Annotated in this window: 48 protein-coding genes (1 of these 48 running past the window's edge); 5 read left to right on the top strand and 43 right to left on the bottom strand. The window is 54.8% G+C overall.

What is annotated here, in order from left to right:
• Together FZ041_RS14525 and FZ041_RS02540 are read left to right on the top strand one after the other, a co-directional pair.
• On the top strand, window positions 1–248 hold a 248-nt coding region (locus FZ041_RS14525; protein WP_222931117.1), incomplete at its 5' end, for a hypothetical protein.
• Window positions 249–452: 204 nt separating this feature from the next.
• A complete protein-coding gene (locus FZ041_RS02540) occupies window positions 453–710 on the top strand; it encodes a chaperone NapD (protein ID WP_075441615.1) in 258 nt (85 codons plus the stop codon).
• Between the two features lie 75 nt (window positions 711–785).
• Here FZ041_RS02540 and FZ041_RS02535 read toward each other — a convergent pair whose 3' ends face one another.
• The 10 genes from FZ041_RS02535 to FZ041_RS02490 form a co-directional block, all read right to left on the bottom strand.
• On the bottom strand, window positions 786–4433 hold the full coding sequence (locus tag FZ041_RS02535; RefSeq protein ID WP_149188396.1) for an autotransporter outer membrane beta-barrel domain-containing protein: 3648 nt from the start codon (window positions 4431–4433) through the stop codon (window positions 786–788).
• Window positions 4434–4720: 287 nt separating this feature from the next.
• Entirely contained in the window at window positions 4721–4999 is a 279-nt protein-coding gene (locus FZ041_RS02530; RefSeq protein ID WP_149188395.1) for a hypothetical protein, read from the bottom strand.
• Window positions 5000–5148: 149 nt separating this feature from the next.
• Window positions 5149–5379, bottom strand: coding sequence for a hypothetical protein (locus FZ041_RS02525; RefSeq protein WP_143092066.1), 231 nt, complete (start codon window positions 5377–5379; stop codon window positions 5149–5151).
• Between the two features lie 80 nt (window positions 5380–5459).
• Window positions 5460–7499, bottom strand: coding sequence for a BRCT domain-containing protein (locus tag FZ041_RS02520; protein ID WP_149188394.1), 2040 nt, complete (start codon window positions 7497–7499; stop codon window positions 5460–5462).
• 20 nt (window positions 7500–7519) lie between these two features.
• Window positions 7520–8572: an AbrB family transcriptional regulator gene (locus FZ041_RS02515; RefSeq protein WP_149188393.1), complete on the bottom strand. Its 1053-nt coding sequence runs from the start codon at window positions 8570–8572 to the stop codon at window positions 7520–7522.
• An 81-nt stretch (window positions 8573–8653) separates the two neighbouring features.
• Window positions 8654–11842, bottom strand: coding sequence for an SbcC/MukB-like Walker B domain-containing protein (locus tag FZ041_RS02510; protein WP_149188392.1), 3189 nt, complete (start codon window positions 11840–11842; stop codon window positions 8654–8656).
• On the bottom strand, window positions 11839–12990 hold the full coding sequence (locus FZ041_RS02505; RefSeq protein WP_149188391.1) for an exonuclease SbcCD subunit D: 1152 nt from the start codon (window positions 12988–12990) through the stop codon (window positions 11839–11841). The genes FZ041_RS02510 and FZ041_RS02505 overlap by 4 nt, the downstream gene beginning before the upstream one ends.
• 121 nt (window positions 12991–13111) lie before the next feature.
• Complete coding sequence (locus FZ041_RS02500; RefSeq protein WP_075441599.1) at window positions 13112–13948, bottom strand: Mrp/NBP35 family ATP-binding protein; 837 nt, start codon at window positions 13946–13948, stop codon at window positions 13112–13114.
• A gap of 49 nt (window positions 13949–13997) precedes the next feature.
• A complete protein-coding gene (locus tag FZ041_RS02495; RefSeq protein WP_075429192.1) occupies window positions 13998–14729 on the bottom strand; it encodes a DUF134 domain-containing protein in 732 nt (243 codons plus the stop codon).
• 100 nt (window positions 14730–14829) lie between these two features.
• Window positions 14830–15210 (bottom strand): methylglyoxal synthase, encoded by a 381-nt coding sequence (locus FZ041_RS02490; RefSeq protein WP_075441595.1) that lies wholly within the window; start codon window positions 15208–15210, stop codon window positions 14830–14832.
• A gap of 229 nt (window positions 15211–15439) precedes the next feature.
• Between FZ041_RS02490 and FZ041_RS02485 the strand changes: the two genes are divergently transcribed.
• Window positions 15440–15868 (top strand): Hsp20/alpha crystallin family protein, encoded by a 429-nt coding sequence (locus FZ041_RS02485; RefSeq protein ID WP_369407307.1) that lies wholly within the window; start codon window positions 15440–15442, stop codon window positions 15866–15868.
• Between the two features lie 84 nt (window positions 15869–15952).
• On the opposite strand, the gene amrA is transcribed toward FZ041_RS02485, so the two are convergent.
• From amrA to pdxS, 7 genes are all read right to left on the bottom strand, one after another.
• Window positions 15953–17338: an AmmeMemoRadiSam system protein A gene (gene amrA / locus FZ041_RS02480; RefSeq protein ID WP_149188390.1), complete on the bottom strand. Its 1386-nt coding sequence runs from the start codon at window positions 17336–17338 to the stop codon at window positions 15953–15955.
• A gap of 18 nt (window positions 17339–17356) precedes the next feature.
• Window positions 17357–18193: an AmmeMemoRadiSam system radical SAM enzyme gene (amrS, locus tag FZ041_RS02475; RefSeq protein ID WP_187626281.1), complete on the bottom strand. Its 837-nt coding sequence runs from the start codon at window positions 18191–18193 to the stop codon at window positions 17357–17359.
• A 30-nt stretch (window positions 18194–18223) separates the two neighbouring features.
• A complete protein-coding gene (locus FZ041_RS02470) occupies window positions 18224–19417 on the bottom strand; it encodes a DUF3322 and DUF2220 domain-containing protein (RefSeq protein ID WP_149188388.1) in 1194 nt (397 codons plus the stop codon).
• A gap of 23 nt (window positions 19418–19440) precedes the next feature.
• The gene (locus FZ041_RS02465) at window positions 19441–19923 is read right to left on the bottom strand and encodes a hypothetical protein (protein WP_149188387.1); all 483 of its coding nucleotides are present in this window, start codon (window positions 19921–19923) and stop codon (window positions 19441–19443) included.
• A gap of 12 nt (window positions 19924–19935) precedes the next feature.
• A complete protein-coding gene (gene crcB, locus FZ041_RS02460) occupies window positions 19936–20325 on the bottom strand; it encodes a fluoride efflux transporter CrcB (protein WP_149188386.1) in 390 nt (129 codons plus the stop codon).
• A gap of 109 nt (window positions 20326–20434) precedes the next feature.
• Window positions 20435–21025, bottom strand: coding sequence for a pyridoxal 5'-phosphate synthase glutaminase subunit PdxT (pdxT, locus tag FZ041_RS02455; RefSeq protein ID WP_149188385.1), 591 nt, complete (start codon window positions 21023–21025; stop codon window positions 20435–20437).
• A gap of 23 nt (window positions 21026–21048) precedes the next feature.
• The gene (gene pdxS / locus FZ041_RS02450; protein WP_033169711.1) at window positions 21049–21921 is read right to left on the bottom strand and encodes a pyridoxal 5'-phosphate synthase lyase subunit PdxS; all 873 of its coding nucleotides are present in this window, start codon (window positions 21919–21921) and stop codon (window positions 21049–21051) included.
• A 275-nt stretch (window positions 21922–22196) separates the two neighbouring features.
• On the opposite strand from pdxS, the gene FZ041_RS02445 reads away from it, so the two are divergent.
• Window positions 22197–22439 carry a hypothetical protein gene (locus FZ041_RS02445; protein WP_033169553.1) on the top strand — a complete coding sequence of 81 codons (243 nt, stop codon included), beginning with the start codon at window positions 22197–22199 and terminating at the stop codon, window positions 22437–22439.
• Window positions 22440–22605: 166 nt separating this feature from the next.
• On the opposite strand, the gene FZ041_RS02440 is transcribed toward FZ041_RS02445, so the two are convergent.
• The 26 genes from FZ041_RS02440 to ylqF form a co-directional block, all read right to left on the bottom strand.
• Window positions 22606–23115: an O-acetyl-ADP-ribose deacetylase gene (locus FZ041_RS02440; protein WP_033169572.1), complete on the bottom strand. Its 510-nt coding sequence runs from the start codon at window positions 23113–23115 to the stop codon at window positions 22606–22608.
• Between the two features lie 35 nt (window positions 23116–23150).
• Window positions 23151–23552 carry a nucleoside 2-deoxyribosyltransferase gene (locus FZ041_RS02435; RefSeq protein WP_075441649.1) on the bottom strand — a complete coding sequence of 134 codons (402 nt, stop codon included), beginning with the start codon at window positions 23550–23552 and terminating at the stop codon, window positions 23151–23153.
• Between the two features lie 59 nt (window positions 23553–23611).
• Window positions 23612–23977 carry an arsenate reductase family protein gene (locus tag FZ041_RS02430; protein WP_149188384.1) on the bottom strand — a complete coding sequence of 122 codons (366 nt, stop codon included), beginning with the start codon at window positions 23975–23977 and terminating at the stop codon, window positions 23612–23614.
• 82 nt (window positions 23978–24059) lie between these two features.
• Window positions 24060–24266, bottom strand: a complete 207-nt coding sequence (locus FZ041_RS02425; protein ID WP_075441577.1) for a hypothetical protein — start codon at window positions 24264–24266, stop codon at window positions 24060–24062.
• 129 nt (window positions 24267–24395) lie between these two features.
• Window positions 24396–24788, bottom strand: coding sequence for a tRNA (N6-threonylcarbamoyladenosine(37)-N6)-methyltransferase TrmO (gene tsaA / locus FZ041_RS02420; RefSeq protein WP_075441575.1), 393 nt, complete (start codon window positions 24786–24788; stop codon window positions 24396–24398).
• Between the two features lie 91 nt (window positions 24789–24879).
• The gene (locus FZ041_RS02415; RefSeq protein WP_149188383.1) at window positions 24880–26283 is read right to left on the bottom strand and encodes an FAD-binding oxidoreductase; all 1404 of its coding nucleotides are present in this window, start codon (window positions 26281–26283) and stop codon (window positions 24880–24882) included.
• Complete coding sequence (locus FZ041_RS02410) at window positions 26280–27473, bottom strand: electron transfer flavoprotein subunit alpha/FixB family protein (protein WP_149188382.1); 1194 nt, start codon at window positions 27471–27473, stop codon at window positions 26280–26282. The genes FZ041_RS02415 and FZ041_RS02410 overlap by 4 nt, the downstream gene beginning before the upstream one ends.
• A 10-nt stretch (window positions 27474–27483) precedes the next feature.
• Window positions 27484–28275 (bottom strand): electron transfer flavoprotein subunit beta/FixA family protein, encoded by a 792-nt coding sequence (locus tag FZ041_RS02405; RefSeq protein ID WP_149188381.1) that lies wholly within the window; start codon window positions 28273–28275, stop codon window positions 27484–27486.
• Window positions 28276–28737: 462 nt separating this feature from the next.
• Window positions 28738–28950, bottom strand: a complete 213-nt coding sequence (locus FZ041_RS02400) for a DUF2905 domain-containing protein (protein WP_187626280.1) — start codon at window positions 28948–28950, stop codon at window positions 28738–28740.
• Window positions 28943–29410, bottom strand: a complete 468-nt coding sequence (locus FZ041_RS02395; RefSeq protein ID WP_149188380.1) for a hypothetical protein — start codon at window positions 29408–29410, stop codon at window positions 28943–28945. The genes FZ041_RS02400 and FZ041_RS02395 overlap by 8 nt, the downstream gene beginning before the upstream one ends.
• Before the next feature lie 237 nt (window positions 29411–29647).
• Window positions 29648–30007 carry a hypothetical protein gene (locus FZ041_RS02390; protein ID WP_149188379.1) on the bottom strand — a complete coding sequence of 120 codons (360 nt, stop codon included), beginning with the start codon at window positions 30005–30007 and terminating at the stop codon, window positions 29648–29650.
• A 322-nt stretch (window positions 30008–30329) separates the two neighbouring features.
• Window positions 30330–31712, bottom strand: coding sequence for a 23S rRNA (uracil(1939)-C(5))-methyltransferase RlmD (rlmD, locus tag FZ041_RS02385; protein WP_149188378.1), 1383 nt, complete (start codon window positions 31710–31712; stop codon window positions 30330–30332).
• A 31-nt stretch (window positions 31713–31743) separates the two neighbouring features.
• A complete protein-coding gene (locus FZ041_RS02380) occupies window positions 31744–32403 on the bottom strand; it encodes an HAD family hydrolase (protein ID WP_149188377.1) in 660 nt (219 codons plus the stop codon).
• Window positions 32404–32425: 22 nt separating this feature from the next.
• Complete coding sequence (locus tag FZ041_RS02375; protein WP_187626279.1) at window positions 32426–32833, bottom strand: PaaI family thioesterase; 408 nt, start codon at window positions 32831–32833, stop codon at window positions 32426–32428.
• A 65-nt stretch (window positions 32834–32898) separates the two neighbouring features.
• Window positions 32899–34338 (bottom strand): Asp-tRNA(Asn)/Glu-tRNA(Gln) amidotransferase subunit GatB, encoded by a 1440-nt coding sequence (gatB, locus tag FZ041_RS02370; protein WP_149188376.1) that lies wholly within the window; start codon window positions 34336–34338, stop codon window positions 32899–32901.
• Window positions 34338–35807, bottom strand: a complete 1470-nt coding sequence (gene gatA / locus FZ041_RS02365; RefSeq protein ID WP_149188375.1) for an Asp-tRNA(Asn)/Glu-tRNA(Gln) amidotransferase subunit GatA — start codon at window positions 35805–35807, stop codon at window positions 34338–34340. Before gatA ends, gatB begins: the two co-directional genes overlap by 1 nt.
• Before the next feature lie 17 nt (window positions 35808–35824).
• Entirely contained in the window at window positions 35825–36115 is a 291-nt protein-coding gene (gene gatC / locus FZ041_RS02360) for an Asp-tRNA(Asn)/Glu-tRNA(Gln) amidotransferase subunit GatC (RefSeq protein WP_149188374.1), read from the bottom strand.
• 73 nt (window positions 36116–36188) lie between these two features.
• Window positions 36189–36881, bottom strand: a complete 693-nt coding sequence (locus FZ041_RS02355) for a DNA alkylation repair protein (RefSeq protein ID WP_149188373.1) — start codon at window positions 36879–36881, stop codon at window positions 36189–36191.
• A gap of 19 nt (window positions 36882–36900) precedes the next feature.
• Window positions 36901–39342 carry a replication restart helicase PriA gene (priA, locus tag FZ041_RS02350; protein WP_149188372.1) on the bottom strand — a complete coding sequence of 814 codons (2442 nt, stop codon included), beginning with the start codon at window positions 39340–39342 and terminating at the stop codon, window positions 36901–36903.
• A 31-nt stretch (window positions 39343–39373) separates the two neighbouring features.
• Window positions 39374–40909: a PAS domain-containing hybrid sensor histidine kinase/response regulator gene (locus FZ041_RS02345; RefSeq protein WP_187626278.1), complete on the bottom strand. Its 1536-nt coding sequence runs from the start codon at window positions 40907–40909 to the stop codon at window positions 39374–39376.
• Window positions 40910–41002: 93 nt separating this feature from the next.
• Entirely contained in the window at window positions 41003–42535 is a 1533-nt protein-coding gene (locus tag FZ041_RS02340; protein WP_149188370.1) for a YifB family Mg chelatase-like AAA ATPase, read from the bottom strand.
• Between the two features lie 18 nt (window positions 42536–42553).
• Complete coding sequence (locus FZ041_RS02335; protein WP_075441521.1) at window positions 42554–42916, bottom strand: YraN family protein; 363 nt, start codon at window positions 42914–42916, stop codon at window positions 42554–42556.
• Between the two features lie 26 nt (window positions 42917–42942).
• The gene (locus FZ041_RS02330; protein WP_075441519.1) at window positions 42943–43275 is read right to left on the bottom strand and encodes an EscU/YscU/HrcU family type III secretion system export apparatus switch protein; all 333 of its coding nucleotides are present in this window, start codon (window positions 43273–43275) and stop codon (window positions 42943–42945) included.
• Window positions 43276–43367: 92 nt separating this feature from the next.
• The gene (locus tag FZ041_RS02325; RefSeq protein ID WP_149188369.1) at window positions 43368–45443 is read right to left on the bottom strand and encodes a hypothetical protein; all 2076 of its coding nucleotides are present in this window, start codon (window positions 45441–45443) and stop codon (window positions 43368–43370) included.
• Window positions 45444–45478: 35 nt separating this feature from the next.
• Window positions 45479–46249, bottom strand: coding sequence for a ribonuclease HII (rnhB, locus tag FZ041_RS02320; protein ID WP_075441517.1), 771 nt, complete (start codon window positions 46247–46249; stop codon window positions 45479–45481).
• On the bottom strand, window positions 46242–47168 hold the full coding sequence (gene ylqF / locus FZ041_RS02315) for a ribosome biogenesis GTPase YlqF (RefSeq protein WP_149188368.1): 927 nt from the start codon (window positions 47166–47168) through the stop codon (window positions 46242–46244). Before ylqF ends, rnhB begins: the two co-directional genes overlap by 8 nt.
• A 181-nt stretch (window positions 47169–47349) precedes the next feature.
• Here ylqF and FZ041_RS02310 point away from each other — a divergent pair, with 181 nt between their 5' ends.
• Window positions 47350–47488: the 5' end (the start) of a hemolysin family protein gene (locus FZ041_RS02310; RefSeq protein ID WP_075441515.1), read on the top strand. Its footprint extends 1172 nt past the window's final position; 139 of the gene's 1311 nt are visible here — the first part of the coding sequence; it begins with the start codon at window positions 47350–47352; its stop codon lies off the right edge, out of view.

Below are 47488 nucleotides of genomic sequence, written 5' to 3'. Positions count from 1 at the left end.
ATGTAAGCGACTCACAAGCAATTAAAATTGCTGTTCGCTGCTTAAAAGAAATTGCCGATTGCTATGTTGTTCATACCAATCGATGTTTCGATGATGAAACCGAAGTCTCATCTAACATCTGGCTTGAATCATGTTGCATGATTCATTCTGCATTGTTTAGTTTTCAGAGAACAATCTCGCTTTATCTGTCAGAACATTTCGAAGTTCCGCTTGATTCAGCTTTTATATCATATCGCATCCGTTTGTGATTGTCAAGAACTTTTTTGAAGTTTTCAACGTTCCAACAACGGAGTGATTTCTTGCCGCCCTTCAGCAGCTTGTGCTGTTTGCTGACGACTTGTACTATATTACACGGCTCAGCGTATCTTGTCAACACCCTATTTGCATTTTTCTTCATTTTTTTCCAGCCCTATGCTAGAATATAAGTATCTTTGATACAAAGGAGAATATTTATGGCAATTGCAAGTCTCATCCTGCAGCTTGAACCAGGCAAGGCTGAACAGGTTCAAGCTTCGCTTAGCAGCTTTTCTCAGCTTAACATTGAAAAAACAACGCCAACCGGCGAACTTATCCTTGTCGCTGAAGAATCCAGCCTGACCAAACTCCAGCAGCTCTGTTTTGACTTGGAAAAGATTCCCGGCATACTCGGCGTTCTTCCCAGCTATGTCACCACTGCCGATGAAGATGATACCGACGATTCCCAAAACTAAACTAAGCAAAAAAACGGTTCGCTGACTGTTCCAAGTCTGTGAACCGTTTTTTTGCTTTCAGACTATATCACGCCATCACCACACCCGTTTGAATTGGACAGATGCAGAAATATCCTTGTCATGGGCTCCTTTTTGAAGCTGGGCTTCGCCATTCAAGAACCATCCCTTAGCAAACTCTGTTTCTCCCAGCAGCGAAAATAAGAAATGCGTTTTATCCTGGCTGTTGCGCAGGGTGTAGGACTTGCCATCATAGCCCTCATAGCGGAAGGAAAGTTCCGGATCTGCTCCTGCAAAAGCATGCTTTACGCCAAAGCGCAGACCATAGTTGCCACGTTGCAGATAGCGCTTGAGTTCCAGCCCCAGCTGGCCGGCTACATAAGTATTGTTCATCCCTGCCACATGCTGATTGAAAGTACCTGCTCCATTTTCTTTATAAGCGTCCTGGTTCATCCAGGAAACCTGCAATCCTGCATAGGGGCTTGCATGCCAGATCTTGCCGTCGCTGGCATGCAGGTCATACTTATATTCTCCACCGATCTCTACCAGATTGGCATTATACTTGGCTTCTGCTCCCAGTCCCAGCATGCCAATACCACGGTGCAGTTTGTTTCTGACCCAGCCATAGTCGGCATAGATATACGCATCGGCAGCATCCTTATAGTAGCCCACATAAACGCCAAACCGGGTGTCATAGACATTCGCACTACCAGACTCTGCCCCTAATCCCATAGCCTGGTAGCTTAGGAACACACCACCCCGCCAGTTTTCATTCATCCAGCGGTCATAGCCGCCAGAGATTCCGCTGCCATGATAGTTTGCCCCACCTTTGAGATTTCCCCAGTTCTTGGTGAACTTCACCCAAGCATTGTTATCCTGAGCTACAGGCAATTCCATATTCATCTTGATGCCATCATCAGCCTTATCGCTGTCGGCCAAATGACTCACCGGAACAGTCACTTCTACTGGCTGCATGGAAAAAGCCGTGCTCAGACGGTCAGAAATCACCCGGCTGACCAAAGTGCTCTGCTGCGCCATGGATACCATCTGCGGCCCTGCCGAAGAGCTGATTTGTGTAAGGGCCTGCTTGGCATCATTCACATTGAGGCTGTAAAGAGGACGCATCTCAGCCCTGCGGACATCCCCATCCAGGCTTTGCTGCATGGCATTCATGGCCTCATAGGCTTCGGTCTGCTGTGCAGTCATTTCTCCCAGATTGTTGGCAGCCTGACTAGTGACCTCTACCATATTATTTTTTATTTTTCCTGTCGTTGAGAGCATACCCGAAGCTTCATAAGGCTTTCCTGCAGTGTTGTCCAAGGTGCCGTTTACCGTTCCGGCTGTCAACACTGTCAATTTCTCACCGGGCAGGGCATTTGTAGCTGATACTATAGAACCATTGACATCAGCCGTTCCATCAACCACAATCTGACCTTTTTTACCGCCAGCATAAGCTTCAAGAATGCCATCGGACTCAAGTTTGCCATGGATCACTTGATTGGTATCTGCCGAGGCTGCGCCAATCGTACCATGATTGATAAATTTGCCGGTGTCAGTGTCGAGCTTCGACTTCATGTCTTTGACCGTAAATGTACCACCATACAGATAAGCATCTTCTTCGACTTTCACATTTACTACATCAGCCGTGCCGCCATAGGTAAGCTTTCCACCGGTGACACTGACCTTCATATTATCTACACCTGTGATATTACCGCTGTAGTTTATATCCCCATTAAAGTTCAGATTCGTTACCAAGTCGGGGATATATTGGTTATAAACGTATGTTTTGCCGTTGTACTGAATTCTAAGCGGCTCGATTATACTCGTGTCTGTTTTTTTCTCTTCATCCAGATAGGGGGTTTCCGTTTCCTCATCCCAAAAACCATAGTCCTTAGAAAAATGTTTCCATTCTGACTTGATATTTCCCTTGATTTCTGCGCCATTTTTAACGTTGATATTCTTGACAAAGGCATTCCGGCCAATATAAATGGCATTTTCGCCACCTGTGATTTTGCCGGACAGGTTAAAATCGGTTATCATTTCTCCCATTAGTTCATTAGCAGAAGAATTATAGGTATTATTATCCATAGCGTTCAACGTTAAGTTTGTACCTTTTGTAATATTACCCGTTTTACTATCCACTTTCCGCTCATACCGAATATAAGAGCCACGGTATTCATCGTCGGCACCATTGGAACTGGAACCAAAATTAAATTCAACAGCATTGCCACCACTGCCGCTAGCCGTTACCTTGCCCGCCAGATTCAGATTTTGATTACGGCCATAGGCAACGAGAACACCTTTGCCATTTATCCCGTCCGCATGTATTTCCGTTGATTGCGGTACATTTATCGTATTTTTTTCGCCATCAACGCGAATGCCCGCTGCCCCTGTGCCCTTCGTCAGAATATTTGCCGACTGCGTAATGGTATTCCCGGCACCATATACATGCAGGCCAATGCCCAGCGGCACCTCACTATAAGCTGAAGTATACGCTGTACCTGCCGCATTACGCGCCGAAAAACCGTGGATGTTGTTAATCGTCTGGTTATTGCCGTAAACGGAATAGCCAAAATAAGCCTTGCGGTCAATATCATAACCCAAATCCTGCATCACGGCCAATTCCGCTTCCATAAAGCCAGTATAATTGCTATATTGACGATGGCTCATCATACCGGCCGTCTGCAGATGCGAGCCTTCAAAAATATCGCCGCTTTCCCATGCGTTTACAGGCAGCCCTGAAACACCATTAAACTTCGCCTCTGCCAGAGCCTCCGTTACATGATTCCCCACAAAATAGGCAAAATCACCATCATCAACGATAAAATAATCCTTTTGTACAGCTCCGGGCTTATTTTTTTTGATGATATTAAACCCATCTGTTGTCACAATCATCATGCCTGGCTTGGCATGGTTGCCGTTTTTATCCACCAGATGCAATGACCAACTATTTTTATCCGTAATATCATCTGCGAATTTATATAAAACTTTCGCGCTTTTCCCTTCGCCATACGAAACATCCTTTTCTGTTACATTGCCATCCCAGTCGCAAGTTTTTCTTGCTATGATAATGCCCAACGCATGCCCCAGTTCATGGCGGAAAGTCCCCACAAAATCCGCTGCCTGCTCATTGGTGGGCAAAATGGTATCTGCATCCACCCACCAGCCATCCTTCGCCTTCGCACCAGTGCGTTCTGCTCCAGAGTGCTGCCCAATAAGAACAAGTGAAAGTCCGGCATCTCCACCCGGAGCATTATTTTCGATGTTTTTTTCCATCCATTTGAATTGCTCTTCCTCAGAAAGGTTATCTGGAATTCTTATCCCTGCTAATTTTTTCATATCATAGGCATTCAGTTTTTTCCCATTCTGCATCATCAAAGCCGGATAATTATCCGTAATCACTTTTTTCCCTTTTAGGGAGTAGGTTAACGCCCCGGCATTTTGAAAATTTGCCTGCGTTTTAACAAAAATCTGCCAGGGAGAAGAAAATTTTAACTGCGGACCAAGTATCCCCGACCAATAGGATGTCGCAGATTTTGTCCCCTCTCTTAATAGTTCCGACAAAGTATACTGTGACCCAAATTCCCCCTCATTAAGGAATTCAAACTCAATAAATTTTTGGCCATTGAAGTAAATATAGTCCGTATCCGATGCCGACACATGAATGTTAACATTAACGGCCATAACCAGGGCTGCCCCAATTGCCAGTTTCTGAGGTCTTTTCATGTTATCGCCCCTTCTCTCTCCTCACCCTTACGGTACATCATTCCTGCTTGTCTGCTGTACCGTCTCCTTGGAGTAGCCCATTTTTCTGCCTGCATCCCCGCTAACTCGGAATTATCTTTACTATTCGTTAAAGCTCCTGCATTTACCTGCTTTTATCAAGCTCCTATAAAAATTATCCCCGGCATACAGTTTATTGTATACCGGGGATCACTCTTATAAGATATTTTCATACACCTTGGCCCTGCTAGTGGACACCGCACGGATACTTTCCACAATATCCATTCGTATCAGGCACCCTTATGCATGCGTTCGCGCCCGCGTAGAACACCTGCGCGAAAGATTTCCATTTGCTCAGACGACAACCGTAAAAACGCTTCGCTGAGCGGCGAATGGTACCCCTTGGTTATCTCTACTTTATAGGCGTTATTATCAGTCGTACCTTCCTGTCCCAGTTCCCTTTCCTTGCGCGTGCGCCGTGGACCATAGCGGCTTGTCCTCGCCTCATCAATATTAACACGCGGTGCCGCTGCAATAGATTCCGTCCGGATTTCCAAGCTGACATCCATGTTAATCATCCTCCTCTTGTCTATAGGCGGATACTCATATTCCTACTTATATTATCGCATAAATCCCTTTAAAAAGATAGACTATTTTGATTATTATCGCAAAAAATATAGTCTGGACAACTACTGTCGCCCAGACTATTTTCTGTACATCAATCGTCGAGTATGCCGACCCGCTGATAGTATTCCGCCAGAACTTCCTCGCTTTTCCTGCCAGTCTGCTCTGCGATTTCCTCGGCCATCAAATCACACGCCCGCGCCAGATTGGCAAACGTATTGATCATCATATGGAATTTATTGATTTCCGCATAACTGCTCTCAAACGACTGCCGTTCCTTGAGCTGTTCCAAGGCTTCACGTACCGGTTGCTTCACATCTGTCATATAAATGCCCCCCATTGTCAGTTTTTCTCTGTATATACTATTTCGTCGTCCCCCAGGAAAAACCTTCTCCCCCAGAAAAATCACTGCAGCATCGCCGCAGCCTCCTGATAAGAGATCAGCTTGGTCCCCAGCTTCCTTGCCTTGACTGCTTTGCTCGACGTGCTGGCAGGGTCGGCAATCACCAGGTAATCCGTATTGCCGCTGACGGCAGCTGCCATCTTCGCGCCCGCCGCCTCGATAAGCCCCTTGTAGAAGCTGCGCGGCTGCCCGTCAGGATCTTTGCCAGTCAGCACAAAGACCTTGCCCGCATATGGCAGCGCCTCCGTATCGACAGCCTGCACCACATAGTCCTGCGGTTTTATATAGCGCAGCAATGTGGCAAAGCGGTCATGGAAGGTATCGCTCTGCAGGATCTCTTCGGTGCGCGGGCCGATGCCATCGATTTCCTGGAACGCATCCTTGCGCTCCACGGCTTCCAGGATGGCCGCCGCTGTCTGGTATTTTTCAGCCAGCAGCTTGCCAACGTTATCGCCGATCCCATCCAGCAGCAGCGCCTTGACAAAACGCGGGATATCCACCGCTGCCTGGGCTGCATCCAGTGCATCCTTCAGCTTATCAGGGCTTTTCAAGTCGCGCGTATCCTTGAGATCTGCGGCCGTGATCACATTGCCTTTCTGCGCTTCTGCTGCAATCTTCTGCTTCGTCGATGTCAACTCCGCAAAAGGCGTGATGATGGCCTCACGGATCTCCTCGGCCGTGAGCGTGAAAATCATATACGGGCCCGCCGCCTCTGCCTTGGCAGGAAATGTACGCACCAACGCCCGTGCACGATCGATGGACAGATCACTGATGTCCAGCACATTGCGTTTCGCCAGAAAACCGATTTGTTGTGCGATGCGCTCCTGGCAATGCGGGTTGACACAGAAAAGATTCGTATTGTCTTCATCAGCTGAGGCGGCGTTCTCCCGCTGCTCGAGCGGTGCATGGCAGTACGGGCAGGTATCGATTGCCTCGATAGCCGCTCCGCCGTTGTGCTCATAGACAATGACCAGCTGCGGAATGATGAGCTTTGCCTTGATGACACCGACCTTATCGCCGATAGCTACGCCCCCCAGCCGTTTCACGACATTCATATTGTGCAGGTTGACATTTGACACGACCGTTCCGAGGATATCCACTGGCTCGATATCAGCCACCGGCGTCAGCGCACCAGTCTTGCCGACCTGCCAATGCACATCGCGCACCACACTGCTGACAGGGATCTGGCTCGGTTTCCAGGCAATGGCATTGTTGTCATGATGGTCCGTCGTACCAAACTTCTGCAGCGAATCGGACCAGTCACATTTGATGACCAAGCCGTCAATCGGATAGCCAAGGTTCTGCTCATAATCCTGATAGATGGCCGGTATCGCTGCTGCAATCTCTGCGGGTGTCTTCTCCGCAAAAGTCAGCATCGGCGAAACCGCAAAGGGCGTATGCTCCAGGATATAGGCCATCTTTTCCGACTCGCTCCAATCCACGCCCATGACATCGTAGGCCTGGAAGCTCAGGTATTTGACAAACTCCGGATGCTTGCCCCCTGTGAGAATCGGGTTCACGCTGTTGCGCGGATTCGCCCGCTTCTTTTCCTGCTGCGCCTCAAGCTCCGCATTCATCTGTTCAAAAGCCGCAAAATCCATATAGACTTCGCCGCGGATAGGATATTCCGCGGTATACGCCACATCCCGCGGATGGCTGGGGAACCGCGTGAGGATATCGCCCTCATCGCCACCACCGCGCGTCACGTACATCGGCTCGCCATTGTGCGGATAGACAACAATGCTGCAGCCATCGAGTTTTGGCTCGACGGCGACGGGCTGGAATTTTTCCAGATACGCCAGCAGTTTATCCGTCTCCGTCTCATCGATTTTCGCTAGCGACTTCGCTTCATGCGGATGCTGGAACTTCGCCGCCCCGAGGTCAGCCCCAGGCACATAATCAAGGTCCTCGCTGCCATACTTTTCGATATAGTCACGGCGCAGCGCATCGTATTCGGCATCGGACAGGATAACCTCGCCCGAATCGCCATAATACATTGCATCGGCTTTCTTTATCTGCGCTAAGTGCTCTTCACGTGTCATATAACTATTGCTCTCCTATTTCACTTGACATATTTTTTCTGATAAATTGCTACAATCCCCTTGGCGATATACGGGAATACCAGCATGATGAACAACAAGCGCGTAAGCTGATACGCAGTCATTGTCGAGATATTGGCGCCAACGGTCAAGGCTGTGATTCCCATCTCCGTGAGGCCGCCCGGGGCCGTGCTCAGAAAAGCAGTAGCAAACGACTCCCCGGTCAGCACCGCCACAGCTGTTCCCATCCCCATCGAAACCAGCAGGACCAGCAGCACGCCACCGATAAGCACCGGCCCCATGCCTTGATAGCTTACGATGCGCTGCAGCTCAATGCTCATCCCGATGAATGCCCCGACGCAGAGCTGGGCTGCATAAAGAAGCGGCTGGGGGACCGCCGGAGCCGGCAGGCCCGTCGCAATGGCAAAACCAGCCGTCGCCAGGATTGGCCCGAGCATCGCCGCCGTAGGCAGGTGGAGTTTAGTCCCCACCACAGCTCCCGCAACGGCCACCAAGGCAAACACCAAGGCTGTCGTCATATCAGCAGCCTGCAGCGCTACCTCCCAGGCACCTTCCCCCACCGATCCGTCCGTCAGGATATGGATGGTCAGGAACGGGATCGTGAATACCACCGCCAGCATGCGCAGTGTCTGCATGATGGTCACGGCCGTCAGATCCACATCCTTCATCTCAGCCGCCAATACGACCATCTGGGACAGCCCGCCCGGCACGCAGCCAAGCAGGCAGCTCGTGAAGTTTATCTTCGTCTGTCGATACATGATCCAGCCCGTGAATACGCCGGCACTGACCGTGACCAGCGTCGCCAGCAGCATCAGCGGCAGCTGCTCAGCGATTGCCTGCAGCGTCGCCAGCGTAAAGGGGCGCCCCATCGCATAGCCCAGCAGGACAAGGGCAGCATTGCGCACCTGCAGATTCCAGACCATCGGCTGCTTCTGCACCAATCCCACCAAAGCCACGCTGACGATAGGCCCCAACGTCCATGGCAACGGCGCATGGATAAGCGAAAACAGCACGCCGCCGATCACAGCGGCGATTATCGTACGGATATACGCCATAATGAGCCAAGCCTCTCTTCATTTCATTGCTACCTACATTATAATCGCAATCCACAGGATAAGCCAGCGCTTCCAGGCGAATCAACTGATCTGCCATTGGACATGGCTGCCCTTGTCGCCCTTCGTCACCACGAGCTGATTGTCGATTTCCTGTTTGAGTTCCGTCACATGCGAGATGATGCCGACGAGCTTGGAGCCACCGGCCATCTTCTGCAGGACGCGCACCGCCTCATTGCGGGCGTTGTCATCCAGCGAGCCAAAGCCCTCGTCGATGAACAGCACATCAAGATGGATGGACGTCCGGTTGGCCTGGATCTGATCCGAAAGCCCTAGCGCCAGCGACAGCGCCGCCATGAACGACTCGCCACCGGACAAGGTCTGGATCGCCCGATCCTTCCCTGTGACGGTATGGAACACCTTCAGATCAAGGCCATGGTTGCCCCCGCGTGCCGCCTCTGCATCATCGAGCATCTGCAGCTCGAACTGATTGCCCGACATCGCACGGAACCGGCGATTGGCCGCACTCAGGATCTGTTGCAGATAGCAACGCTGGACATACGTCTCGATATCCATGCGGGCCCCGCTGCGTTTGCCCGACAGCCTCTCATACAGATTGCTGACACTGCGCGCCGTCTTGCCCAGCGCCGCGCGCGAATCCAGCTGCTGCCTGAGATACTCCAGTGCCCGCTTGTCGCAGTCGGCCTGCCCATTGATGCGTGCCAGCCGCTCCGCCGCCTGGGCCAGACTGGCCCGCGCAGCCTCGCGCTTTTCCCGGAGCGTTCCGACATCGGGCAGCGTCTGCCCTGCCACGACCTTCTCAGCAGCCTCCAGCCTGCCTGCTGCCGCATGATATGCATCACGCCAGGCCTGGACTTCCTGCTGCATCGTCTCTGCGCGTTTTTCCTCATACGCGCCGGCAACTGCCTGCCAGTTCTCTTCGCTCAAGCCTTTTTCCTGCAAAGCCTGCTGATAAGCAAGCTGGAGTTCCTGGCTCTTATGCTGCTTGTCCGGCAGTTCCTGCTGGCAGCGGTTGAGGATGGTCTGTGCCTCAGCCAGCTTTGCCTGTAGTTCCTTGGCCACCTGGTCGGCGCGGCCATAGGCTTCCTCGCACCTAGTGAGTCCGTCCTTGGCCTTTGCTCTTGTGCTTTCGGCCTCCTCCCGTGTCGCAAAGGACAGCTTGCCGAGCAGCAGCTGCCGTGTCTTGGCAGCAGTATCTTGCTGGTTCCTGGCCTGCTGGCACTTTTCCGTCAACGCATCTTTATCGTCCTGCAGCTTCTTGAGCATTTCCGCTGACTTGTCAAGCTGCTGCTGGATTTCTTCCAGCGTCCCGATCTGACCGGTCAGCTTGCGCATATCCTCCTCGCAGGATGCCAGCTGCTGGCGGACTTTCTGATAGATCTCGTTCAGCGTAGCTGCCCTCTCACAGCCAGGTACCTTTTGGCGCAGTTTCGCCAGTGACATGTCAAACTGCTCTTTTGACTTGTCAAAATTGACTTTTGCCTCGCCGGAATCCGCAGCGGCTTTCTGCTGCTTATTGTTAAGCTCCGCCACCTCAGCGGCCAGCCGCTCCAAGTCTTCCCGTGCCAAGGGCTTCGCTGCCTCGGCCAGTACATGGGGATGCGGGTGCTCGAGGGAGCCACAGACTGGGCATGGCTGGCCGCTGACCAAGGATTCTGCGAGGATTCCCGCCTGCGCATTGAGGAATACCTGCTGTTCCCGCTCATACCGCACCTGCTTCTCCTGATAGAGCCGCTGGGCCTCCTGGAACAGCACCTTGGCGCCTTCTGCTGTCTCCTCTGCCTTTTTCATCTTTTTGCCCAGATTGATGCCATCGTTGACCTCAGCCTCGTATTGCAAGAACGCCTGCTTTTGCTGCTCGAGCTGGCCCTGCTTTATTCTTGCCTCTGGCAGCGCCTTCACCTGCTGCTGCCAGCCCCCGGCCTGTTCCTGATAAGCAGCCAGCTTCTGCCGGGCCTGCTCCGCGGCAGCTTCTGCCACCTGTGCAGCCTGGGCAGCCTTTTGCAGCTCCTCATTTTTCGCCGCCACTTCAGCGAAGATATCCAGCGCCGCCTTGACCTCAGCCTGCACCTGGCCAAAGACTTCAGACGCCTTGTCCTGCTCCGCCTTGGCCGCCGTCACAGCTGTCGCCGCGGCAGCTGACTGCTGGCGAAGTTCCGGCAGAGCCTTTTGCTGCTGCTGCTGCAGATCTTCAGTATCTGCTACCACCTTCTGCTGGCTTTCCCAAGCCTTGTACGCATTCTGGATGGCATAGGCCGCCCGGATTCTCCGTGCACAGCTCTCAGCCTCCGCCATGGCTGCCTCCTGCTGCTTATAGCCCTGCCAGCTTTCCCTGGCCTCCGCCAGCTGGTCAAAGGCCCGCTTCACGGCCTCGGCCTTTGTCAGCTCGACATTGCCCGCATCGTAAGCCTGCTGCGCAGCCTCAGACTCGGCCGACGCCTTTTCTGCCTCATGCGCCAGTACATCGCAGGCTGCCGCCAGGTAGGTCTGCAGTGTCTCGAAATCGACCAGGCTTGGCGTCTTATCCTTGCGTATCTTGCGCAGGAGTTCCTCCATCCCCGTCTGCTCAGCGAAGTTTGCCGGAATGATGATGTCCTCGGCCCTGGCCTTGCAGACTTGCAGGATATTCTGCAGTGCTTCGCGATACTGATTGTTGCGCTCGCCCAACCGGCTGACAATCTCCTCGAAGATTTCCGTATGGAACAAGCGGCGGAAGATTTCCCGTTTATCACTCGTCGGCGCGCGCAGGATGCGCATGAAATCCCCCTGCGCAATCATGCCGACCTGCATGAACTGTTCCTTCGTCAGGCCGACAAGTTCCCGGAGCTTGGCATTGATGGCATCCTTATTGCCCGGATAATCCGTATGGTCCGGCAGCGTGAGCGTCACCGACTCCTTCTCCCCGGTCTCCGCATTACCGCGCTTGGTCTTGCGCCGATGATTCGGGACACGGTGCACGATATAAATCTGCTCCTGTCCCCCCACCGTCTCGCTGAAGGCCAGCTCCACGAACGGCGTCACATCCAGCGCCGCATACTGGCTCTGCAGATTCGGAATGGCCGCATTCTTGCGGTCATTCTTCTCGCTCTTATCGCCATACAGCGCATAGACGATTGCATCAAAGATCGTCGTCTTGCCCGCACCGGTATCCCCCGTCACCAAAAAAAGATTCTGGGTCGGTTTCGTGAAATCAATGACCGCCCGTTCCCCATAGGAACCGAAGGCCTGTATCGTCAATTGGATCGGTTTCATTTTCCAGCCTCCTGTACCTCATTGATGACCGACGCCAACAGCGTCTCTTCCTCCGCATCCATATCCTGCAGGAAATCCCGGCAGAGATCGAAGGGCGAAAGCTGCACTGCCATTTCCCTTTCCAGTGGGTAATCCGCCTGCGCCCTGTTCTCACGTCCCACATGCAGCAAGTGCGGGAAACAGGCCATAAGCCTGTCCCGCGTATCTCCCGCCAGGTAATCATCCGCATCGGTGAGCGTGATGCTGACATAATCCCCGGATGGCTGTGCGAGCACATTAGCAAGCGTATCCTTGATGGTACGCACCTGCCGCAAAGGCTTCAAGGGCAGGACCGTCGTCGCCACGTCGCCCTTCGCCCCCAGCTCCACCTCTATCACGCCCTTCTGCTGTCCCTCCTCACTGAACGAACAAGCCAGCGGCGTGCCGCAATAGCGGCAGCAATCCCTGCCATTCAACCGCTGTGCCTTATGGATATGACCAAGCGCCGCATAATCAAAGCGGTTCAGGATATCTCCCTGCACCGAGTCGATATTGCCGACGGTGACCAGCTCCGATGCCGACCGTTCGATGGTATCGTCCTTCCCTGTGGACAAGTAAAACTGATGGCTGACCAATACATTGCGTTCCTGCTCTGCCAGCTCCTCCCGTAAGATCAGCCGATGCACCGCCTCATCATACGAGAAATTGTTGCCATCCTTGTCCGTCCCCGTAATCAGCTTGACCATCGACGGCTTCACAAAGGGCAGTAGATAAAAATTCACCGGCCCATACTCGTCCGTCAAAGTGACCTTGGCAATCGTCTCGGCAGGCAGCGCAGGCGGACGGCCGATCATATGGATGTGCTGCCGGGCCAGTACCTGCCGAAATACATTGACACGCTCTGCACTATCATGGTTGCCCGAAATCATCATGATCTCTGCCTGCGGCACTCTCCGTGCCAGCGCTGTGACAAACCGGTCAAACCGCGCCACTGCCTCAGCCGAGGGAACCGCCTTGTCATAGATATCCCCGGCAATCACTATGGCATCCGGCTGCCGCTCCTCTGCCAGCCGGACAATCTCCTGCAGGATATGTTCCTGATCCTCTGCCAGATCATGATTCATCAGTTTCAAACCGATATGCAAATCGGAAAGATGAAAAAAACGCATAATCTCCCTCTTTTCGTCCACGATAATTCTCTGCTACCAGTATACCATGGCTAAAAAACAAAAGCAGGAAAATCACCCGCAGATGATTTTCCTGCTTATCTTTATCGGTCAGGCAGCTGCCTCAATCCTTCTCCAGCTGCAAGAGCTTCTCGGCAGCATCCTGTAAGTAGATGTTCTCCAGCGTTTCCACCTGGCCAGCATCGCACTCAGCCGCAAGCCTCGGATCCATCGGGATGCGCCCCAGGATCTCGAGCTTATACTGATCGGCAATCTCCTGCAGATGGCTCTTGCCGAAAATCTCATGTTTCTTGCCACAATCTGGGCACTGGAAGTAGCTCATATTCTCCACGAGGCCCAGGATCGGCACGTTCATCGCCGATGCCATCTTGACAGCCTTTTCGACAATCATCGAAACGAGTTCCTGCGGACTCGTGACGATGACGATACCATCCAGCTTGATCGACTGCATGACCGTCAACGGCACATCACCAGTCCCCGGCGGCATATCAATGAACATGTAGTCGATATCATTCCAGATGAAATCATGCCAGAACTGCTTGACGACACCGCTGAGAATCGGGCCGCGCCAAACCACCGGGTCACTGCCGTTCTCAAGCAGCAGATTCATGCTGACGATATCGATACCGCCAGACGTCGTCGCCGGATAAGCCCCAGCCTCACTGCCACAGATTTCAGCACTGACACCAAACATCTTCGGAATCGAAGGACCTGTGATATCCGCGTCGATGATGCCGACATGGCGGCCTTTGCGCGACATAGCCTCCGAAAGCAGACCCGTGACGAGGGATTTGCCAACGCCGCCTTTGCCGCTTACCACTGCAATAACGTGACGGATCTCACTGAGCTCATGCGGAGCTTCATGCATATCTTTCTTACGCGTATCCGATCCGCAGGTTGTCCCACACGAACTGCAATCATGATTGCATTCTTCTGCCATACGATTAGCCTCCTAAACTGCTCCTTATAAAACACATTATTTGCTGCAATTAATGGCAGCCATGGTCACCGCAGGTATGGCCTGCCTCACCATGACCATGATGATTGCAATGAACAGCCGGATTGTAATCGAGCGAACCTGCCAGCAGTGCCTCCACAGCCTCATCTGCCGAGCCATTGCAGCCGCCATAAAGGGTAATACCAGCAGCAGCCAGTGCATTCTGCGCACCAGCGCCGATGCCACCGCAAATCAGCGTGTCGATAGCCTGCTGCTGCAGGATACCAGCCAGTGCCCCATGGCCCTGACCATTCGTACCGATAACTTCAGCGCTGACTACCTTGCTATCCTCAACCGTATATACCTTGAACTCACTCGTCTTGCCAAAATGCTGGAAAATCTGGCCATTATCATAAGTCACTGCAATCTTCATCTTAATACATCCTTTCTTTCTATAGGGACAATGACGACTACGCAAGCAATCCTCATCTTCTTGACAGATCTCATAGTCGCCGCCAGTAATCTTGAGCGGCCGGCCTTCGACCAGACAGGAGGCAATGCGCTTACGCGCCGCCGTGTAAAGCGCCTGAACGGTAGTCCTGGCTACCCCCATCTGCTCGGAACACTCCTGCTGGTTCATGCCATGGTAGTCCATAAGACGTATCGTCTCATATTCTTCCACCGGCATAAACACTATCGGCTTATCCTTCGCGGCCTCTCCGGCACCAAACTCCTGATACGCAGGCAATGAGCAAATCTTCTTCTTCTTTGCCGGTCTTGCCATAACGGCCTCCTTTTATTGACATATGTCACTAAATAAATTATAACTCTATTTTGTCATATGTCAATAACTATCTTTTTCTGTCCATCCCCACGAAAGGTTTTCAGCCTTGCAGTTTCTTGTCGGCGTACTGCAGCAGGATGTGCGCACTCTTGCGATTCGTTGCCAGCGGGATATCGTGAACATCGCATAATCTGAGCAGCGCATTGATATCCGGCTCATGCGGCTGCGACGTCAACGGATCGCGCAGGAAGATCACATAGTCAACCTGCTCCGTAGCCACCCGCGCACCGATCTGCTGGTCGCCGCCCAGCGGGCCAGACATCATCGTCTCCACATCGAGCTGATAGTTCTCATTGATAAGCGTACCGGTCGTCCGCGTAGCAATCAGATGGAAATGCTGCAGCAAATCCTTATGATGCCCCACAAAATCAAGCATCTCATCTTTCTTTTTGTCGTGTGCAATAAGCGCAATGGTCTGCATAACAAGACTCCTCTCAAATAGATAGATAAAACAATTTCTGTTATTTATTCTGTAAAGTTCTTTCTATATCCTTTTTTGATGGCAAAAAGTTTATGAAAAACTGTATTTTGACCTATTGACTTTTTGACCTTTAAGACTATAATAAGAATTGAAAAAGATATTTCACACTTCTTTATGAAAGGGGATCGATTTTATGTTTGGGTTAATTCCATTTGGCAGAAGAAACACGATGGCAACGGTAGATGACGATTTCGATCGCCTCTTCGACTTCATGAACCAGCCGCTTTCCACCTTGTTCAAGGATGCAGGCTTCACTGGCAGCTCCTTCAAAGTCGATGTGAAGGACAATGGCACGAGTTATGAGCTCAAAGCCGAACTCCCCGGTCTGACGAAAGATGATATAAATCTCACCTACCAGAACAACTACCTCACGATTTCTACCAAGAAAGAGGAGTCGCACGACGAAAAGGACGAACATGGCAACTACATCCGCCGGGAACGGTACAGTGGCAGCATGAGCCGCTCGTTCTACATCGACAACATCGAAGAGAGCCGGTGCACGGCTGAATTCCAGAACGGCATCCTGACCGTCACGCTGCCCAAGTCAGCTGCGACAATCGATACGCCGAAACAGATTCCCATCCGCACCATTGAGTAATGTTGACACGATCTGACCGGTCAACTGCTCCCCAAACGAAGGGGCGCCAGATAGATTCTCCTATCTGGCGCCCCTTTTGACATGTCAATGATGGCGCACGACCTCAAACCGCCAAAGCTGGCACGCTTCCTCCTCACCGATGTTCCCCTTGCGGCGCGCAATAGCAAGCTGCTGCTCCACCGTGTCAACACCATCCAGATCTGGCAAGAGCAACCCACGGCGTTCGCCGCACTGCACGATGACACCATACCGTTTGACATCGAGCTCAGCACTTGATGCAATCGGCTCGGGCTCAGTCAGGACATCGACCTTGTAGACAAGCTGTGCTAATTCCGCTGGCTGCACGGCCGCAAACCGCGGATCGCGCATACCGGCAGACACCGCATTGTAGAGGATCTCCTCAGCCAGATTCGCCCGCACCGGCAGGATGGTGCCAATGCACCCACGCAAAGCTCCATCCTTATGGATAGAGACGAAGGCTCCCGCATGCCCCGACAGGATTTCTGCTGGCAAGTCCTCTGGCAGCGAAGCATATGACTTCGTCTTCACATACGTCTCCAGACTGTGCCGCGCCAGCCGCACCCAGGCATCTTCCTGAGCACGACAGCGTGCGAGCTCCACCTGCTCCTGCCGTACCAATTGCTCACCGATGGCACGCGATGCATCTGCCCCGCCAGGCCAGAAGAACGCCACGCCATAACCAACGCCAAACGGTCCCTCATAGGACAGCAGCTCCGCCTTCACCTGGCGGCGGTCCATGGTACCAGCCAGGATCCAGAACGCCCGCAGGCCACACTCGGCTGCCTTTTCCGCCAGCTCGGCCGGCGTCGTCAGCAGCGACAGGAAATCAGCCGCCCCGAGATCCTTGGCCAGCTTCTCATCCAGCACCGGCCCCTCCGCAGCAAAACCGTAAGGGCCGTCGGCCTTGAGCTTGTGCGACCAATCGCCGCTGGCCACCAGGACTGCCCGCCGTCCCAAACGCTCAGCCACAGCCGCCAGCTGCTGCCCGAGCCGATAGTGCTCGCGCGCCGGCATCCCGCCGATGCCAATGCGCACTGCCTGGAATCGCTGCCAATGCTTCTGCAGGAAATACAGCGGAATCATTGTGCCATGGTCAAGGGCCGGATTCTTCTCCCCCAAGGTCCCGGCGGGAATATCCGCTGCCGCACACGCCTCGCTCAGCGTTGCAACGAACTCCGCATCGTAGGCAGCCGAAACCTTCACCGCCGGTGCTCCGAATCGGCCGAAATCGCCAGCCGCACCAGTGCCCGGCGATATATGGCAGTAATCCGCATACATGACCGAATGCGGACTTACGACAATCACCAGATCAGGCTGCAGGGCAGCCGCCCGCGCCATCACCTTTTCATATGCCTCCACGGTCTTGGCGATTCCCCGTTCCTGTCCGCGTCCGACCTCTGGAATGATAAGCGGCGGATGCGGCACCGCCATCGCTGCCATTATCCCCATAGTGATCCCTCCTAGCAATCAGCAATTCCCCGTATACACATAGCGCAGTGAGCTGCGCGCCACCTCCGCCAGCTTGTAGACGATAGCCACTGGCGTCGCTGGCACCTCCGACTGCCAGCGCGGAAAATACCGGCTCACATGCAGCGGCAAGTCCACCGATAACGACGCCAGCCATTCTGCTTCCGCAGCCATTTCCGTGGCACTGTCATTGAGCCCCGGCACCACCAATGTCGTCACCTCCACATGCGTCACGGCTGCTGCCGCCGCGATATTCTGCTTCACCGCCGCCAGACTGCCGCCGCAGACATCATAGACTTGCTGCCGCCAGCCCTTCAAGTCAATATTGAAGGCATCCACCAGTGGCAGCAGTGCCTGGAAGGGCCCTGCATTTATCATGCCGTTGGTCACCAGTACCACCTTGAGCCCCGCCTCATGCAGCAGCTTTGCCGTATCACGCACGAATTCATAGCCTATGAGCGGCTCATTGTAGGTGAACGCCACGCCGAGATTGCCTGCGGGCCTGGCCGCCAGCTCCTTGGCCAAGTCCACGAGATCTGCTGGCATCACATCCTGCGTGGCAAACTCTGCTCCCGCCTGTGATATCCCGTGATTCTGGCAGAACGGACAGCGCAGATTGCAGCCAAAGCTGCCGACAGATAAGATATAGCTCCCGGGATGGAAACGAGCCAAGGGCTTTTTCTCAATGGGGTCTAAGGCCACCGAGGTCAGCCGGCCATAATTCTGTGCCACCACTTTCCCCTTACGGCAAATCCGCCCCCGGCACCAGCCCACCTGTCCCTCGGCCAGCTGGCAGCCCCGCGGGCATAAATCGCATACTACCCGAACCATCGCCATCCCCCCTGCTGCGTGTCTAACCGCTTCCGCTTATTTGCCGCCTTCCTGGCCAAGCAACCGCTTTAAAGCTGCCCTTACCTCAAACGAAGGAACCTTTTCCTGCTCCAAACGATTGGCTGCCGCTGGCTGACAAGTCAAATATTGCCAGCAGGCCTGTTCCTCCCCTGTCAACGCATCCGGCATTGCCAGTTCATTTCCCGTATCCGCCACCATAAAATGACGATACCTTGCCGCTATATCCTTCGCCATCAAAAAGGATTTTACCTGCGGATACTTCTGCCGCACCCGCGCTAAGATCGCAAAACCATTGCGGTCCATATCACCCCAATACCATAAGGTGGACTGCTTTTTCAGCCAGGGGATTTCCTGCAAATCACTCAGGATGCCATTGCCTGCCCCAAACAAAATCAAACCATCTTCCACCTCAGGGAACACATAGCCATTGATTTTATTTTCGGTTATGAACACGCGGGCAAAAGTCAAATCAAGCTTTGCCAACTGCTGTGACGTGACAACAATTTCCCGCAGCCCCGCAAAGGTCTTGCGGGCATCGAGGGAACGCACATAGATGTTTGGTGAGGGCGCCGATTTCGTAAGGGACAGCGCCTGGCAAAAATCGTCGAAGGTCTTGCCAGTGAACTCCGGACGTACCGCAAAAAACACTGCGGCCGTGAGTTTTGGATTGTCTTCGATAAACTTCGTATCCACATAAGGAATATCAAGCTCCCGCAAATAACAATTGGTCTTGGGCGTGCCCGCAAAATACCTGGCAGTTTGGTAAATCGCTGCCGTCATAGGTTCATCCGCCAAAATTTTATCGCGTTCCATGATACAAGCCGGTAACACCGCAGGATAATCCGCCTTGATTTTCTCCACCCGCTGACAAAACAACCAGAACTTCTTGGCCTCGCCTAAATAACGAAGAACATCAATTGCCGCATCAAAGTGAATCCTCACGGGATAATCATGCTGAATCCCCAAGCCTTTGGGCTTGCGATTGGCGGTTTCGACTCGCCAAGGCTCCTTTGACTGCTTCCAAAAGGCTGCCCATTCCGCCCGTTTGTGGAGCTGCCCCACACTACTTGCGAGCTCGTCTGGCTCTGTCAATTTGTAGGAATAGGAAAATGGCGCCTCCCGTAACGCTGTCAGCCAAAGGGCTGGTAATTTCCGGCCGTTCTTGCCCAATAGTTTCGCGCGCAGTTCCTCATCATATGCCTTCGTCATTTCCTCACCTTCTCTCCTGTAAGTCAATCCATCGCATAGCCTAAATACGCAAATACATTGCGCAGTGGTTCCCTGTCGCGGATATCGAGCCAATCGTCAGGGCGGCTGTTGTCGTCAATCAATATCAGCAGATAGTCGAGCACCATACGGCGCGCAGCCCATAGGCCGACCTCATTGGCGGTCAGACGCGTGCCTGCCATGCGTACCGCCGCTGGCATATAGCTTTCCGCCATGATCAAATCCGCTAACACCGGCACCACTGCCTCCAGCTCTGTCCAAACCCGCAACGGCTCCGCTTCTTCGGGCTTCCCCCATACAGGGCTTGCGGCCACGATGCGATAGGCCAGCCGCAGGGCATGCTGCTGGACAATGCGCCCCATAGCCGTCAGCTCATCCTGGCTAAGCGCCTCCTGCATGGCAGCAAACCGCGCCTGAGGCCCGGCCTTGGTCCGCGCCGTCGCCGCCAGCCGCCGCTGGCGGGCCGCCGAAAAATCTATTACATCCATAGAAACTCTCCCTCAGCGCTGAAATACCATCGCCAACTGATAGCCGATATAAGCTGCCGTCAATCCCAGCACAATACTGCCCACCACATTGACCGCCGCCAGGAAAAAACTATCGCCCCGCAGCAGCGTCAGCGTCTCCATGCTGAAGGACGAAAACGTCGTAAAGCCCCCCAGGAACCCTACGGTCAAGAGCAACCGCAGCGATTCGGGCAGCAGCTGCAAGGACTTGGCCAGTGGCAATAATCCCCCGAGCACCAACCCCATCAGCAGACTTCCCACCAGATTGACAACAAGCGTTCCCCAGGGAAACATCCCCCCGAGCAGCATACCCACCGTCGTCGTCACGCCATAACGGCACACGGCCCCCAGGCCGCCGCCAATAAACACATAGAAATACGCCATTGTCTTTCCTATCCTGCTTTCTATTCATACGCTGATACTTCGTCTTTCCCTAATTATATCATCTCTTGCCTGTTTCCACGAAAAAAAGCTGGCCAACAGCCAGCTTCTTTTATGCGCCCAGCGCAAGCTCTTTGCGTTTCGCCACCATATCCAGGAAAAAGGAATGGATCCGCAGGTCACGGGTCAGCTCCGGATGGAAAGCCATGGCCAGCTGATTGTGATATCGCACCGCTGTGATATGTCCTTCCGTCTCGTTCAGCACCTGCACCTTCTTGTCAAGACATGCTTCGATATAGGGAGCGCGGATGAACCGCAGCGGAAATCCCCTCAAATCGGCCACATCACCAGCCCTCGCAAAACTGCCCAACTGCCTGCCATAGGCATTGCGCCGTACCCGTACGGGAAGGGTTGCCATCGAAGGCTCATCATTGCTGACCTCCTGGGCCAGCAGGATAAGTCCTGCACAAGTCGCCAGCACGGGCAGCCCTTGGAGGATTTTCTGCCGCAACGGTTCAAACAGCCCCAACTCATGCAGGAGCTTGCTCTGTACGGTACTTTCGCCACCTGGAAGGATTATGCCAGCGAGATCATCGGTCAAATCCTTGCGCTGACGGATTTCCCGGTAATCTGCCGCCAGTGCTTCCAGCATTGCCTCGTGCTCAGCAAAGGCCCCCTGCAAGGCTAGAATGCCAATCGTCATTTTGTCCAACCTCCTCTCCCTCTTTATCTGCCACGCTCCGCCATGAGCAGCTCGATCTCATCGGCATTGATGCCCACCATGGCCTCGCCGAGATTTTCCGAAAGCCTTGCGATGAGCCCTGCATCCTCGTAATTGGTGACTGCCTGCACGATAGCTGCCGCCCGCTTGGCCGGATTCCCCGACTTGAAGATCCCCGAACCGACAAACACGCCTTCCGCGCCCAGCTGCATCATCAAAGCCGCATCAGCCGGGGTCGCCACGCCGCCCGCAGCGAAATTGACCACCGGCAGTTTTTTATGTTCATGCACGTAGGCCACCAGATCATAGGGGACCTGATACTTTTTAGCCGCTTCGAAAAGTTCATCCTCCCGCAGGGAAGCGATGGCCGCCATTTGCTGATTGATTTTCCGCATGTGGTGCACAGCCTGCACCACATCGCCGGTTCCCGGCTCCCCCTTCGTGCGGATCATTGCCGCACCCTCGCTGATACGGCGCAGGGCCTCGCCAAGGTCACGGGCACCGCAGACAAAGGGCACGGCAAACTTCCGCTTGTCGATATGATAGACATCGTCTGCCGGGGACAAGACCTCACTCTCATCGATATAGTCGATTTCGATGGCCTGCAGCAGCTGCGCCTCGACGATATGACCAATGCGGCACTTGGCCATGACGGGGATACTCACGGCCTCCTGGATGCCACGGATCATCGCCGGATCGCTCATGCGGGCCACACCGCCTGCCGCGCGGATATCAGCAGGGATACGCTCCAGCGCCATAACGGCGCAGGCACCTGCCTCCTCCGCAATCTTTGCCTGCTCCGGCGTCGTAACATCCATAATCACGCCGCCCTTGAGCATCTGCGCCAAATTCTTATTGAGTTCATAACGATTGCCCATACTTTCTGTTTTCTCTGCCATTGCCAAGTCTCCTTTGCGTTATCCATAAATGAACGGAACACCCTTAGGATAGCGCTAAACTGACTATATAAAAATAACCAGAATGAAAATATAACAAAAGGCCAGATTCCCATAGCAACTGGAAATCTGGCCTTACTGGCCTCTGACAAAAAATATAACCCTAATGATTCTCTGAAATATTGATAAGCTGTCTTTAAAAATTGCCTGCTATCCTAGAACCAAACACATTTCTATTGCGAACAGGAGGACATTTTATGACAAAAGAACGTGACGAAGAGATCCGCCAGGATTGGTCAGCCGCCCTGGCCTCCGTCGAAGAGGGGGAAGACCTCTCCATGGACATCGGCTGGTGCTTCACCGACGACGATATCAAGGAGCTGGCCAGACTGCATAAGGCCAATCAGCATCGAGAAAAAATCGAAAGCCTGCTGGTCGACTGCAACTTCATCACCGAAGCCTGCGACTTCAATGCAGGAAAATACGACGCCTATCTCTGACAGATAGAAAACCTCCCAAGGAAGCAATCATGCCAGCAACAAGCTGCATGCATCATCTTCCTGGGAGGTTTTCTATTCCTACAGCAGATTCCCTGTCTGCTTTCCATGCTCGATAATACGCTCGTCCCCCAGCAGCTTCCCGGTAAAAAGAGAAGTACTATCCGCATCAGTAAATCTCCCCATCATAGACCAATTTGGTCCGCGCATCGAACAGTACCCAGAGGATTTCCGCAAAGGCCTGCGGGTGTCCGGCCACGAATTCCCGGACGGTCCGCACGGCAATCGCGGCCGCCTGCTGGACCGGATACGAATAGACCCCCGTGGATATCGAAGGAAACGCCACACTATGGATACCATGCTCCATGGCCAGTGCCAACGAGTGGCGATAACAATCCGCCAATAGCTTTTCCTCGCCCTGGCTGCCGCCATGCCAGACGGGACCGACCGTATGGATGACATAATCGCAAGGGAGCTGGTAGGCCTTCGTGATTTTTGCCTGCCCGGTCTTGCAGCCATGAAGTGTCCGGCACTCAGCCAGGAGCTCCGGCCCTGCAGCCCTATGTATCGCACCATCGACGCCACCACCGCCCAGCAGACTTTCATTGGCAGCATTGACGATCGCCTCGGCATAATGCTTGGCAGTAATATCGCCCAGCTCTGTCCTTATCCTTGTCATAACGCCTACCTCCTCACATTTCCCTTCCGGCTTTCTCAACCCCACAAGGTTCTTATCTGCGCCAGCAGCTCTTCTTCCTCGGCATAACGATGAATATGGAACCTTTCATTTCCCGCCAACATCGCCGACAGCTGCGCCGCCTGCGGGCGATAGAAGATGTGGACCTCCTTGTCATGAGCCTCCGCATAGGCCAGCTCATAGCCCACCCCCAGCGATACCTGCGTGCATTCAGCCACTACCACATCACATTCCCTGAGCCAGGCCGTATCCTGCTCATAGATGGCCTTATCGCCTTTATCTTCCACCGTGGACAGGCTCAAGTCCCCCACATGCTCCGTGAGCACCTGATGGTTTTCCTTCAGGACGGCTATGACCTTGCGGTAAAGCTCCGCATCCTGTCGGCCGCCACGGATGGAACCAGCAAAATATATCTTCATCTTCAACCCTCAATTCCTGCTAACCGAATGACTAATTTTGACTACTTTCATTATAGCAGTTATCGGCTGCCGTTCAAGAATACCCTTTCCCACTCCGGTTCCTTGAATCCCGTGAGGACCTTCGCCCCTGCTATGACCAGCGGCCGTTTTACCAGCATGCCATCAGAGGCCAACAGCTTGAACTGCTCTGCCTCCGGCATCGCCGGCAGCTTCTTTGCCAACTCCAGCTGGCGGTACAACTGCCCGCTGGTATTGAAGAACCGTTTCAGCGGCAGCCCGCTCTGCTCATGATACCTGCGCAGGTCTTCTTCCGAGGGATGATCCGCCTTGATATCCACCAGCTCATACGCCACTCCATGCGCATCCAGCCACTTCAATGCCTTCTGACAGGTCGAGCATCTGCTATAACAATATACTTTGTTCATGCTATCCATCCTTTCATCTGCAAAAAAAGACAAGCGCGCTTACCTTACTGCTAATCACGCTTGTCTTTTATTCTGTCATTCTTCAGCCACCAAAATAGCCCAGCTCTCCGACTGCACTCTGATTTTTCTTTTTGCACTCCAGGATGCGTTTGTAGAGATTCTTGTAATATTCCTTATAGAATTGTTTCAGAGGACTTTCCTGGATTGCTTCAAGGGCGCGCTCCAACTCCAGATCTGAATACTGATAGGGATGATGCATAGCATCTACGGCTCGATGCAAATCTTTCATGATGTGCGTTTCCTCCTCACAGAAATATACACTCTTCCTAGCTATTGATTTCCCTACGACTAGCCAAAAATCCTGCTTATGTCCTAAGTTTTTTGCACCATGCCCCTTTGATATCACGCCCCGCTTCCCTCAGTTATCCGCAGGCTTTATATCCAGCACCGGCGTTCCATCCATCATATCCACGCCTGTGAAATATACACGGCTGCCTTCGATTTTCGTCACCTTCACGACCGACGCCCCGATTGGATTTGGACGATATGGCGCATGGGTGGAGAAGATTCCCATCATCGGGCCGACGCCCCGGTAAGGAACCGTCAGCTTCACATCGCTGACCTTGTCGAACCAGAACAGCACCTCATAGGATTTCCCAGCCTCCATGTCAGCCATGGCTGCTGCATACTCCTCGGAAATCTCCATCACAGCTTCCTGCTCCGGGTACTCATCCCCGCTTTTCGGCGTCGTTTCGCGGGTCTTATAAGGAGACTGTATATAGCCTATGGGTTTGCAAATCAATTCTTTCATCCGTAATACCTCCAATTCCACGGTTTCCAGCCTGCAGCACCCGCTGCAGCCAGACCATACAAAAACATCGACAGATATAGTATACCATATCTCACATCTGGCATACCTTATGTGGATTGAGAATATTATTCGGATCGAAGACCTGCTTGATGCCCCGCATCAGCACCAGGCTCGCTTCCGGCAGGGATTCCTTCAGATAGGGGCGCTTTACCAGGCCGATGCCATGCTCCCCCGATACCTGTCCCTGCAGCTCCCGCGCCTTGGCATACATGCGCTTCATCGCCAGCCGCATGAGCTCCCGCCACTTTTCATCGGACAGGTCATCCCGCAGGATATAGACATGGAGATTGCCATCTCCCGCATGGCCGAAGGACTTGATGCGGATGCCGATGTCTTGACGCAGCTGATGGACAAATTCCACAAAGTCGTTGACCCGGCTGCGGGGCACTACCACATCCACTTCATCCATCATGCTGGTCGATGCCTTGATGGCTTCCAGGAAGGCACCGCGCGTTTTCCAGACCGGCGCACTGCGTTCCTCGGTATCGGCGATAAGGATGTCGATGGCTCCCTGATCCAGGCAGATCTGCGCCGTATCATCGTAATACGAAGCAATCTCCTCCATCGTATTGCCATCGAATTTCAGCAGCAGGTAGGCATCGGCCTGATTGTCGGGGAATTTCCGCCCGAGGAATTCCTCCGCATCCAGGATCACCTCCCGCTCCATGAATTCGATGGCGGTAGGCACCGCCTTGGACTTGATGATCAATGGCACCGTGCCGATGGCCTGCTCCAGCGTAGGGAAAGGCACGAGCAGGCTCACATTCTTTTTGGGCAAGGGCAGGAGCTTCAATATGGCCTTGGTCACGAAGGCCAAGGTGCCCTCCGAGCCAACGATCATGTCCTTCAGATCGTAGCCCGAACTGTTTTTCACCACCTTGCCCCCCAGCTGGAGAACCGTGCCATCGGCCAACACTACCTCCAAACCGCGCACATAGTCGCGGGTCACCCCGTACTTCACCGCCGTCATGCCGCCAGCATTGGTGCTGATATTGCCACCGATGGTCGCAGATTTCTCTCCCGGATCAGGAGGATAGTAGAAGCCCCGCTCCTCAACATAACTGCGCAGTTCCATCAGCAGCATGCCCGGCTCCACCGTCAAGGTCAGGTTCTCCTCATCGAGCTCCAGCACATGATTCATCAGGGTGGTGTCAATCATGAGACCACGTTCCACCGCCACAGCGGCTCCCACGAGCCCCGTACCTGCTCCACGCGGCGTGACCGCGATATGATGCTCATTGGCATAGGCCATGAGCTTTGATACTTCCGCCGTCGATGTCACCCGTGCCACCAGCGAGGGATAGACACGCTCGCTGGCCAGCTCATCATGGCTGTACTCCTCATTGATTTCGTCCCCGAAGAGCAGCCGCTCCCGGTCCACAAAACCAGCCAGCACTGCCAGGTCTTCCTCGGTCACCTGTTTATACTCCGTCATGCGCGCTCCCTCCCCTGCTGGATATCGGCAATGAGCCGTGGCACAATCTCATATAGATCTCCCACCACTGCATAATTTGCCACCTTGAAAATCGGCGCTTTGGGATCGCTATTGATGGCAACGATCTCCTCGGCGTGGTCCATCCCCGCCACGAACTGGATTGCTCCAGAAACCCCGCAGGTGATGATGAGCTTCGGCCGCACTGTGCGCCCGGACAAGCCAATCTGCCGCCGAGGATCCAACCAGCCATTCTCGATCAGCGGCCGCGTGCAGGCAAAGTCGCCCCCCAATGCCTCTGCCAGATCATAAACCAAGGACAAGTCCTCTTTCTTCTTGATGCCACGGCCTGCCACCACAAGCACATCGGCCTGCTCGATGCTCTTTTCCTTGGGCTTTTTCGTAATGCCCAGCACGGCAATCCGGGATACCAGCGCAGCATCGTCCACCGCCAAGGTTTCTATGCGCCCGCGGGCCGCCTCACTGCGCTGCGGCGCATCCATGATCTTGTAGCGGACAGTAGCCATCTGCGGGCGGTTGTTGGGCGTGAGGATCTCCGCCATGATATTGCCGCCAAAGGCTGGACGGATCTGCACCAGGTCGGTGTTCTCGCGGATATCCAGCACAGTGCAGTCAGCAGTCAGTCCCGTATGGAAGCGTGCGGCCACCCGCGGAGCCAGCTGCCGTCCCACTGGTGTCGCTCCGACCAGGATAGCGGCAGGTTTCACCTGCCGGATGAACTGCGCAAAGACATTGGCATAGGGTTCCATATTGAATTTCGCCAGAGCAGGCTTGTCACAGACAAATATCCGGTCCGCACCATAATGGCGCAGTTCCTCGGCCGCTGCACCGATATTCTCCCCCATGAACAAGGCCAGCACTTCCTGCTGGATCTTATCGGCCAGCTCCCGTGCCTTGCCCAAAAGCTCATAGGACACCGGATGCACCCGACCATCTACATGATCGATATACACGGCGATGCCCTGCCACTTGCTCTTATCGATGCTTGCCTGCTGTTCTTCCTCCACGAATTCAACAGCACCGCCGCCCTTTTTCACACAAAGCTTGCACAAACGGCAGGCAGCTGTGATCTCCACACTGCCACCTTGCTCCTGCATGGCACCGAAGGGACAGATAGCCACTAAGGCCTTGATATCCTGGATCTTATCGGAATGGATGACTAATTTTCCCATAGCGCGCCTCCTAGACGATGAACTTCTGCTGCTTCAAAAGCTGATGCAGGCGATCTGCCAGCTCCTGGCCGGTTCCCTGCCAGGTTTCCTGTGCCTTATGCACCTCAGGCGGGAAGATCCGCTGCACTTGTGTCGGCGAGCCATCCAACCCATAGTGGTGTTCATCCGTATCCGCCATATCCGTCAGCGTATACATCTCAACCGTCCGCTCGCGGGTTTCCTTTGCTTTTTTATACGAAGGCAGGCGAGGCTCGTAAATATCTTTTTGTACCGTCAGCAGACAGGGAAAAGCAACCTGCAAGGCTTCCATATCCTCAGACATTTCCATCTCCACACAGATGGTTTGACCCTGGACTTCCTTTATCTGCCGCACATTGCAGACACAGGGGATGTCCAGCTGCTCCGATAGCTCAGGGCCCACCTGCGCAGTATCTCCATCCGTAGTCTGCAAGCCGCAGAGAATCAGATCGAAATCGCCAAACCGCTTGATGCCCTGGGACAGGGTATAGCTGGTAGCCAGCACATCTGCACCGCCGAACTTGCGGTCTGTGATGAGGCAGCCACGGTCAGCACCCATCGCAAAGGCTTCGTAGAGTATCGCCTTCGCTTGCGGCGGTCCCATGGTGAGTACACTGACTGAGCCGCCATACTGCTCTCGCAGCCGCAGCCCCGTTTCCAGCGCATACAGGTCATAAGGATTCAGCTTGGCATCGGCACTGTTGCGTTTCAACACGCCTGTCACCGGATCTACCTCCACCTTGTTCGACCCCGGAACTTGTTTGATACAAACCAAGATATTCATCAAAATCCCCCTCCTCCGGCGAATGCTTTCTGATTAATTCTCGATTCGTCTTGATTTCTCCTGCATTTACCCCTGATTTTATCTTCCTGCACGCCCAAAATCCTTGTTTCCGAGCACAGGCCTGTCCCCCCCCCAGCGATCTGCCAGGACAAACCGCTGCTTACAGATTGGGCATGTCACAGCAGCGAGCATATGATAATACCGATTTGCTTCTTCCCTATACCCAGCATACTCTAACATCGTTCCCAACAATACAAACAATACCCTCGCTTCTGCCTTGCTTATTTCTGCGAACTGCTTTATTGCCGGCAAGCCATTATCCCCCAGCCTGCAATTGATCAATGCTAGCAACGCATCCAAATCAAAACCGAGCCCCCTTGCACCCCCTCTTACTTCTCCAACTTCATCGATAAAAAAAATTTCGCTAGCAGCTTTTACAAGCCCACTAACGAAATCTCTTTTTTATCGATGAAACAAATTTGCTACCACACTCAGCACAATGCTGATGATAATGCAAGTCACCACAGGAAAATAGAAAGAACCATGTTCGCCCGTGATACTGATATCACCGGGCAGTTTTCCCAGGGGCAGGAATTTACCGCCAAAATGCAGGATTCCTCCGACCACGACCAGCAATATGCCCATGCCAATAAGCATCTTCCCGATATCACTCATTCAACCGACCTCTTTTCTGCCACAGCTTTTCATCATGCCGCTCCCAAAAATCCGTATTCTGTGCCAAGGCCTTGGCAAATACAGCCTTTTGGAGCATCTGCTGGATTTTCTGTGTGGCATCGTCACAGAAACGCAGATAGCTGAGCGCCAGGAAATCTTCTCTCGCATAGACAATACTTGCATCATCCGCCGTATCAAAAGGCATCCCCTCGACCATTTCCTGATACGGTTCCTCAGCAGATGCCAAATCATGCGGAAAAAACGGGCTCATCGTCACAAAGATGTCTTCCCCCTGGCCGCAAGCCAGCCATTCCGCCTGAATATCATAGCAAACATCACAGATGCGGATCTGCCCATAATACTCCCCGCCCGGCAAAATCTCCTGCCAAGCCTCCCGCAGCCGCGTCTGCAGATCAGCAAAATCCGTAGCTGAAAAATGTTGCCAATCCAATTCGTACATATGCCATCACCATCAATTTCTAAAACTAAACGCTATGGTTCAAATTTCACCAGAGGTAAAACTTCAGTTTGACGTTCCCCAAACCGAAAAAATATTGGCTTACCACCTATTATATATTAACACATCAAGCTATGGAAAATCTTTATTCCCCTCTTGAGCTAATCATTTTTTCAGAACACAAAAAACTTCCCCTGTAAGCAGCTCAACTGCACAAGGGAAGGAAACGTTCATATCTCATCAATAGAATTTGCCGCCATGTGCCAGCCAGCTCATAGCCTCGGTCTCAGACAGGTTCACGCCCTCAATCTGAACGATGATGCGGCTGGAACCGTTATGCATATCTTTGATCCGCAAACGGCCAGTCTGCGTCAGGTATCCATTAACCGCTTCGATGACATCATGGTCTTCCAGCGGATAGTCGACAGGGTATTCCAAAACCGTTGCCACCGAATAGCCTTCAGCGGTAAAGATAGCAACTTTCTGTCCATCATCCGTATTGACCAGACCATTGATGCTGCCGCCAGTCATATGCGCCATGCACAGCCCCGACAGAGCCATCATCATAACTACTACCAAAACCAAGATACGTTTTTTCATAATGATTTTCTCCTCTTGCTCCCTACACTTTCACTGATTTTCTTCTCTTTTATGACTTTATCGGCATAAATATTCATACTCTTAAATTATTTCAATATCGATATGCCTATGCAACATTGAAAAAACTTATTACTGAAAATCATGTTCGGCAGCTTGCTATCTCAAGCTTCTGTTCTTTCTATCCCTGTACTTCAGAAAGTGTTACTCTCCTCAAGAAAAAAAGCCTATGTTCCTATCGTTTCTGATAGGAACACAGGCTTTTCAGCAATGAACCAGCGGCGCAGCTATACGCCCATACCGCTGAGCAGCTTTCCGCTATCGTTTATTCCGCCATCTTCTCTTTCCGCGTCAGCAGGCAGACGCTTTCGACGTGCGAAGTGCACGGAAACATATCCACAGGCTGGACTTTTTCGGCTTTGTAGCCGAGTTCGTCCAGGAGGGCGATATCGCGGGCTAGGCTGGCAGGGTTGCAGGAGACGTAGACGATGCGGTCTGGCTGCATGTTGGCAAAGGTCTCCAGCACCGTCGGCGTGCAGCCGGCACGCGGCGGGTCGACGACTACGACATCGGCTCTTACGCCCTGCTTATAGAGCCGTGGCATGACCTGGGTCGCGTCGCCAACGATGAATTCAGCGTTGCGCACGTTGTTGTCCCGCGCGTTTTTCTGGGCATCGAGGATAGCTGGTTTCACGATTTCGATACCGATGACGCTTCTGGCCTTCTGGGCAAGGAACAGGGTTATCGTTCCCGTGCCGCAGTAAGCATCGATGACCGTTTCCTGACCGGTCAAATTGGCAAATTCCAGGGCCTTGTTATAGAGCACCTCTGCCTGGGCCGTATTGACCTGGAAGAAGGATCGCGGCGAGATATGGAAGTTCAGGCGGCCGATGCTATCCTGGATGGTCGGGCGGCCCCAGAGGAGTTTCGTATCGCGTCCCATGATAACGTTGTTGTGATAGGTCTGGATATTCTGATGGATGCTGACGACCTTCGGCAGTTTCACCCGCAGCATCTTGACGAATTCTTTTTCCCGCGGCATATTCTTCGTAGCCGTTACGATGACGACCATAATATCGCCTTTTTTGCCCACGCGGCCGACCACATGGCGCAGGACGCCGGTATGCTTGTCCTCGTTGTAAACGGGGATATTGAGTTTCGTGACGATTTCGCGCACCGCATTGACCACTTCGTTGTTGCCGTCTTTCTGGATATGGCAATCGGTGGTATCGATGATTTCATGGCTGCCCTGGGCAAAACAGCCAATGATGGTCTTGCCCTTTTCACGGCCAATGGGGAACTGCATCTTGTTGCGGTAATTCCACGGCGTTGCCGCACCGATGGTCGGCTCAACGAAAAGATCCGGCTGCTTGCCGATACGCGTAACGGCATCGATGACCTGCTGGCGTTTCGCCTTGAGCTGCGCTATATACTCCAGATGCTGAAGCTGGCAGCCGCCGCATTTGTCGTAGATGCTGCAGATAGGCTCGACGCGGTCGGCGCTCTTGGTGAGGATTTCTTTCACATGGCCCTTGGCGTAGGTCTTTTTGACTTCGTCAATGACCGCCAGGACTTTCTCCCCCGGCAGGGCATAGGGCACAAAGACCGTAAAGTCCTGATAGCGGCCTACGCCTTCGCCACTCGTACCGAGCGTCTTGATTTCAATCTCGTATGATTTTCCTTTTTCGACGGGAACTTGTTTTCTCATTACGATGGTTTCCTCTTTCTTTCAATCTTGCTTAAAATTCCAACTGCGCAAACAGCTCCATAGGGTTATCCAAGAGCACTTTGGCGCCGGTTTCCACGAGCTCCTCCCGCGGGCGGAAGCCCCAGGTTACGCCAACGGGCAAAAAGCCTGCGTTGCGGGCGGTTTCCATGTCGACGCTCGTATCGCCGAAATAAGCGACTTCTTCGGGCTTGACGCCCATTTTGGCTGCAATTGCCAGCACTTTTTGCGGGTCCGGCTTGCGCGGCAGGCCCGGACGGTCGCCGATGATTTCCACGAAGGAATGCTTGGCCAGCAGTTTCTGGCAGACTTCATCAGCCGCCGACTGGTGCTTATTCGTGCAGATTCCCAGCGGGATGTTTTTTTCCTGCAAAGCCTGCAGCATTTCGTCAATACCGGCATAGCATTTCGTCTTGTGGACGAGATTCTTTTCATAGCAGGCCTTATAGCGCGCCAGTGCCTCATCCACAAAGGAAGCATCCTGCGCCTTGTCCTTGGGCAGGCAGCGCTCGATGAGCTTGCGGGAGCCATTGCCGACAAAATACCGGTATTCCTCGATGGTATGGGCAGGAAAACCATAGCTTGCCAGCATCTCATTGGCACTGTCCCCTAAATCCGCTAAGGAATCGATAAGGGTGCCGTCCAAGTCAAAAATCGCCGCTTTATACTTCATGATATCGCCTCGTTTTCTCCAGTCAGTCCACCAATGCCATCTTGGCTGTGCCTTCGGCCGTAACCGTGCCATCAGCCAGCGCAATCGTCGCTTTCATATTGACGAAGCTGCCGCGGCGCGATTCCTCCCAGCCGGTGATCACGAGGTGCTCGCCGACCGGTGTGGTCTTGCGATAGCGCACATCAAGACGCGCCGTCACAGCGCGCTCGCCACCAGAGTAGAGATAGCCCCCCATGGCCTCGTCAAGCATCGTCGTGATGATGCCGCCGTGGACAACGCCTTCATAGCTCTGATATTCATGGGGCAGGGTCTTTTCGGCCACATACTTATCTTCCTCGAAGTGAAAATCGAGGTGCAGGCCGATGGGATTTTCCGGCCCGCAGGCAAAGCAGTAGTTTTCTCCGGGCATTTTTTCTTTCGTGCTTGGCATGGTGTTCTCCTTTCTGAAATAGAATACGCCTTCCCCGCAGGGAAGGCTGTTATTCTCAATTACTGTCAGTTCAGTTTCTCGGCCAGCAGCTTGTTGACCATCTGCGGGTTGGCTTTGCCCTTCGAGGCCTTCATGACCTGGCCGACCAATGCGCCGATGGCTTTCTTGTTGCCACCCTTGTAGTCGTCAACGGCTTTCTGGTTATTGGCGATGACTTCATCGACAATGCCTTCGATAGCCTTCGTATCCGTGATCTGTACGAGGCCCTTGTCCTTGACGATTTTTTCCGGGCTGTCCGGATTCGTCAGCATTTCCTTGAAGACTTTCTTCGCAATCTTGCCAGAAATCGTATCCTTCATGATGAGCTGGATCATTTCGCCCAGGCGTTTCGCGTCAACCGGAGACTGGCTGATATCAAGGCCAGCGGCGTTGAGCTCCTTCGACAGGTCGCCCATAATCCAGTTGGCAGCCAGTTTCGGGTCTGCGCCTTCAGCGATTACTGCATCGAAGTACTCGGCCATAGCGCGCGAGCTCGTGATGATGCCCGCATCGTAATCCGAAAGACCGTATTCGCTTTCGAGACGGGCACGGCGGGCATCGGGCAGTTCCGGCAGTTCGCTGCGGTATTTCTCGATAGTTTCTTCACTCGTGACGATTGGCGGCAGATCCGGCTCCGGCATGTAGCGGTAGTCATGGGCGTTTTCCTTGCTGCGCATGGAAAGCGTGATGCCGCGAGCTGGGTCAAACGTACGGGTTTCCTGTACGATATGGCCGCCATCCTCGAGGACCTCTTCCTGACGCTCAATCTCGTAGTTGATAGCATCTTCGAGGTTCTTGAAGGAGTTGATGTTTTTCATCTCCGTACGGGTGCCGAGCTCCTTGGAGCCGACCGGACGCAGGGAAACGTTGATGTCAGCACGCAGGTTGCCCTCCTCCATGCGACAGTTGGAAACATCGATGTACTCCATGATGGATTTGATTTTCTCCATGTAGGCACGCGCTTCTTCCGCCGAGCTCATATCCGGCTCGGAGACAATCTCGAGGAGAGGTACACCGGTACGGTTGTAGTCAACGTTTGACGAGGACGAATCCTTGATGGTCGTTCCCGAGTGAACGAGCTTGCCCGCATCCTCCTCCATGTGGATACGCGTCAGGCGGATGCGTTTTTTCTTGCCCTCGACATCGATATCGACCCAGCCATGCTCAGCAATCGGCAGGTCGTACTGAGACGTCTGCCAGTTTTTCGGCAGGTCCGGATAGTAGTAGTTCTTGCGGTCAAACTTGCTGTACTTGTTGATTTCGCAGTTCGTAGCAAGACCAGCCTTGATACCGAATTCTACGACGCGCTTGTTGATGGTCGGCAGTACGCCTGGCATGCCAAGGCAGACCGGGCAGACATGGGTATTCTGATCCGCACCGAAGGTCGTGGCACAGCCACAGAAGATTTTCGTATTGGTTTTCAGTTCACAATGTATTTCAAGACCGATTACGGCTTCGTATTTCATCAGTTGTTACCTCCCAGCTTGGCCATCTCGTTGTGGTAGTTCTGGCTCTGCTCATACGTGTAGGCAGCACGGATGATGGTTTCCTCATCGAGCGCCTTGCCGATGATCTGCAGGCCAATCGGCATCCCCTGGCTGCTGTAACCACACGGAATCGACATGCCCGGCAGGCCAGCGAGGTTCAAAGGAACCGTGCAGGCATCCTGCAGGTACATCTGCAGCGGATCCGAAACCATCTCGCCAATCTTGAAGGCCGGCGTCGGTGCCGTCGGTGCCATGATGACATCGACTTTCTTGAAAGCCTCATTGTAGTCCTGCTGTACCAGCGTGCGGACTTTCATAGCTTTGAGGTAGTAGGCATCGTAATAACCAGCCGACAGGGCGTAGTTGCCGATGACAATGCGGCGTTTGACTTCTTCGCCGAATTTTTCCGTACGGGTCTTCGTCATCATGCCGACCAGGTCGTCGCTCTCGACGCGCTCGCCATAGCTTACGCCATCGTAGCGCTGGAGGTTCGTCGCCGCCTCAGCCGGTGCAATCAGATAGTAGGCCGAAATGGCATATTTCGTATGCGGCAGCGAAATCTCGACGATTTCTGCGCCCAGCTCTTTGTATTTCTCGATAGCGGCCCGGACGGTCTTTTCGACTTCCGGATCCATGCCATCGACAAAATACTCTTTCGGCAGACCGATTTTCAGGCCTTTGACGTCCTCCACGAGGGCCTTGGTAAAATCGGGAACCTCTGCCTCACTCGACGTGGAGTCCATCTCGTCATGACCGCAGATGATGTTGAGGATATTGGCGCAGTCCGTAACATCGCGCGTCAGCGGGCCAATCTGGTCCAGCGACGAAGCATAGGCAACGAGACCATAGCGGGAAACGCGGCCATAGGTCGGTTTCATACCGACAACACCGCAGAAGGATGCTGGCTGGCGAATCGACCCACCCGTATCGGAGCCCAGCGCCCAGATGGACGTACCAGCAGCAACTGCTGCCGCACTGCCGCCCGAGGAGCCGCCCGGTACGCAGTCCGTATTCCACGGATTGCAGGTCGGATGATAGGCGGAGTTCTCCGTCGAACCGCCCATAGCGAACTCATCCATGTTGAGCTTGCCGAGGATGACCGGATTCTGTGCCTTGATCTTCGTCATGGCCGTTGCATCATAAGGCGGCACGAAGTGCTCGAGGATTTTCGACGCACAAGTCGTCTTGATGCCCTTGGTGCAGATATTATCCTTGATTGCCCCCGGAATACCTTCGAGGAAGGAAATCTCCTCGCCCTTGGCAATCTTTTCATCGACAGCCTTAGCCTGTGCCAGCGCCTCATCGCGGGTGATGGTCAGGTACGCTTTGACATCGCCCTCGACTTCATCGATGCGCTTCAGCACATCTTCGGTCAGCGCTACGGCCGTAATCTCTTTATTGACGAGCATGTCATGGAGGACATGCGCCGGTTTCTCATATAATCTCACGTTCGTTCCTCCCCTGCTTAGTCCTCGAGTACCTTCGGTACCTTGAAATAGCCGTCTTCCTTGAGCGGTGCGTTGGCAAGAGCGTCCTCACGGTCCAAAGACTCTTTTACCACGTCCTCACGGAATACGTTCTGCATCGGCAGGGCATAGGTGGTCGGCTTGACATCTTTCGTGTCAAGTGCCGACAGATTGTCCATATACGTCAGGATCTTATCGAGCTGGCCCAGATACTTCTCCTCCTGCTCCTCGGCAATCGCGAGGCGGGAAAGAACGGCCACGTTCTGCAAGTCTTCTTTAGTAACTTTCATTTTCTCACCATCCATAGATGTTAATTGTTTGCATAAAAAAATACCTTACTAGTATACCACAAATACAAACCGGCTAAAAGGTTTTGATTTTCAGCGTCCGCAGATGCTTTTTGTGCACGGCACTTACCCGTCGGCTTTCGCAGGCCTTCTGGATGGCCTTGTTATGCGTCCACAGTGCCAGACGCCTGTCCTCGATAAAGGGCAGCGCAGCCTCATACTGCTTGGCCAGAGCTGTGGCAAAGTACCAGGCAATCATCATGTTGACATAATACTCCTCGGAGCGGATCTGTGCCGTCATCGCCAAATATGACCGGTCAAAATCCTCGTCAAGGAAATGGGCCATCAGCATGCCGATGGCAAAGCGCACCGCATAGGTATCCTCCGCAGCCAGCCACCGCTTTATCTGCAGCAGCAGTTCAGGCCGGTGCTTGGAAAACACTTTCGGCGACATCTGGTCGCAGGTAGCCCAGTTATCCACATAGGGCAAGAACGCATCCACATAAGCCAGGCATCGGTCAAAATCCTTTTCCGCTGACAGGATGAACGCATGCAGTTGGTTTTCCTCATGGTACAGATGGGGCAGAGCCTCCAGAAACCCCGCGGCCTCCCCTGCCGCCATGGTCTCCTTGGCCAGCTGGCGCAGCGCCGGAGTCCGCACACCGATGATCTTTGCCGGCGCTACCGTTGGGATCAGCTTGGCACTGAAGGCCTGATACCCTTCATCCTGCAGCGCAAAGAGTTTTTCCTGTATCTTCGTCCTTGTCACTTTATCATCCCCCGCTATCTCATAGCATAGTTATCGGGTCGATGTCGATGGCGACATCGGTGCGCAGGTGAAGGCCCTGCGCACGCAGGAAGGCCTGCACCGCCGGAAGGTCAGCCGTCTTTATGAGCACCACAAAGCGATAAATGCCGCGCAGCCGCGCAATCACCGCAGGCGACGGGCCGATGGCCTGCTGGCGCTTGTCGCCGCGGAACTGTTGCTGGAAAGCGGCGATCAGCTGTGCTGCCCCGCTGCGGGCAGCCTGCTCATCCTCATTCTGGTATAAGAGCTTGACAAGCCGGCTGTACGGCGGATAGAAAAGCTGCTGCCGCAGCTTCAGCTCCTGCGCATAAAAGCCTTCGTAATCCTGCACGATGCCGCAGGTCACGGCATAGTGCTCGGGATTGTACGTCTGGATGATGACGCGCCCCTGTTCCGTATGGCGTCCGGCCCGGCCTGCGGTCTGCGTGATGAGCATGAAACAGCGCTCGGCCGCCCGGAAGTCCGGCAGATTGAGGCTCGAATCCGCGCTGATGATGCCGACTGCCGTGACATTGGGGATATCGTGCCCCTTGGCAACCATCTGCGTGCCGAGCAGGATGTCGTACTCCTGCCGCCGGAATCTCGCCAAGATTTCCTGATGGGCAAACTTCGTATTCGTCGTATCGCGGTCCATGCGGATGACCCGTGCTGACGGCACGACCTGATGAAGTTCCTGCTCGAGCTTCTCAGTACCCGAGCCAAAGTATTTGATATACCGGCTGCCGCATTTGGGGCAGGTATCGGGGATGGGCTCCGTCACATCACAGTGATGGCAGGCGAGCCGCCCCGGCCTGCCTCCCACGCCCTGATGATAGACGAGTGGCAGGCCGCAAAGCTTGCATTTGATGACCTCGCCGCAAGAGCGGCACATGACAAAGGTCGAAAAGCCGCGGCGATTGAGCATGATGATGAGCTGCTGCCTTTTCGCTATCGTCTGCTCAATGAGCTGCTGCAAGGGGCGCGACATGATATGGCGGTTGCCCAGCCGCAGCTCCTGCCGCATGTCCACGCATTTGACCAACGGCAAAGGCAGGTTGCCAATGCGCTTGGTCAGCGTCAGCAAGGTAAGCTCGCCCTGCCTTGCTCGGTGATACGACTCCAGCGACGGTGTCGCACTGCCGAGCAGCAGGAGGCCCCCATGGATATGTGCGAGCTCTTCCGCCACGACGCGCGCATGATAGCGCGGCGACTCGTCCTGCTTGTAGGACATGTCCTGCTCCTCATCCATGATGATAAGGCCGACATCCTCCGCCGGCGTGAACAGCGCCGAACGCGCACCGATGATGATGCCCGCACCGCCGCGGCGCACGCGCAGGATGGCATCGTTGCGCTCAGCCAGCGACAGGCGGCTGTGCATGACGACGATATCATCGGGGAAGTACGCCTTGAACGCCGTGACGACCTGACCGGTCAAAGCGATCTCTGGCACCAGCACGATGACCTGCCGTCCGAGCCTGCGCGCTCGCTCAGCCATCTCGATATAGACCTGTGTCTTGCCGCTGCCCGTGACCCCCTTGAGCAGAAAGCCTTGATACGCATGGGCAGAAAGCGCCGGTTCCATAGCCCGCACCGCTGCTGCCTGCTCCTCTGTCAATTCGACCCTCTGCCTGTCGGCCTGCACATCGCCATAGCTATCCCGCAGCACGCGCCGCTGGCGGATCTCTGCAAGGCCAGCCTCTGCCAGATTCCTGACCGTCGCGGAAGAGACCTTCGCCGCCTTGAGGTCGGCCATCGCCAACGTCTGCTCAGGGGCGGCCGCCAAGAGTTCCAGCAGATGGAGCTGGGCTTTTTTCCGCTTGTATCCTTCCCGGATCTGACCGGTCAATTGACAAGTCAACACCACGAGCTTCTCATAGCGGGCATTATCGCGCTTCTGGGCCGCATACTCCTTGCGCAGTACCTTATACTGTACAAGCTTTTCCAGGATGGACGGCAATTCCTCCTTGACCTCCGGCAGGGCTCTGGCGATCGCATTCCTCCCCTGGGGCCCCTGGTCTGCCAGATACTGATAGACCACACGGTACATCGGCATCTGCAGCAGGATATGGCCGCCTTCCTCTTCCACCGCCTCATACTGTACCGATATCTTTAGCCCGCTCTTGCCCGGCATGAACAGCCGCATCATCTCCGCCAGCGAGCAGAGATAAAAATCCGCCAGCCACTTGGCCGCCTTGATCATCGCCGGCGTGAACCAGCACTCCTCATCGATAGCTGCCTCGATGGGCTTCAGTTTTATTCCCGCCAGCTCAGTCTCCGCCTTATCCGCCACCGCAAGGATAAAGCCCTCGACCTTGCGCCCGCCAAAGGGCACAAAAACACGCCAGCCGGCCTCCAGAAAGGAGAGCTCGGCTGGCACGCTGTAAGTATAAGCTTTTGCTATGCTCTTTACCGGTATATTGACAAATACGCTTGCCGTCAGCATCTACTGCACCATCCAACTATTATTGCTTTTCTCATTTTCCCGTCACTCTTGCCTGTATGAGTTCACTTAGGCGGCCAAACAGCTCGTGCACAGCCACAGGCTTGAGCAGATAGTCCGTCATGCCCGCTGTCCTGGCCCGCTGCCGGTCGTCCATCTCGCCGTCCCCTGACAGCCCGAGGATCGGCACCTGCTGGGCATCAGCGCGCGACATCGCCCGGATGGCCCGCGTCGCCTTGATGCCGTCCATGATGGGCATGCGCATATCCATGAGCACCGCAGCAATGCTGCCCAGTGCCGACTGGGCGAAGGCCTCGATGCCCTGCTGGCCATCGGCCACTGCAATGACCTTTGCCTTCTGCATCAGCAGGAGATTTTCCATGAGCTCCCGATTGATCTCATTATCCTCACAGAGCAGGATCGTCTTGCCTGCAAGCTGCGGATAGCTGTGCATGTGCACTTCGGTCCCCGGCTGCTGCTTCTGCCCTGGCGGCAGCGTCAGCCACAGATCGAACCGCGTCCCCTTGCTCTTCTCACTCTCCACATCGATACGGCCGCCCAGCACCTCCACCAGCTGCTTGACGATGGCCATGCCCAGCCCCGTCCCCTCCAGCGTGCGGGTCAGCTTGGTGCGCTCCTGCGCAAACGGCTGGAAAAGCTTCGGCAGGAAGTTCGCATCCATACCAATGCCGTTATCAGCTACGATGATATGACAATTATAGCCATCGCCGAAATCGAGCGGTCCCTCCATCGAGAGCGTCACCGTACCGCCTGCCGGCGTGTACTTGATGGCATTGGACAATAGATTCATCAGCACTTTCTGCAGCTTGAGCTGATCGATATAGACATCCTGGAACCGCATATTCTCGAGCTTGATGCGGAAATTGACCTGCTTGATCTCGGCATTGGCATGGGCGGCCACGACCACCGTGTCGAGCAGGCTGTCGATGTTGATGTTCTCCGGCTCCATCTCCAGCTTGCCGCTGGCGATCTTGCTAAGGTCCAGCGTCTCATTGATAAGCGACAGCATGAATCTGCCCGTCGTGCGGATCTTCTCCAGATACTCCTCGCGCTTCTGCCCGTTGGTGCGCATGGCCAGCTCGGTGAAGCCCAGGATGCCATTGAGCGGCGTCCGCATCTCATGGCTGACATTCGAGATGAATGCCGCCTTGGCAGCCATCTCATGCTCAGCAGCCAGGATCTTCTCATTGCGCTTGCGATCAGTGACATCGCTTAGGAAATGGGCACAGGCCAGGCGCCCGTGCCAATCGACGCCCTTCTTCTCGATGTTCAGATACGTATCGTCGCGCATGTCATGACGGATCAGCTCCTGCCGCGTTCCCAGCTTCATCTTGCGCAGCTGGCAGTCCGCGCAGAGACCGCTGTGCCCAAACATGTAATCATAACAGGTATGGCCAGCGTAATCGCCATGGCGTTTGCTATGCACCCGCGCTGCCTTGTTCGCGTACAAGAGCTCCTGCGTCTCGACATCGCAGACATAGACAATGGTATCCATATTCTCGAGCAGGTCTGCCATAAGATCCTGCGCTTCGTTTTTTTTCATCTCCATGCCGATCACCGCCCCTCGTGTCTTCATGTTCTGTTATAAAAATTATACACGATAGGCCGCAAAAATAAAAGATTTTATCCGCCGTGCTGCCGCTCATTCCTGATTCAAGCCCATATCGTTGCGCAGCTGGATGGCCTCCGCGATCTGCGCTGCCGCGATGGTCTCTTCCCCTGCCAGATCCGCGATAGTCCGCGCCACCTTGATGATGCGGTCATAGGAGCGCGCCGACAGCAACAACTGCTGGAATGCCTGCTCCAGCAGCTGCTGCGCCTCTGCCGTCAACTGGCATTCCCTGCGGATGATGGCATGGGTTATCTGGGCATTGCAGAACAGGCCGTAGCGGCGCAGCCGGCGATGCTGCCGAGCCCTTGCTTCCTCTACCCGTGCCCGGATGACCGCCGACGGCTCCGCCTTATGGCTGGACGAAAGCTCCCGGTATTCCACGCGTGGCACGCGGATATGGATATCGATGCGGTCAAGCAGCGGCCCTGATATGCGCCGCGTATAGCGCTTGATCTCGCCCGGCGTGCACGTACAGTCGTGGTCCTTATCCCCTTGATACCCGCAGGGGCATGGATTCATAGCTGTCACCAGCATGATGCTCGAGGGATACGTGAGCGTCGCATGTATGCGTGACACGGTGATCCGTCTGTCTTCTACGGGCTCGCGCAGCACTTCGAGAGTTTTCTTGCTGAACTCCGGCAGCTCATCGAGGAACAGGACACCATGATGCGCCAGCGTGACCTCGCCAGGGCGCGGGATGCTGCCGCCACCGATCATGGCCGTCATCGAGGTCGTATGATGCGGGCTGCGGTACGGGCGCTTCGTGATAAGGCCCCCGTTGTGCGGCAGCAGGCCGGCAATGCTGTATATCTTCGTGACTTCCAGCGCCTCCTCGCGCGACAGGCGCGGCAGGATGGTGCTGACCCGCCGGGCCAGCATTGTCTTGCCCGAGCCTGGCACACCAACCATCAAAACGTTATGGCCGCCAGCCGCGGCAATCTCCAGGGCGCGCTTCGCCTGATACTGCCCCTGCACATCCGCAAAATCATCCAGCATCTCCTCGGCCGGCGGAGCCGCAGCTGCCGCATCCGGCTTCGCCGCCTCGAGACGCTCCTCGCCATTCAGGAACTGCACCAGCTGCAAGAGATTGTCGAGCGCATAGACCTTGATGCCATCGACCAGCAACGCCTCATTGGCATTTTCCCGGGCCACAAACAATTCCGTCAACCCCTTTTCCCGTGCCGTTATCGCCATGGGCAGGATACCGCGGACACCGCGGCACTCGCCCTCCAGGGATAATTCTGCGGCCAGCAGCGCCTTTGCCAGGCTGTCAGCCGGTATCACGCCGTAAGCGGCCAGCAGCCCCATCGCTATCGGCAGGTCAAGGCCGGAGCTGTCCTTGCGGATGTCGGCAGGTGCCAGATTGATCGTCACCTTTTCCTGCCGCAGCTGGATACCGCAATTGCGGATGGCTGTCCGCACACGCTCCTTCGCTTCCTTCACTGCGGCATCGGGCAAGCCCACGATCTCAAAGCCTGGCAGCCCCGCAGCCGAATCCACCTCGACATCGATGATGAGCCCGTCCACCCCCATGGTCGTCGCTCCATACGTCCGTGCAAACATATCAAAGCCTCCCCGCTCTCAAGTCTCAAATGCCCCAGGTATATGGCGTATCTCCCAACCGCCCACCGGACGGGCATATACCTCCACAACATCAAAACGGCAGAGACACCTGTCCTCTAGGTGTCTCTGCCGTAAAAACCAGCGCGCCGTCTGGATGATCTTCTGTTGTTTGTGATACGTCACCGCCTGTGCCGGCGTACCGCAGCCCAGCCCCCGGCGCGTCTTCACTTCCACGAAGACCACCAGCTCCTGTTTCGCCGCCACGATATCGATCTCGCCTGCAGGCACACGGAAATTGCGCGCACAAATCCTGTAGCCTTGCCGCGTCAGATAATCGGCCGCTGCTTGCTCGCCTTGACTGCCCAAAACCTTGTTGTTCATCTGCCGTACCCTCTTCTCTTCCACGATCAGAGACGGACTTCAGGCACTTTCTCCTTCTTGGCCTTCTTGTCGATGCGATAGACATAGGCCATGACCTCCGCAATCGTCCGGTATAGCTCCGGCGGTATTTCCCGATCGATATCAAGCGCCATCAGCATGCTGACCAGCGTCTTGTTCTGATAGACAGGAACGCTGTTCTGCTGCGCCGCCGCAAGGATATTCTCGGCAACATGGCCGCGGCCCTTCGCCACAACCTTCGGGGCCTTGTCCCTTTCCATATCGTATTTGAGCGCTACCGCCTGCTGGGGCACATCCGGGTTGGTCTCCGGCTCTTCCTGTAACTGCTGCCTTGGTTTCATATCCCTATCACCTGCCTGAATGCCTCTTTACGGTCACATTATAAGTTGTTATTGTTTACTCGTCAAGGACATTATTTATTATCGATGTGGACTCACATAAAGCGTCGCTCACCAGCGGCGCCGATTTTCAGATCATTGAGCTTGAGCGCCGAGTCTTTGAGCGACTCACGCAAAGCCTTCGCCTGCTCACGGAACTCAGCCGCTGACTCCGGATTCGAGAAGAACACGCGCAGATCAAGCTCCGTCTCATTGAAGACACGGCAGGTAAGTTCTACCGCCCCGATGTTATCGGTCAGCACGCAAAGCCGCAGCCATGTCTCCTTCTTCATCTCCCCAGTCTCCGGGTCCGGCTGCTTCTCATCGTAGACATGGATATAGGAAGGATACGTGCTCTCCTCGCCCATATACATCGGCAGCATGAAGTTCAGCGACCGCTGTCCCTGCACCGAGGAATTATCGCCGCCCATCGCATTGCGCATGGAAAGCACCAAGAGCGCCACGTCCTTGCCAGCCCGCTTGAGCTGGCGGGCGGTCATGCGCTTGGCAAAGGTCATATCACAAAGCTGCATGAAGGCCCACAGACGCGGCAGATCCGGAAGGTTCTGCTGCACGGCCGCCTGCTGCACCGTTGCCGGCACATTCTGCTGGCAGAGGCGTATCAGTTGCTGCAGCTGCTTGGCATCCTTATCGCTCAAGGTACTGCTTTGCCCATTGACAAAATTCTGCAGCAAAGTCAGATCCTTCTGGCTCATCTCCGCATTCTTCAGCAAGAGCTGCGCCAGGCTTTTCATCGTATTCATCGCCTGCTGCGTGTTTTCCATGGTCTGGCTCATCAGCTGCGCCTTCGCCTGCTGCATTGCCGCCTGCTGGCTCTGCGGCTGGCCTGTCTGGGCATTCTGGTTGGCCTGCTGCGGTGCTCCGCCTGCCTGTTGGCCGTTTGGCGCGGCCTGACCCTGCGGCGCATTCTGCCCCTGGGACTGATTTGCCGCCTGCTGGCCCTGTTGGGCCTGAGGCTGGTTGGCGGGCTGCTCCTGCGCCTGCGGCTGGCCTGTCTGGGCATTCTGTCCGGCCTGTTGCGGCGCTCCGTCTGCCTGCTGGCCATTTGGCGCAGCCTGACCCTGCGGCGCATTCTGCCCCTGGGGCTGATTTGCCGCCTGCTGGCCCTGCTGGGCCTGAGGCTGGTTAGCGGGCTGCCCCTGCGCCTGCGGCTGGCCTGTCTGGGCATTCTGTCCGGCCTGTTGCGGCGCTCCGCCTGCCTGCTGGCCATTTGGCGCAGCCTGACCCTGCGGCGCATTCTGCCCCTGGGGCTGATTTGCCGCCTGCTGGCCCTGTTGGGCCTGAGGCTGGTTGGCGGGCTGCCCCTGCGCCTGCGGCTGGCCCGCCTGGGCATTCTGGCTGGCCTGTTGCGGCGCTCCGCCTGCCTGCTGGCCATTTGGCGCAGCCTGACCCTGCGGCGCATTCTGGCCCTGCTGGGCCTGGGGCTGGTTGGCGGGAGCCTCCCCGGAAGCGGGGCGTGGCATGAAATACTGCACCAGCTGCTTCAAAAAGCCCATGCTGCTCCCCTCATCAGCCTGCATCGCAGCCGCCTGTCCCTGGGGCTGCAGCGTGAGCAGCAGCGCCTGCACTTCCTTCGGCAGTTCGGTAAAGCTCTTGTTGTCCAGCAGCTCAAAGGCCGCCTTGGTAAGCAGCACGGGCTCAAGGGAGCCTCCGTTCTCCGCCGCCACCAGGGCCTTGAAGTTCGACAGCAGGGCCCGCATCTCATCACTGACCTCTACTGGCGTCCCTTTTTCCGCCATCGCTCCCAATTGAGAGAGCATGCGGGAAAGCGCACTGAGCTGATCCATCGAGAAGCGCTGGCTCTCCAGTGTGCTGCCGAGCCCCTGCCCCATGGTCTCCTCCAGCGAGAATGCCTGCTTGAGCACGTTCTGGATGACCTTCTGCAGATCCTGCGGCATCTTGTCCACGGCCTCGCTCTGGTTGCTCGAGATCTTGGCCAGGATGCCTGCCATGTCATCGACGGCACTCTGGATGGAAATGTTGGTCTTCGGACTGAACGCCGCCGAAGAACTGCCGCCGTCGCCGCGCCGGGATACGCCTTCCGTACTACCGGCCGACTGTGGGCGGTCTATCGGACGGACTCCTACATTCATCGCCGTTTCCATTGCCATTTCCTTCACACACCTTTACCGAAAATCACATTCATTCAGCCATTGACCAGTGACCGCACCGGCTCAAACGAAAGGCGGTGGATCGGGCACGGGCCATATTTCTTCAGCGCTTCGATATGCTGCGCCGTACCATACCCCTTGTGCTGGGCAAAACCATACTCGGGATACTGTTTATCATACATATCCATCAAGCGGTCACGCGTAACCTTGGCGATGATTGATGCAGCCGCGATCGAGGCCGACTTCGCATCGCCCTTGATGATGGATTCCGAAGCCATCGGCAGATTGTCAAGCTTCACCGCATCGATGAGTACCTTCTGCGGCTCAGGCTTCAGCATGAAGATGGACTCATACATGCCGTTGATCGTCGCCTGGTAGATATTGACACGGTCGATAGTCTGCGCATCGATGAGCGCCGTACCGATCGCCACTGCCTTCGCCTGGATCTCGTCGAACAGCTCCTCGCGGACCTTCGCCGAAATCTTCTTGGAATCGTTGATCTTGGGCAGGTACAGATCGTGCGGCAGGATGACTGCCGCCACCGAGACAGGGCCAGCCAGCGGGCCGCGCCCGGCCTCGTCGACACCTGCTACCACCTCATACCCCTCGGCCATGGCCTGATGCTCATATCCATACATCGTCATGACGCGCACGCGGTCCTGCTGTTCGCGCTCATAGCGGCGGACAAGGCGCGCAACGGCCTTGCGGCTGTCAGCACGACAGGCCTCGAGGAAAGCCCCATCGACTTTCCCCGCAGCAAACAGACCCTCTATATCTTTTATCGTATAATTCGCCAAATCATTCAATGTTTTTTTCCGCCTCTTCCTCGGCCGCTGCGGCAGCCGGTACTTCATCAAGCGTCACCAACCCGAGTTTGCCCGCACGGAACTCGGTCAGGACAATATTCTGTGCCTTCTCCAGGTCGACGACACCGCCCTTGACCAGGCAGCCGCGCTTGCGCCCTACAGCTTCAAGCAGCTCGAGGCCATCGGTTGGCATCTCCCCCTTGAACTTGAACCGCTCGACAAGACGCTCCGGATAGTCACGGCGCATCGCGGCCAGCAGCAGCGCCGTGACCTGCTCGCGATCGTAGATGTCATCGTTGATCGCCCCAGTGAACGCGAGCTTGAGACCCACGGTCTGATCCTCGAATTTCGGCCAGAGAATGCCCGGTGTATCCAGCAGATCCAGGTTGCTGCCGATCTTGATCCACTGCTTGGCCCGCGTAACGCCCGGCTGGTTCGCCGCCTTGGCCTTCACCGCGCCAGCCAGCCGGTTGATCAGCGACGACTTGCCAACGTTGGGGATGCCGAGGATCATGCAGCGGGCCGCGCGCGCCCGTGCGCCCTTGGCAACAAATTTCTCCGTCTTCGGCCGGGCCAGCTCCTCTGCTTCCTTGACGAGCTGTTTCATGCCCTTGCCCTTCATCGAGTCAATCGCCACGGCAGGAATCCCCTGCGCGCGGAAATAAGCCAGCCACTTTTTCGTGCTCTGGCTGTCAGCCAGATCCGCCTTGTTGAGAGCGATAAGCCGCGGCTTGTCCTTGATGATTTCCGCCAGCATCGGATTGGCCGAGCTCGCAGGGATGCGCGCATCCAGCAGCTCGATGACGACATCTACGAGCTTCAGGTTCTCCTCAATCAGCCGCTGGGCTTTCTTCATGTGTCCTGGGAACCACTGCAGCGTCGGGATGTCCGTCCGTGCCGCTCTCTCTTTATCCATCATATCCATAAACCTCCGAATCAAAGTCCTCTTTGTCAATGTCAATGTATCTATTATACAATACGCTGGCAAGCCTTGTCTGCATTTCTGATGACTGCCCGCCCATAATATGGTATACTATAAGCAATTTCAACGCTTTATTCTTATTTGGATCTGCATTGTAAAAAAGGATGTGTATTTTTCATTGGATAGTTCCCAAGCAGGTTTATTATTCCTCTTGCTCTTGCTCCTGCTGAGCATCAATGGCTTTTTCTCGCTGATCGAGACAGCCATCACCGAAAGCCACCGCAGCCGTCTTGAGCGGCTGCAGGAAGACGGCAACC

The sequence above is a fragment of the Pseudoselenomonas caprae genome, assembly GCF_008271345.1.
Lineage (GTDB): Bacteria > Bacillota > Negativicutes > Selenomonadales > Selenomonadaceae > Selenomonas_A > Selenomonas_A caprae.
Note: the sequence above shows the minus strand (reverse complement) of the source record. Positions and strands in the feature narration are given on the sequence as shown.

What these genes read in the sequence shown, in the direction of transcription:
- gatB (WP_149188376.1), bottom strand. Translation starts at nt 34,338, where the DNA reads ATGAAATACGAAGCCGTAATCGGTCTTGAAATACATTGTGAACTGAAA.
- FZ041_RS02375 (WP_187626279.1), bottom strand. Translation starts at nt 32,833, where the DNA reads ATGCCAAGCACGAAAGAAAAAATGCCCGGAGAAAACTACTGCTTTGCC.
- FZ041_RS02515 (WP_149188393.1), bottom strand. Translation starts at nt 8,572, where the DNA reads ATGGCGTATATCCGTACGATAATCGCCGCTGTGATCGGCGGCGTGCTG.
- tsaA (WP_075441575.1), bottom strand. Translation starts at nt 24,788, where the DNA reads ATGAAAGAATTGATTTGCAAACCCATAGGCTATATACAGTCTCCTTAT.
- FZ041_RS02345 (WP_187626278.1), bottom strand. Translation starts at nt 40,909, where the DNA reads ATGGAGATGAAAAAAAACGAAGCGCAGGATCTTATGGCAGACCTGCTC.
- rlmD (WP_149188378.1), bottom strand. Translation starts at nt 31,712, where the DNA reads ATGAGAAAACAAGTTCCCGTCGAAAAAGGAAAATCATACGAGATTGAA.
- ylqF (WP_149188368.1), bottom strand. Translation starts at nt 47,168, where the DNA reads ATGATGGATAAAGAGAGAGCGGCACGGACGGACATCCCGACGCTGCAG.
- FZ041_RS02440 (WP_033169572.1), bottom strand. Translation starts at nt 23,115, where the DNA reads ATGACAAGGATAAGGACAGAGCTGGGCGATATTACTGCCAAGCATTAT.
- priA (WP_149188372.1), bottom strand. Translation starts at nt 39,342, where the DNA reads ATGCTGACGGCAAGCGTATTTGTCAATATACCGGTAAAGAGCATAGCA.
- FZ041_RS02430 (WP_149188384.1), bottom strand. Translation starts at nt 23,977, where the DNA reads ATGAACAAAGTATATTGTTATAGCAGATGCTCGACCTGTCAGAAGGCA.
- FZ041_RS02395 (WP_149188380.1), bottom strand. Translation starts at nt 29,410, where the DNA reads ATGTACGAATTGGATTGGCAACATTTTTCAGCTACGGATTTTGCTGAT.
- FZ041_RS02435 (WP_075441649.1), bottom strand. Translation starts at nt 23,552, where the DNA reads ATGAAGATATATTTTGCTGGTTCCATCCGTGGCGGCCGACAGGATGCG.
- FZ041_RS02490 (WP_075441595.1), bottom strand. Translation starts at nt 15,210, where the DNA reads ATGCAGACCATTGCGCTTATTGCACACGACAAAAAGAAAGATGAGATG.
- FZ041_RS02330 (WP_075441519.1), bottom strand. Translation starts at nt 43,275, where the DNA reads ATGAAACCAAGGCAGCAGTTACAGGAAGAGCCGGAGACCAACCCGGAT.
- FZ041_RS02520 (WP_149188394.1), bottom strand. Translation starts at nt 7,499, where the DNA reads ATGACACGTGAAGAGCACTTAGCGCAGATAAAGAAAGCCGATGCAATG.
- FZ041_RS02465 (WP_149188387.1), bottom strand. Translation starts at nt 19,923, where the DNA reads ATGGATGTAATAGATTTTTCGGCGGCCCGCCAGCGGCGGCTGGCGGCG.
- FZ041_RS02425 (WP_075441577.1), bottom strand. Translation starts at nt 24,266, where the DNA reads ATGAAAGATTTGCATCGAGCCGTAGATGCTATGCATCATCCCTATCAG.
- FZ041_RS02445 (WP_033169553.1), top strand. Translation starts at nt 22,197, where the DNA reads ATGACAAAAGAACGTGACGAAGAGATCCGCCAGGATTGGTCAGCCGCC.
- FZ041_RS02410 (WP_149188382.1), bottom strand. Translation starts at nt 27,473, where the DNA reads ATGGGAAAATTAGTCATCCATTCCGATAAGATCCAGGATATCAAGGCC.
- FZ041_RS02335 (WP_075441521.1), bottom strand. Translation starts at nt 42,916, where the DNA reads ATGAACAACAAGGTTTTGGGCAGTCAAGGCGAGCAAGCAGCGGCCGAT.
- FZ041_RS02390 (WP_149188379.1), bottom strand. Translation starts at nt 30,007, where the DNA reads ATGAAAAAACGTATCTTGGTTTTGGTAGTAGTTATGATGATGGCTCTG.
- pdxT (WP_149188385.1), bottom strand. Translation starts at nt 21,025, where the DNA reads ATGACGATTGGCATTCTAGCCTTGCAGGGGGCCTTTGCTGAGCACGAG.
- FZ041_RS02340 (WP_149188370.1), bottom strand. Translation starts at nt 42,535, where the DNA reads ATGTTTGCACGGACGTATGGAGCGACGACCATGGGGGTGGACGGGCTC.
- FZ041_RS02510 (WP_149188392.1), bottom strand. Translation starts at nt 11,842, where the DNA reads ATGAAACCGATCCAATTGACGATACAGGCCTTCGGTTCCTATGGGGAA.
- FZ041_RS02525 (WP_143092066.1), bottom strand. Translation starts at nt 5,379, where the DNA reads ATGACAGATGTGAAGCAACCGGTACGTGAAGCCTTGGAACAGCTCAAG.
- gatC (WP_149188374.1), bottom strand. Translation starts at nt 36,115, where the DNA reads ATGAAAGTTACTAAAGAAGACTTGCAGAACGTGGCCGTTCTTTCCCGC.
- FZ041_RS02530 (WP_149188395.1), bottom strand. Translation starts at nt 4,999, where the DNA reads ATGGATGTCAGCTTGGAAATCCGGACGGAATCTATTGCAGCGGCACCG.
- FZ041_RS02415 (WP_149188383.1), bottom strand. Translation starts at nt 26,283, where the DNA reads ATGACGGAGTATAAACAGGTGACCGAGGAAGACCTGGCAGTGCTGGCT.
- FZ041_RS02500 (WP_075441599.1), bottom strand. Translation starts at nt 13,948, where the DNA reads ATGGCAGAAGAATGCAATCATGATTGCAGTTCGTGTGGGACAACCTGC.
- FZ041_RS02405 (WP_149188381.1), bottom strand. Translation starts at nt 28,275, where the DNA reads ATGAATATCTTGGTTTGTATCAAACAAGTTCCGGGGTCGAACAAGGTG.
- FZ041_RS02325 (WP_149188369.1), bottom strand. Translation starts at nt 45,443, where the DNA reads ATGGCAATGGAAACGGCGATGAATGTAGGAGTCCGTCCGATAGACCGC.
- FZ041_RS02470 (WP_149188388.1), bottom strand. Translation starts at nt 19,417, where the DNA reads ATGACGAAGGCATATGATGAGGAACTGCGCGCGAAACTATTGGGCAAG.
- FZ041_RS02380 (WP_149188377.1), bottom strand. Translation starts at nt 32,403, where the DNA reads ATGAAGTATAAAGCGGCGATTTTTGACTTGGACGGCACCCTTATCGAT.
- amrS (WP_187626281.1), bottom strand. Translation starts at nt 18,193, where the DNA reads ATGGCGATGGTTCGGGTAGTATGCGATTTATGCCCGCGGGGCTGCCAG.
- amrA (WP_149188390.1), bottom strand. Translation starts at nt 17,338, where the DNA reads ATGGGGATAATGGCAGCGATGGCGGTGCCGCATCCGCCGCTTATCATT.
- FZ041_RS02495 (WP_075429192.1), bottom strand. Translation starts at nt 14,729, where the DNA reads ATGGCAAGACCGGCAAAGAAGAAGAAGATTTGCTCATTGCCTGCGTAT.
- FZ041_RS02485 (WP_369407307.1), top strand. Translation starts at nt 15,440, where the DNA reads ATGGCAACGGTAGATGACGATTTCGATCGCCTCTTCGACTTCATGAAC.
- FZ041_RS02505 (WP_149188391.1), bottom strand. Translation starts at nt 12,990, where the DNA reads ATGCGTTTTTTTCATCTTTCCGATTTGCATATCGGTTTGAAACTGATG.
- crcB (WP_149188386.1), bottom strand. Translation starts at nt 20,325, where the DNA reads ATGGCGTATTTCTATGTGTTTATTGGCGGCGGCCTGGGGGCCGTGTGC.
- FZ041_RS02400 (WP_187626280.1), bottom strand. Translation starts at nt 28,950, where the DNA reads ATGAGTGATATCGGGAAGATGCTTATTGGCATGGGCATATTGCTGGTC.
- FZ041_RS02535 (WP_149188396.1), bottom strand. Translation starts at nt 4,433, where the DNA reads ATGAAAAGACCTCAGAAACTGGCAATTGGGGCAGCCCTGGTTATGGCC.
- pdxS (WP_033169711.1), bottom strand. Translation starts at nt 21,921, where the DNA reads ATGGGCAATCGTTATGAACTCAATAAGAATTTGGCGCAGATGCTCAAG.
- FZ041_RS02540 (WP_075441615.1), top strand. Translation starts at nt 453, where the DNA reads ATGGCAATTGCAAGTCTCATCCTGCAGCTTGAACCAGGCAAGGCTGAA.